The organism is Kitasatospora sp. NPDC059146 (assembly GCF_042786665.1).
In the GTDB taxonomy this organism is placed as follows: domain Bacteria; phylum Actinomycetota; class Actinomycetes; order Streptomycetales; family Streptomycetaceae; genus Kitasatospora.
In genome coordinates, this window is sequence record NZ_JBHZCY010000067.1 from 1 (window position 1) to 50467 (window position 50467).

Sequence of the window (50467 nt, forward strand, 5' to 3'; positions counted from 1 at the left end):
CCTCGTACTGGACGTACTTGGGCGATTCGGGCGTGCGTCCAGGCGGGATGCCCGGCGTCGCGCGCCTGGCAAGATCCGCCGGACAGGCCCTAGCGCCCCCGCAGCACCGCCGGTCCTGCCGGCCCCGCCAGACCCACCGCCCCTGCAACGTCACCCCCGCTCCGACCAGCGGGAACACTCACACGAGTCAAGAGGACGGCACAGCCATGCCCACGTACGAGACCGACGGACAGATCTCCGTCTCCCTTGAGTTCGAGATCGGCTCGGTGTGGATCCGGGCCAGCAAGCGCACCGACACCGTCGTCGAGGTCCGGCCCACCAGCGCCGCCAGGGACGCGGACGTGAAGGCCGCCGAGCTGACCCAGGTCGATTTCTCCGGCGGTCGGCTCACCGTCAAGGGCCCCAAGCAGCGCACCGTGTTCTCCAGCAAGAAGGGCTCGATCGACCTCACCGTCGAGCTGCCCGCCGGCTCCGAGGTGCACGCCGACTCCCCGATGGCGGACTTCGTCACCGAGGGCCCGCTCGGCGACTGCCGGATCAAGACCTCCATGGGCCGGATCCAGCTCGACCGGGCCACCGGCGCGCGGCTCAAGACCGACATCGGCGACATCCGGGTCGGCACCGTCACCGGGGACGCCGAGGTGACGGGCTCGGGCCGGATCGAGGTCGGCTCCGTCGGGGGCCGGCTGACGGTCAAGAACAGCCACGGCGACACCGAGATCGACGAGGTGCGCGGCGAGCTGGCGGCGAACGCCTCCAACGGCCGGATCCACATCGGCCTCGCCGAGGGGGACGTCGAGGCCAAGACCGCGAACGGCCACATCCGGGTCGGCCAGGTCGTCCGGGGCAAGGTCGGCCTCCAGGTCGGCGTCGGGGACATCGAGGTCGGCATCGCGGAGGGCACGGCGGCCTGGCTCGACGTGCACAGCAAGTTCGGTGCCGTCCGCAACGCCCTCGACACGGCCACCGGTCCGGGCGAGGCCCGGGAGACGGTCGAGGTCCGCGGCACCACCCAGATCGGCAGCATCCTCATCCGGAGGGCCTGATGGCGGCGACGACGGCGAACCCGGCGACGGCCCCGGTCGCGAGCACCGCGGCGATCTCGGTGACCGGCCTGACCAAGAACTACGGGGACAAGGCGGTGCTCAGGGGCGTCGACCTGTCCATCCCGGCGGGCAGCGTCTTCGCCCTGCTCGGGCCGAACGGCGCGGGCAAGACCACCACCGTGGAGATCCTCTCCACCCTGATCCCCGCCGACGGCGGCACGGTCCGGGTGGCCGGGCACGACGTGGCCCGCCAGGCCGACGGGGTGCGGAAGGCGATCGGGGTCACCGGCCAGTTCTCGGCGGTGGACAACCTCCTCACCGCCGAGGAGAACCTGATGCTGATGGCCGACCTCAACCACCTCCGCCGTCGGGAGGGGCGGAGGCGGGCCGAGGGACTGCTGCGGCGCTTCGAGCTCGACGAAGCCGCGCGCCGGCCGGTCGCCACCTTCTCCGGCGGCATGCGGCGCAAGCTCGACCTGGCGATGACCCTGGTCGGCGACCCCGAGGTGATCTTCCTGGACGAGCCCACCACCGGGCTGGACCCGCGCAGTCGGCGCACCATGTGGGAGATCATCCGGGGCCTGGTCGCCGACCACGGGGTGACGATCTTCCTCACCACCCAGTACCTGGACGAGGCCGACCAACTCGCCGACCGGATCGCCGTCCTGGACGACGGCCGGATCGTCGCCGAGGGAACGGCCGAGGAGTTGAAGCGGATCGTCCCCGGCGGGCGGATCCGGCTCCAGTTCTCGGACGCCGACCGACTCGCCGCCGCCGCGGCGCTGTTCGACTACGCCACCGCCGACGCGGAGGCCCTGCGGCTGGACATCCCGGGGGACAACTCCGTGCTCACCGTACGGGCGGTGCTGGACGCGCTCGACAACGCCTCCGTGCCGGCCGAGTCGCTGGTCGTGGAGACGGCCGACCTGGACGACGTCTTCCTGCAACTCACCGGAGAGGGTGCACGATGAGCACGGCGACGTACGTGGTCAGCGACTCGCTGACCATGCTGAGGCGCAACCTCAAGCGCGCGCAGCGGTACCCGGCGATGACCTTCTCCGTCGTGGTGATGCCGGTGATGATGCTGCTGCTCTTCAACTACGCCTTCGGAGGCGCGTTGGGGGCCGGCATCGGGGGCGGGAGCTACATCGACTACGTGACGCCGGGGATCGTCCTGATGACGGCGACGTCGGGGGCGGTCGCCACGGCGGTCGGCGTCTGCGTCGACATGACCGAGGGGATCGTCAACCGGTTCCGGACGATGGCGATCTCGCGCTCGGCGTTCCTGACCGGGCACGTGGTCGGGAGCGTGATCCAGACGGTGGTCGCGCTCGTGGTGGTGACCGGCGCGGCCTTCGCCATGGGGTTCCGGTCGAGCGCCGGGCCGCTGGAGTGGCTGGCGGCAGCGGGCCTGCTGCTGTTCGTGACCCTGACGCTGACCTGGATATCGGCGGGGATCGGACTGGTCTCCAAGACGCCGGAGAGCGCGAGCAACACGCCGCTGCCGCTGACCTTCTTGCCCTTCATCGGCAGTGCGATCGTGCCGCCGGACTCGATGCCGACCGTGCTGCGGTGGTTCGCCGAGTACCAGCCCTTCACGCCGATCATCGAGACCCTGCGCGGTCTGCTGATGGGCACCGGCATCGGCAACAGCGGCTGGATCGCCCTCGCCTGGTGCACCGGGCTGACGCTGCTCGGCTACTTCTGGTCGCGGAGCGTCTTCTACCGGCGGTGACGGGGGTACGGCCGGTAGCCGTCGGACGGTCCGGGAGGCGGGGACACCCGCCACCCGGGCCGCCGTGGCGTTCCGGGCCCCGCTCCACCGCCGGGCCCCTGTAGTAGGGTCCGCGCCAAAGTTCGGCAAACCGGCGCAGGGGGGGCGGGAGATGACCGTACGTCGCAGGCGGGCCGTCCAGGGGCTCCGGGCCGGCGCCCTGGCCGCGCTCCTGGCCTACGCGGCGGGCCGGTACGCCTCCCGCTCGGGGGGCCTGGTGGAGGTCGAGCGCCTGCTCGACCGTCCGGTGCCGCTGCTCGGTGCGGCCGTGGTGCTGCTCGTGGTCTCCGCGGTGCTCGGTGCCGGGTCCCGGGTCGGGGCGAGCAGCGGGGCCCGCGCCGGGTTCGTCCAGATCGCTGTCGCGGGGTTCGAAGCCCTCGGGGGCGAAGTCGCGCGGGGTGCCGATCTCCTCCAGGGTGACGAAGTCCTCCTCGCCGCCGACCCGGGCCGCCCGACGGTGACGCCCCGCTGACGGTGACCTGCCGGCGGCGCCCTGCTGACGGCGACCCCTGATCAACAACGGCCCCTTGTAGTAAAGTCCGCGCAAAGCTCGGCAAAAGACCGCCCGGGGGGACGGATGACGGCGAGGCGCCGCAAGCAGGTCGCGTGGGTGCTCAGAGGTCTGGCACTCGCGGCGTTGCTGGTGTACCTGCCGGGCTGGCACGCCTCCCGTTCGGGCGGGTTGGTGGTGGTCGAGCACTGGCTCAACCGGCCGGTCCTGCTGATCGGATCGGCGGTGGTGCTGATCGTGGTCTCGTTGGTGGTCGAGCTGGAGTTCCGCACCTGGTTCTCGCAGATCGGCTGCGCTGCCCTGCTGGCCCCGCTCGTCGTCGCCGGGGTGCCGGTGCTGTTCCTGTCCTACGTGTTCAGCGGTGACGGAGGCCGGGAGGACCGTTTCGTCAGCCCGAGCCGCCCGGACCGGATCCTGAGCGTCACCAACGTCTCCGGCTTCTCCATCGACCCGGTCTACCAGGTGGAGTTGGAGGCCGGCACCGGCTGGTCCACCCGCCACTGGAGCATCGGTACCTGGGACACCCGGGACGGCGAATTCATCCGCGTCGACTGGTCCGGGCCGGACCGGATCACCGTCACCGGCCGCACCTCCCTCACCGTCTTCGAGGTCCTGCCCGACGGCAGTCTGGGCGAGCCCCGGGTGCTCCCCAAGCCGGCGCCGGTCGGAGCCGGATCCTGAACCCGAGGCCGATCAACCGCCCGCCTAGGCTGGCGTGGTGACGCAGGGGATCCGTGGGGGACGGGGAGTACGGCCGCGCTGGGTGTGGTGGGTGGCGGCGGTGTGGGCGGCGGGGTTCGCCGAGGGGGCGGCGGTGCACGCGTACCAGGTCGGGAGCGGGGGGCTGCACGCCTACGCGTGGTGGCCGGTGCCGAGCCAGGTGCTGTTCCACGCGCTGCTGGTGCTCGACCCCTTGGCCGCCGTGCTGGTCGCCCGGGCGCGGCCGACGGGGGTGTGGCTCGGGGCGGGGGTCATGGCGGCCGACCTGACGGCCAACTGGTGGGCGAACTGGGACGACGTCCTGCGCCGTCCGCTCGCCTACCTCCAGGGCATGGTCGGGCTGCCGGCGATGACGCTGTTCGGGCTGTCCGTGTTCGTCACCGCTGCGCCGCTGCGCCGGGCGTTCCTCGGCACGGGCCCGGCTCTCCGTCGTCCGTAGGAGATCCGGGCCCGCGCCGAGGAGTTGCCGGGGGTCTGGCCGGTCGTCTGGCCGGGGGTCTGGCCGGGTCCGTCACCAGACGGTGATGCCCATGGTGTCGGCCGCGCTGTGGATGGCGTTGTAGTGCGGGATCGACATGTCGGACTTCTTCTGGCCGGCCGGGAGGTTCTTGTCGGCGGCGCGGAACTCGTCGCGGGCGGCGGCGAGCAGGCTGGTGCCGTAGGAGACCGGGACGTCCTTGGTGCCGTGGGCCGGGTGGGACTTGGCGGCCGTCTGGCTGCCCGCCTGGGCGAGGGTGCTGCGGGCCTGGTTGTAGGCGGCGGCCTTGACCGTCTTCGGGTTGGCGAGCCGGGCCTGGGCGGTGCCGGCCGTCCGGGTCTGGTCGGCGGCCATGGCGACGGGTGCGACGGCGGCGGTGAGAGCGCCGGCGGCGACGACGGTGACGAGGGCGTTGCGGACGAGCCTGTTCATGTGGATTCCTTCCGGGAGAATTCCGAGAATTCCGAGAACTCCGAGGATTCGCCTCCGTTCCGGTCCCGGGGGATCGTCGGAGTGCGAACGTCTCCGCACTACCCCGGCGTCCGAGAGCGGAAAACCCGATTCCGTACGGTTCGTTCGGAAGTGATCGGATCAGGACGTTTTCTGGCTCCGGGGAACTCGTATCGTCAGACTGGGTGGGTGAATCCTGATCTCTACCCGGACGTGGCCGCAGCCGGGAGCCTCGCCGCCGCACTGGAATCGGCCGCCGCCGAACTGGCCGTGGACATCACCCTGGTGCCGGGGACCTGGGGCGACGCGGCCTCGGCGGGCATCGCGCCCCCGGCGGGCGCGGTGCCCTCGGGGCCCGCGCGCCGGCCGCTGCAGGTCCACCTGTCCGCCGCGAGGCGTAGCTTCGGCGTCTCCGGCCGGAGCCTGGGCGCCGAGCTGATCACGGGGTGGACGGCCGAACTCCGGGACGTCGTCCGGGCTGCCGTGGCCTGGGGGAGCGGCCGGAGCCTCGCGGAGCTGCGCGAGCGGTTCCCGTTCCTCTCCTCCTCGGAGCTCGCCGAGGCCCATGAGCACGGGGTTGCCGCCGTGGTCGGGCTGCAATGGCGCTGGGTCAGGGAACGGGCCCTGAGGGAAGCGGAGTCCACGGAGTTCGGCCTGCTGGTCGCAGCGGCCGGTGCGGAGCCGAGGCTCCGGCAGTTGTCCCCGGCCGTCAGCCACGGGAGGCTGCTCCTCGCGGGCCGGACCGGCTTCCCGTCCGAACCGGTGATCGCGATCGTTCCCGCGGACGACGGCCGCTCGTACCGGGTGCGGCGGTTCCCGCACGGCGGCGTGGTCGCCGAGGCCGGGACGGCGGCGCTGGCCGTCGCGCTGGCCGTCGCCCACCTGCCGGCCGACCTCGGGCCGGCCGTGCTCGGCAGCGACGAGGACGCCTGACGGCCGCCGCTCGTCAGTCTTCTTCCTCGTACGGCGGGATGGACCAGCGCAGCACCGTGCCGCCGCCCGGGGCGGCTTCGAGGGTGACCGGGTAGACCTGGCCCCAGCCGCGTTCGCCGTGGTGCCGGACCGCGTGGTCGCCTTGGTCCCAGCCGATGCCGAGTACGGCGCAGCCGCCGACCTCGACCGCACCGACGCGCAGCGGGTGGTCCCAGCCGGCCCGCTCGGCCAGGTAGTGGTCGGTGTGCGGGTCGAGACCGACGGCGACGCCGGTGCCGGGGAGGCCGCCGCGCCAGGTGGTGAGTTCGGCGGCGCGGGCGGCGGCCTCGGCGAGCGGGAGGTCGAGCCAGCCGTGCGGGCCGTCGACGCCGTGCCAGAAGATCCGTTCGCCGCCGAAGTGGGCGTGGGCGTCGTCCTCGTGGCGGCCCCAGTAGGTGACGTCGGCGAGGCCGTCGACGGATTCGCCGTCCAGTCCCGTCCACGCCTCCAGGGTGGTGGCGTCGCCGATCACCGTGCCGCAGCGGTCGACGGGCAGGTCGCCGAGCGGGATCGGGACGGCCGGGTCGGCGTCGGCGGGCCAGGGGAGGCCGAGTTCGATCTCCAGGGTGGCGATGCTCGGTTCCTCGTCGAACGGTGACGGCGAGGTGATGGCCCGGACCCGCAGCGGCCGGTCGGCGGCGGCCCGGACGGCGAAGGCCTCGCAGTCCCCGTCCCGGAGGTGGGCGCCGCTCGCGGTGGCGGTCGCCGCACGGGCGCGTTCGCCGAGGGGCGCGCCGGTCTCCGGCCAGAAGTCGATCCAGCCGGCCATGCCGAGCACCAGCAGGCCGGACGGTGTGGTGACGGTTCCCAGGTCGGTGAAAGTTCCCAGGTCGGTGAAGGTTTCGGGCATGCGCCGATTGTGCCGCTCCGGTACGACATTCCCGAATCCCGGTCGGGCGCCGAGCCCGCGTGGTGGGTGGGCTCGCCGGGTGGGGCCGGTGCGGTGGCTACGTGTTGGACCAGGAGCGGGTGGAGAGCACCAGGAGGTAGCCGTCCGGGTCCTGGACGGTGACGCCCCAGGCGTCCCAGTACGGGTTGTGCGCGGGGACGCGCTTGCCGCCGTGCTGTTCGAGCCGCTCGATCAGTTCCTCGTCGACCGGCCGGCCGAGGTAGACGACCAGCAGGTCGTCGGCGGTCGGCCGCGGTTCGACGGGGGCCGCGGGGTCGTGGACGAGTTCCAGGTGCCAGGCGGCGCCGGGCCAGCCGACCATGAGGAGCGAGTGCTCGCCGGGGGTGCCGTCGGTGGTGTGCCGGTACAGGACGTCCAGGCCGAGGCCGGCGGCCCAGAAGTGTTCGGCGGCGGCGAGGTCGCGGGAGGGGCGGGCGATGCGGACGTGGGCGGTGGCGTCGGCCGGCACGGTTCTGGCTCCTGGGCGGGTGGGGGAGGGGCGGGGACAGCAGCGAGCCTAGGGATCCCGGGGGCGGGTGCCATCGGGCGCCGGTCCTAGTCCGGCGGGTCCAGGTCCGGCCGGTCCTCAGTCCGAGTTGGGCCAGACCAGGACGCCGGGGCCGTCCGGGGTGAGCACGGGCACCCAGGCTTCGTCGGTCTCGGCCAACCGGTCCTCGTCGAGCCGCAGTTCGTGCGGTTCCTCGGCGTCCCCGTCGCAGGCCCAGTAGGTGATGCCGCGCAGGGCGTCCCGGAGCCGGTCGAGTTCGCCGTCGGACCAGGGGCGGTGCTGGGTTCCGGCACCGCGGAAGTCCCGCTCGAAGAGTGTTCGGAGTGCGGTGAGGCCGTCGGGGCCGGTCACCGGGACCAGGAAGCCCTGTAGTTCGCCTTGGTGGCAGGAGGTGCCGCCGTACTGCTGCTGGTAGTGGACTCCGGTGGGGGCGGCGACGACCACGTACAGCCAGCGGCCTGCTGTGCCGTCCGGGTCGAGGAACACGAATCGGTGTAAGTCCATGACAAGCAGTCTGCTCGACGGGCGGCGGGCGGTCGAGGGTGGATCGTCCGGATGATGAGAAACCGGAGGAACGTGCGGTAAGTGCCCAGGTGGTCGCGGGCCGGTCACCGGCGGGCGGGCTCCGGTGACGCGAACGGCTCCGTGTGCCTGCGGCGGTTCGGGGCAATTCGATTCGCATGCGGACTCCACTTGGATCAACCGCCCTTGCGGGCCCTCGGGGCGGCTGATTGCCTCGCCGTCGTGACCGAACACCCGGTCGTGGGATTCCGTGGATACACCGCAGAGGGAGAGCTCCTTGTTCACCGTCAAGAAGGCCACCACCGTTGCTGTCGCCGCCCTGGTCGCCACGGGCGCGCTGGCCGGCGCCGCGCCTGCCTCGGCCAGTTCCGCCCGTCAGGGCTCGGAGAACGTCCGCTTCTTCAACGAGGACACGGGCGGCGCGCTGGACGCCAACAGCACCGGCGGCAGCGCCGTCTCATGGGCGCCCAACGGCACGGACTACCAGGCCTGGATCCTGCGCTTCGGCAGCCAGGGTGGTCTCCAGATCGAGAGCAAGGCGCGGGTCGGCCAGTGCCTCCAGGCGCCTGAGAACTTCGGCGACCCGATCGCCGTGGTGACGTGCAACAAGTACGTTCCGACCCAGTGGTGGGTGCTTCCCATGGTGGGTGACAAGCACGTGATCGCCCTGCAGCAGGATCCGGAGAAGGTCATCGAGTCCACCCGACCGGCGACCCCGTGTTCCAGGGGTTCTACGACGGCAACCCGCGTCAGCTGTGGGACATCAGCGTGGCCTGAGTCGCCGGCGGCAACGCGAACGGCCCGGCACCTGTGAGAGGTGCCGGGCCGTTCGACCGTGGAGCGCCAGGCCCGGATTGCACGGACTCTTCCTACTGAAAGTAGGACGTACTCTGGTAGTACCACTGACGCCTGGCGAGGAACTGTGTTCCTTGCGACGAGAAGAACGTTAGCAGCTCAGAGTGCATGATCCAAAACGGGCCCGGGCGGTCCGGTTGGGTTGGGGGTCAGGCGTCGAACTCCCCGTCGCGGATGGCGGCGACGAGGTCGCGCCACTCAGCGGGGGTGAGCTGGGCGATGGCGTCGGGGAGCAGGCTGCTGCGGACGTAGACGGCGTCGGGGGTGACGGCTACCTCTGGGCAGGCGTTCGCATTGGCGCATGCGGCGGGCCGAATCCAGGAGCGGTTCTCCATGGGCTGTGTCTCCTCTGTGCGGGATCAGGCGTCGAACTCCCCGTCGCGGATGGCGGCGACGAGGTCGCGCCACTCGGTCGGGGTGAGTTGCGCGACGGCGTCCGGCAGGAGGCTGCTGCGGACGTAGACGGCGTCGGGGGTGACGGCCACCTCCGGGCAGCTTGAGCCGTCGGGGCAACCACCGGGGCGAGTCCAGGGGCGGTTCTCCATGGGCTGTGTCTCCTTTGCGCGGAATCAGGTGTCGAATTCCCCGTTGCGGATGGCGGCGACGAGGTCGCGCCACTCGGTGGGAGTGAGTTGCGCGACGGCGTCGGGGAGCAGACTGCTGCGGACGTAGACGGCGTCGGAGGCGACGGCCACCTCCGGGCAGTTGTTGCCATCGCCGCATGCGCTGGGCTTCTGCCAAACGAGTTCTTCCACCGGGGCCCCACAGGCTGTTCATGATGCTGGAGATCGCATCGCGGGAGACGGACGGATCGAGTTGAGTGGTCCGGGAGTTGGTCGGCGGGGCCGGCCGGTCGGGTTGGGGGTCAGGCGTCGAACTCTCCGTTGCGGATGGCGGCGACGAGGTCGCGCCACTCGGCTGGGGTGAGCTGGGCTATGGCGTCGGGGAGCAGGCTGCTGCGGACGTAGACGGCGTCGAGGGTGACGGCCACCTCTGGGCAGTTGCCCGCATTGGCGCATGCACTGGGGCGGATCCAGGAGTGCTTCTCCATCGGTTATATCTCCTTCTTGATCTTCGCGATCAGATCGCGAGAGCCCTCGACCGAAAGCGACCTGTCAGCCATCTGCTCAACCATCGAGCGGTATTCCTCCAGATGGTCGGGCATGTGGAGGAAGACCGGACCCTCCATCGAGTCGTAGCTGACGGTGTCGAGCCGAGGTACGGCCCCGTTCGCGTAGTAGATGGCTTGACCGGGCCCCTTGAAGCCTCCGGCAGCAAAGCCGACCACTCGTAGCGTGATGTGCGGTAGCTGGGACAACTCCAACATCCAGTCCAGCTGTTCCCGCGCCACATCGCGGCCGCCGAACTGCATGCGCAGTGCGGCCTCATGGACGATCGCCGTGTAGGGATGCGTGCCTTTCGCCATCAACATCTCGGATCGCAGCATTCGTTGCTCGACCCGTGTCTCGACGATGCGTGGTGTCAGGCGGACTTGTGCGTCCTGGAAGATCGCACGGCTGTATCGCTCCGTTTGCATCGGGCCCGGCGGGTGGCAGATTTGGTACGAGTACATGCCCTTCGCGTGGTACTCAAATTCGCAGATGTCGAGAAAGCCTTGCGGAACGGATCCGCGATACTCCTCCCACCAACCCTTGCCCTTGTCGCCGGCCATGGTGGCGAGGGCCTCGATGTACTCGGTGTCGAGCTCTCCGTACTTGTGCGCAAGGGCGACCACTCGTTCGGGAGTGATCGAGTAGGCCCCCTGCTCGATGAGCGTGATCTTCGTGCGGTCCACGCCGAAGACCTTGGCCGCCTCTGTGGTGGTCGAACCGGCGGCATCGCGCATCTTCCTCAGCTCGATGCCAACCCGCTGTTTGCGTGCACTGGGGATAGGTGGCATGTGCTCAAGCATCTACCGGGGCGCTACAGCGAGTCCAGCCGCATTTAGGGGTACATGTACTGGAAGTGGTCGCACATGTACCGTCCAATGCCCTACAGTCTGTGATGCACCGATCACCGAACGGATCGTCAGTAACGCCGCTCGGGCTCCGAAGAACACCCATGTCCAGTGGGCTCGTTCACGGCGACGCATCCGTCGATCTCACCCGTTCCCCTCTGGGAGATCCCTGTGCGCAACCTCCTCAACTCCCCCTTCCCCTCCCTCGCGGTCTCCCGCGACGCCCTCCGCGAGGCCCTGACCAGCCTGGACTGGCCCCCGGACCTCATCTCCGACGCCCAGCTCGCCATGGTCGAACTGATCGTCAACTCCTGGCGCCACGCGAACACCCCCGCCCCGGCGGTCGTCATCCTCCTCCGCGGAAACACCCTCCGGGTCGGGGTCTCCGACCGCTCCTCCGCCCTCCCCGAGCAGCGCCCCTTCGACCCCTGCTCCGAGTCCGGCCGGGGCCTCCGGATCGTCGAAGGCCTCACCCACCGCTGGGGTGTCGACCCCCGGAAGCTCGGCAAGACCACCTGGTTCGAGTTGGACGGTGTCGCGTGAGCGCCCATCACCCGATCCACCCCGCCGACCCGGCCCTGCTCCACCTCACCGGCCGCCAGCTCACCGAACTCCTCGTCGAACTCCGCACAGAGGGACGCGAGTTCGGCCTCCTCTGGCCCTCCGTCCACCCGGGCGAGAGCAACCTGGCCGGTCGTCGGCTCGTGAACTTCGGCAACGTTCCGGCGAGCACCCTGATCAACCTCCTCGCGCTCCTCCGCGAGTACAAGCGCAGCCGTGACGGCGGCCCCCGCCGATGCTCGGGCTCCTGATCATCAACCTCCTGGCCGCCCTCGTCGGCGCGCTCTGCGAAACCCGCTCCACCCGCTTTTGGCGCAAACCGACCGACGTCCGACCCCCGTCCGGTGGCGCCCGCCCTCGGTAGCCGATTCCGGCCCGTACGTAGGAAGTCGGCCCGGTCGACTTCCTACGCACACCCCCACCCGTTCCGCCCTCGTGCGCAAGATCCGTAAACACTCCTGCGACCGAAGTGGCGCATCGACGCCCCTGCTGTGCAAGGGACTTGACGTCCCATCATGCCGTTGAAAGAGTCTGCGACCGCGCGAACTCCAGTGCGATCAATGCGAGTTCGAAAGCACCTTCATCGACACGGGGAGACTTCTCATGTTCACCAAGAAGATTGCCGTCGCGGCCGTGGCTGTGGCCGCTGCGGGCGTCCTCGGCACCGCGACGTCCGCCTCCGCGACCGGCGCAACGCTGTACGACACGAAGACCGTGGTCATCAACGACACCGGCAACCTGGGTTCGATTTGTACGTCCCGGACCCTCAACCTGGCGGCCGGCGCCTACGGTTGGGGATTCGTCGACATGGCCCCGATGGTGAGCAGTACCGTCAAGCTCGCCGCCGGCACCTACGTCTGGACCGACTGCCTGACCCAGGGCATGGACTACTACTTCCTGGACTCGAAGATCCAGCTCAAGAACAGCTCTGCGGCCCCCGCCGTGCTGGATGCGACGCGCTGGCTGAACGTCGGTTCCTACACCTTCGGCAGCTTCCTCAAGCCGAACTTCTAGGGCCTGGGCCCGGGGTGCCCCGCCCTCCACCGCGGAGGGCGGGGCACCCGTGGTTCCGGGTCGACCCTTCCCTATCGGCCCTGGAGGTAGGTCGGGGTGGCCGTCGGGGTCACGGGGGAGCCGCCCGGCGCCGTGGGCGTCCCCGTCGGAATCGAGGAGCCGCCCGGAGCGGCCGGGGTCCCGGTCGGGGTTCCCGTCGGGGTCCCCGTCGAAGTCCCGGGCTTGCCGAGCGGCGTGGGGGTCGCCGTCGGGGTGGACGTCGGCGTCCCCGTCGGGGCGGGCGTGGGGGTGGCGGTCGGGGTGGACGCCGGGGCCGTGGTGGCGTGGTCCTGGGCGAAGGCGGCGGGCAGTCCCACGCCGACCCCCGCGATCAGCAGCAGGGAACCGCCGGCCATGAGGGCCCCCTTGGTGCGGCGGCGGGACCGCATGCCGGCCTGGAGGCGCTCGCGGTGCCGGGTCTCGAAGGGGGTGTTCTCCTGGGTGTCGCGCATCATGCGTGCCAGCTCCTGTTCGAAATCATCCATGGGTTCCTCCGTCACCTCACCGGCTCGCCGACCTCGGTCAGAGCCTCCCGCAGTTTCGCCACCCCGCGCGATGCCAGGGAGCGGGCGGTGCCCACCGGGCAGCCCATCACCTCGGCGACCTGCCCCTCGGGCAGGTCCTGGTAGTAGCGCAGGACGACCGCGGCCCGCTGGCGGGCCGACAGGAGGGCCAACGCGGCCTCCAGCCGGGTGCGTTCCTCCACGACGGCGGCCAGGTCCTGGCTGCCGGCCGTCTCGGGCAGCTCCTCGGTGGGGCGTTCGCCCCACCAGCGCCGACGGGCCGAGCGGGCCGCCGCGCGCACCAGGACCTGGCGCAGGTACGCCTCGGGGGCCTGGGCGGCGACCTTCGGCCAGGCGGACCACAACTTGAGCAGCCCCTCCTGGAGCAGGTCCTCGGCCCGGTGCCGGTCTCCGCCGGTGAGCAGGCGCGCGAGGTGGAACAGCGCGGACCAGCGGGCCGCGACGAACTCATCGAAACCATCCGCTCGCGCATGCCTCATCCAGCACCGCCTTTCCGATCTCCGAACGCCTGTACCTGTGGAAAGGCACTGGCCCCCGGCCCGCTATGCACCCCTCCCTGTGAACTGGATCACTCGCGCGCCCGGTCCGGCGCGGTCCGGCGCGGCTCAGCGCGGTTCAGCCCGGTCCGGCGCGGTTCAGCGGTAGGCGGCGAGGAACGCCCGGACGCCGGCTTCGGCGTAGCGCTCGAGCTCGGCGTCCGTGTGCTGCGGGCTGCCGTGGAACATCGCCTTGTCCACCGGGATCCAGAGCAGCAGCCCCGAGAAGTGGTTCGCCGCGAGCAGCGCGTCGTCCACCGTGAGCACGCCTTGGTCGGCGAGTCGTCGGAAGGTGTCGGCGAGGGTGGCGAGCACCCGCTCGAAGCCCTGCTCGTACCAGGTGGCGCCCAGCTCCGGGAAGTTGTCGGCGTTGGCGATGATCAGCCGGCGCAGCTGGAGCACCTGCGGTCGGGTCAGGGTGGTGAGGAACTGCCGGGCGAGGGTGCCCAGGTTCTCCTCCAGGGCGGCCGGGTCGGCCGGGATGTCGGACACCAGGTCGATCATGGCCTCGATCCGGCCGGTCGTGGCGAGCACGGTCTCGGCGAACAGCTTCTCCTTGTCGGCGAAGTGCTTGTACACCGTCTGCTTCGACACGGCCGCGAGCTTGGCGATGTCGTCCATGCTCGTGCCCGCGTAGCCCTTGGCCATGAAGACCGTGGTCGCGGCTTCCATGATCGCCTGGTGCTTGCGGGCCGACCGGTTGCCGGGCTCGTTCGCTTCCAATCTCGTCTCCCTCCCCTTCTCGGCTTCTCGTTCTGGACGGAACAGTACTGGACAGTCCAGTTCCTCCTCCAGTACCGTACCGTCCAGTTCCGCAGTACTGGACAGTCCAGTTCTGGCGGCCTCACGTCCTTGGGGGGACTTCCATGGCTCAGCAGGCGATCGACACCGCTTCCACCTCTGCCACCACGTTCACCGGCCGACGCGCCCTGCTGGTCGGCGGCGCCCTGGCCGGCCCGTTGTTCCTCGGCCTCGGAGTGGCCCAGGGCCTCACCCGCCAGGGCTTCGACTTCTCCCGCAACGCCATCAGCCAGCTCGGCCTCGGCGACCTCGGCTGGATCCAGGTCGCGAGCTTCCTGCTCACCGGCCTGCTCCTGGCCGCCGGCGCCGTCGGCCTCCACCGCACCATCGGCGGTACCCCCGGCGGCACCTGGGCTCCGAGGCTGATCGCCGCCTTCGGGGCCTCCTTCCTCCTCGCCGGGGTCTTCAAGGCCGACCCCGGCGCGGGCTTCCCGGCCGGAACGCCGGACGGCCCCGGTGAGCTGAGCGGCCACGGCACCGTCCACCTGCTCAGCGGCACCCTCGGCTACCTGGCGCTCTGCCTCGCCTTCCTCGCCCTGGCCCGGCACTTCGCCGCGCGCGGCGAGCGCGGCTGGGCCCTCGCCCTCCGCATCGTCCCGGTCGGCGTCCTGGCCGGTTTCGCGGGCTCCGGCGCCACCGTCATCGCCTTCACCCTCGGCGCAGGCCTCGGCCTCCTCGCCCTCACCGCGGCGATCCTGCGGGCCGGCGCCCTTGTCGGTGCCGACCGCTAGCGTCGGAGCAGTGACGTCACCTCAGAACAGCTACGTTCAACCCGAGTAGAGAACAGGACACCCGCGCGATGACCACCCCCGTCAAAGGCCCCGCCAGCTACTTCCCCGCGATCGAGAAGAAGTACGGCCGCCCGGTCGAGGAGTGGCAGGGCCTGATCCGCAGCTCGCCGCTCACCAAGCACATGGAGCTCGTCGCCTGGCTCAAGGGTGAGCACGGCCTCGGCCACGGCCACGCCAACGCGCTCGTCGCCCACACCCTCGCCGAGCGCACGGCCGGCTGACCGGGTCGTTGCCTGCCGCCCGCTGCCTGCTGTCGTGTGACGTGGGGCGAGGTGGGTGCGGCTTCCGGGGATTCCCTTCGTCCGTGCACTACCTTTCGTGCTGCACTGCCACGCTCCGTGACCATTCGGCGTTCGGAGTTGTTCGGCATCCGCAGCGACCCGTCGCACGGAAGGCTCGCCGTGACCACCCAACTCCCGGCCACCATCGACGAAGTGATCTCCCGCATGGAGCAGATCGACCGCGAACTCGACCCGCACGACGGCGTCGCCTGCTTCAACCGGGTGTACCTGAAAGTCACCAAGCTGGTGAAGCAGCACGTCACCGAGGGCACCTTCAAGGACGGCGCCTTCCTGGAGCGGATGGACGTCATCTTCGCCGGGCACTACCTCCAGAACGTCGAGGCCGCCAAGGCCGGACGCCAGGTCGAGGGTTCCTGGCAGCCGCTGTTCGACGTGCGCGGCAACCGGGTCATCTGGCCGATCCAGTTCGCGCTGGCCGGGATGAACGCCCACATCAACCACGACCTCGCCCTCGCCGTCGTCGAGACCTGCCAGGAGCGCGGCACCGCGCCTGAGAACCCGCCGGTGCACGAGGACTTCGAGAAGGTCAACGACCTGCTCGCGAGCGTGGAGGCCGAGATCCGGGCCGAGTTCGAGTTGCAGCTCGTCAAGGTCGCCACCGCGCCCGCCGAGCAGCTCAAGCACGCGGTCAGCGCGTTCAGCATGTCCACCGCCCGCGAGGTCGCCTGGTTCAACGCCACCCAGCTGTGGAACGCGCGCAACAACCCGATGAAGTACCAGATCGTGCTCACCGGCATGGTCGGCTCGGTGAACGCCACCAGCAGGGTGATCCTCGTCCCGGTCATCCCGCCGCCGGCCGCCTGACGGGAGTGGTCGCTGCCCGCGGTCGCCGGGCGGTCCTCGGGGCGGAGGTGGAAAGGGGGTTGCGCGGAGGCGCCGCACCGCTGACGATCATGCGATGAGCACAGTGATCAGACGGGTACGGGCCGAGGAGTGGGAGCGGGTCAAGGAGCTCCGCCTCGCCGCGCTGCAGGACCCGGTCGCGGGCATCGCCTTCCTGGACACCTACGAGAACGCCGCCGCCAAGCCGGACGAGTTCTGGCAGGAGCGCACCGCCGGAGCCGCCGAGGGCGACGCGGTGCACCAGCTCGTCGCCGAGGCCGCGGACGGCCGCTGGCTCGGCAGCATGACCGTCCTGGTCGAGCGGCCCGGCGGGGACGGCGCCCTCGGCGGCGACGTCGTCAGCGTCCCGCAGACCCACGTCGTCGGGGTCTACGTCCGCCCCGAGGCGCGCGGCACCGGCCTGGCACACGAGTTGATCCGGGCCGCCCAGGACTGCTCCTGGGCGCTCACCGAGCCCCGGGTCCAGCGGGTCCGGCTGTTCGTCCACGAGGACAACGCCCGTGCCAAGGCGATGTACCTGCGGGCCGGCTTCCGCCGCTCCGGGGTCTCCGTGCCGGTGCCGGGGGACGCGACGCACCGGGAGATCGAGCTGGCGGTCGAGCGGGGCTGAGGTTCGCTGTCCGCCTGTCCGCCTGGCTGCCGCCCGCCGCCCGCCGTCAGCGGAAGTCGTCCGCGTGGTCCCGGACCCAGGAGCGGAAGCTGCGGGCCGGGCGGCCGAGCACCTGCTCGACCGTGTCCGTCACCCGTTCCGGTTCGCGGGTGAACGACTCCCAGGCCCGCAGCCGGGACTCCACGAAGGCCGCGTTGCCCCAGGCCGCCGTCAGCTGCTCGCGGGCCACCTCCGGCGCCAGCTCCTCCCAGCGGACCTCGGTGCCGAGCTCCTCGCCGATGATCCCCACCAGCGCGGCGTGGGTGAGCGACTCGGGGCCGGTGACCAGGTACTTCCTGCCGTCGTGCCCGTCCTCGGTGAGCGCCCGGACGGCCACGTCCGCGATGTCGCGTTCGTGGACCAGCGAGCGGCGCGCCCGCCCGTACGGCCAGCGGACCACGCCGGTGCGGACCTGGTCGGCCCAGCCGAGCGCGTTGCCCGCGAAGTCGATCGCGCGGACGAAGGTCCAGGCCGTGCCGGAGTGGCGGATCAGCCGCTCGATCTCCTGGTGGAAGATCACGGCCGGTTCGTCGTCCGCGAGGTCCGGTACGTCCGTCGAGAGGTAGACGACGCGCTCGGCGTGCTCGGCGATCAGCTCGACCACCCGCGGCTGTACCGGGATCCCGGGCCACATCAGGTAGACGGCGTCCACCCCGCCGTGCACCCCGCCGTCCAGCGCGGCCGTCAGGCTCTCCGGCTCCGCCAGGTCGCCCTCGACGACCTCCACCCCGGCGGGCAGCGCGGACGTGGCCCGGTTCCGCACCAACGCCCGTACCCCGTGCCCGCCTTCGACCAGTGAGGCCACCACGTGCCTGCCCACACTGCCGTTCGCGCCGATCACCAGAACCTTGGTCATGCCGGGCCCAACTGCCCGACCGGACCGGCCTATTCCCCTCGCGCGGCCCCGGACCACGAGCCGTCCGCTGCGGGAGAGTGGGTGATGACGACCCGGGTCTGTCAACACCGCTCCCCGGCCTCGACGCACCTGTGCGGCCCGACCATCGCACCGCCCGACCATCGCACCGCCCGACCGGTTGGCTTTCCGTGCGGGTTGCAGCGGTACGTCCGGCTGGACGGGCTGGACGGGCTGGACGCGATCTGGATCTCGCACCTGCACGCCGACCACCGCGCCGACCTACTCACCGCCTGCCACGGCGCGTTGTCCGCGGACGTGCGGCTCGCCGCGCCGATCCCGCTCCACGGTCCGCCCGGCATGCCGGCCTTCGCGCTCCGGGCGGAGGCCGACGGCCGTTCGATGGTCTACTCCGGCGACACCGCGCCCCGCGCCGCGCTCACCGGACTGGCCGCCGACGGCGACCTGTTGCTGTGCGAGGCGGAGGCGGTGGCCCGCGCCGCGTCCCGGTTCGCCGGCCCGGTCGGGCACGCCGATCCGGGAGCGGTGCTCACGGTCTGACGGGCCCGGCCGGATCGACCTGCCTGGTCGGTGCGAACGGTCAACCGCCCACCCGCGCGACGTACTTGCCGGTGGCCCGCCGCTCCTGCATCGCGTCGTGGGCGGCCGGTACGGCCTCCAGGTCCGCGAGCTCCGTGAGCGGCACGGTGAGGCCGCGGTGGGCCTGGAGGTCGAGGGTGGTGCGGATGGCCCGGGCGAGGCGTTCGGGTGCGGTGGCGGCGTAGCTGCGGTGGCTGAACCCGGTGACGGAGAGGTTGCCGCCCATCAGCCGGCCGAGCGGCGGCAGGTCGCCGAGTTCGCCGCCGCCCGCGTTGCCGAACAGGACGATCCGGCCGCCCGGCGCGGTGACGGCGAGGTCGAGGTCCAGGGCGGCGGTGCCGAGCGGGTCGAGCACGAGGTCGACGCCCCGGCCGTCGGTGGCGGTGCGGACGGCGTCGGCGAGCTTCTCGTCGCGGGCGAAGGCGTGGTGGTAGCCGAGTTCGACGGCGGCTGCGGCCTTCTCCGGGCGGCCGACCGTGCCGATCAGGGCGCCCCCGCCGCCGAGCAGCGGGACGAGCTGGGCGACGGCGCTGCCGATCCCGCCGCCGGCCGAGTGGACCAGGACGTTGTCCCCGTCGGTGAGCCGGCCCGCGTCGGTGAGCAGCAGGACGGCGGTGGCGAGGCCGAGCGGGGCGGCGGCGGCCGCGCTGAGCGCCAGCCCGTCCGGGACGGGGAGGGTCAGGACGGCGTCGGCGAGCACCACCTCGGCGAGTCCGCCGCCGACGGGTGCGGCCGCGACCCGGTCGCCGACGGCGAGCCCGGTGACGCCTTCGCCGAGCGCCCGGACCGTACCGGCGACCTCCTTGCCCGGCAGGTACGGCCACTCGGCGGTGTAGCCGCCGTCGCCGCGGCGGGCCATCACGTCCACGAAGTTCAGTCCGGCCCAGGCGACGTCGATCGTGACCTGGCCGGGGCCGGGTCGCGGTGCCTCGATCTGCTGGATCTCGGAGTTCTCGGCTCCACCGGGTGCGGTCATCACCAGTGCGCGCATGTCGGTCCCCCTCGACTACGATGTTCGACGAACGACGAAATTGCCGTGGCACAGTGGTACCACCGCGTTTCGGCGTTTGTCGAACATCGCAGATCAGAGGAGGTAGGAAGATGTCGCGCAGCACCCGCCGCCGGCCGGCGCTCGTCCACCCCGCGGTCGAGGAGATCGACCTGTACGACGTCCTCCACGCGCTCTCCGACCCCACCCGGATGACCATCGTCCGGGTTCTGCGCGCCGAACCCGAACGGGCCTGCGGCACCTTCCCGGTGGACGTCGCGCCCTCCACGCTCAGCCACCACTTCAAGGTGCTGCGCGAATCCGGTGTGATCAGCCAGCGCGAGGAGGCCAACCGCCGGTTCTCCGCGCTGCGGACGGTCGACCTCGAACGGCGCTTCCCCGGGCTGCTGGACACCGTCCTGGCCGCGCTCGCCCGCAATGAGCCCGGAGAAGAGCTCGGAGAGCAGCCCGGAGAAGAGCTCGGAGATGAGCCCGGTGCCGAACCGGCCTGGCACGGTTAGGAGTCAGGCGGCGGCCGCGCGGTGCCGGCGGTGGTACGAGACGGTGACCGCCGCCAGCAGCGGGCCCCAGGCGGCCGCGGGCAGGTAGAGGAAGCCGACCAGCAGGTGCCCCCGCGGCGTCATGTCCGGGTGCGACACCGTCCACCAGGCGAGGAACGGCGTCCAGAGCGCCGTCAGCCCGGCCGCACCCAGCGAGGCCGCCAGGACGACCCGGCGCGGGTTCACCGGCCGCCCGCCGAGGAGCGGGACCCAGCGCGGCGGCACCGTGCCCCACGGCCGGACCAGGCCCAGGGTGAGCAGCGCCAGCGCCTCGGTGAGCACGCTCAGGGTGAGCGGCCAGACCGCGTCCCGACCGGTGAAACCCACCGCGTGGTAGCCCGCGTCGGTGTACCCGCCGTGCCATCCGAGGGTCAGCCCGAGCCGCCACAGCCCGGCCGGCAGCGCGGTCACCGCGGCCGCGTGGGCGGCCCGGACCGCCCAGCGCGGCGGGGCGGGAACGGCCGCGGCGGCAGGAGCGGTGGAGTCGGGAGCGGCAGTGGTGCGGGGGGCGGTGGTCGGCTGCGGCGTCGTCATGGCCCCACCCTCCGGTGCGGGCCGGTGGTGCCGCGTCCGCTCGGCGGCGGGCTTGCGCCGGACCCCTCCCCCGGCTGGGGGAGGGGCGTCTCAGCCCTGCCGCAGCCCTACCGCAGCCCCGCCGCGGTCGCCGGTGGGTGGTCTCAGCGCAGCCGCGACGACGACAGGATCGACGCGAGGTGCGCCACCACCATCCCCCAGGTGATCACCGTGATCCCGGCGAGCGTCCACCGGGTGGCGTCCAGGTTGTGCAGTCCGGCGTCCACGGCGGCGGCCGCCAGCAGCACCAGCGAGGCCTCGATGCCGTTCGTCACCCGGTGGATCTTGAAGATCGAGGCGAGCCGACGGGCCGTCGCGATGCCCTGGGAACGCGGCTGGGTGGACTCCTCGTCCGCCGGCGCCTGCCCGCTGCGCGCCCGGGCCACGTCCACCAGGTCCGTCGAGGCTTTGAGCAGGACGACGCCCAGCGCGGCCGCCAGGCCCGCCGACACCCACAGCTCCGAGCCGCCGCGCGCCGCCCGTACACCCGCGCCGATCATCAGCGCGGCGTCCGCCAGGTAGGCGCCCAGCCGGTCCACGTACACCCCGGCCATGCTGAACTGGCGCTTCCAGCGCGCCACTTCGCCGTCCACGCAGTCGAACAGCAGGAACAGCTGGAACAGCACCGCCGCGAGCACCGCGCCGGTCAGGCCCGGGATCAGCAGGGCCGCGCCGCCGCCGACCCCGCACACCACCATCACCCAGGTCAGGGTGTTCGGCGAGACCGAGGTGCGCACCAGCTGACGGGTGGTCCGCAGCGAGAGCGCCCGCATGTAGAGCCGGCCCGCCCAGTGCTCACCGTTGCGGCTCTGCAACTTGGCCTGCGGCTGGCACACCTCGCGCAGCTCGGCGAGCGCCGGAGCAGCCACCATGACGACATCCCTCCACCTGTCCCGAAACGATCACCACAGGCTACGGCCTCCGGAGGGGGCGCCTGACCAGCCGGTACGCCCCCGGCGTCCGGGAAAACCGGTGGGCCGCCCGAACACCCCCGGGCTAGGCTTCGCGGGTTCACCGGAACCGGAGCCCCCGGGCCCGATCGCCCGTCCCCGCAAGCCCGTTGACGCCGTTCCGCGCGACGCCGCCCGGCGTGACGCGGTCCGGTGCGCGGCGCTCCGGCGCGGGGCGGAGCGGACGCGCCCCGAGGGCGGAACGAGGAGAGTCCAGCACCATGGTGACCACGGACACCGCCCCGCAGAGCCCCGAGCCGCAGGGTCCTGCCCCGCAGAGCCCCGACCTGGCCCGGCTCCTGGCCGGACACCGGCCGCAGGGCCCGGTCGAGACCGCCGACCACGCCAGGGCGACCGCCCTGGTCGCCGCCTCCGCCGACGCTGCTGCCGCCGCCGCCGCCTCCGACGACACCGACGCTGCCGATGCCGCCGACACCGACGCAGCCGATGCCGCCGACGTCTGGGACCGCGGCACCCCGCTGCACTTCACCGCCTCCGCGCTGATCGTCCACCCGCCCACCCGCCGGGTGCTGCTGCGCTGGCACGTCCGCCAACAGGCCTGGCTCCAGGTCGGCGGCCACGGCGACCCGGGGGAGAACCTCCCGCTGGACATCGCCCTGCGCGAGGGCCTGGAGGAGACCGGCCTCACTGACCTCACCCCCTGGCCCGACGCCACCCTCGTCCACCTTGCCGTGGTGCCCGTCCCGGCCTCACCCGTCGAACCCGCCCACGAGCACGCCGACCTGCGCTTCCTGCTCGCCACCGACCGCCCGGACGACGCCCGCCCGGAGAACCCGGCCTCCCCGCTGGAGTGGCTGAGCATCGAGGAAGCCCGGCAGCGGACCACCGAGGAGAACTTCCGCGAGACCCTCGACCGCGCCGCCCGCCTGCTCGGCTGAACCACGCCGCCCTCACCCAAGGACCCCACCCCTGATGCACACCGACCAGATCCTCATCTTCGACGCCGACGACACCCTCTGGGAGAACAACGTCCTCTTCGAGCGCGTCATCGACGGCTTCCTGGACTGGGCCGCCGCCCCGGAGGGCCGCGACGGCGCCCGGGCCCTGTTCGACCGGATCGAGGCCGCCAACGTGGCCGCCCTCGGCTACGGCGCCACCGTCTTCCGGCAGAGCCTCGCCGACTGCCTGCGGCAGCTGAACGGCGACCGCACCCCCACCGCGGCAGAGCTCGCCCGGATCGACGAGCTGCTCACCCCGCTCACCCGGCGCGGCGAGGTCGAACTGATCGCCGGCGTCGCCGACACCCTCGCCACCCTGGCCGGCCGCCACCGGCTCCTCCTGCTCACCAAGGGCGACCAGGAGGAGCAGCAGGCCAAGGTGACGGCCTCCACGATCGACCACCACTTCGGCGGGATCCACATCGTGGCCGAGAAGTCCGTCGACACCTACCGGCAGCTCACCGCCGAGCTCGGCCTCGACCCGGACCGCACCTGGATGATCGGCAACTCGCCCAAGTCCGACATCGCCCCCGCCCGCCGGGCCGGCCTGCGCACCGTCTTCATCCCGCACGAGCACACCTGGGTGCTGGAGCACGAGGACCTCGGCCCGGACGAGGCGACGCTGCAGCTCGCGACCTTCCCTGAGCTGCTGCGCCACTTCTGAGCGAACGCGCCGGCTCCAGACCTAGACCGCGAGCGCCGTCGCCGGGACCTGCCCCGTGCCGCGGTACAGCCAGGCCCGCTCGGAGGCCGACCACACGCTGGTGGTGAGCAGGTAGAGCGCGGCGGCCACCGGCACCAGCATCGCGAAGACCACCGACGCGAAGGACAGGTACGGCAGCAGCGCCGCCCCCGGCTGCGGGGTGGTCTGCGCGGCCGCCGCGCGCCGGGCCCGGCGGTAGTTGACGTACCCGACCGCCGCCAGCCCGGCGTACAGCAGGCCGAACACCGCGAACTGTCCGGCGCCCTGCGCGTTCCCGACGTGCAGGCCCAGCGGCACCCCGAACAGGGTGTGGTCCAGCAGGTCGTTCGGGGTGGTGAAGAGCCGGTACATCACCGAGAAGAACGGGATCTGCACCAGCATCGGCAGGCAGCCCGCGAACGGCGAGACCTGCTCCTCCCGGTACAGCTCCGCGAGCGCCTCGCGCGCCTTCTCCGGGTTCTTCTTGTGCTTCGCGTTCAGCGCGGCGACCTTCGGCGCCAGCTTCGAGCGGGCCTTCTCCCCACGCGCCGCCGCCCGCGCCAGCGGGTGCAGGCAGAGCCGCACGGCGAGCACGAACAGGACGATCGCCAGTGCCGTCGGCAGGGCGTGGGCGAGGGTGGCGACCGCGGCGTGGGCGACGGTGACGGCCGGGTCGAGAACAGACAGGACGGACATGGTGAAGCGAGCCCTCCGGGGTCTCAGAACATGAGTGATCGGCGGAGGACGGCCGCGAAGAAGGTACGGGCAGCCGCGGAAACGCGGGCACCGTACGGGAGAACTGCGGGACTACGCGGCCGCCGGGGCCGCTCCCGGCGCCCTGGGGCGTCGCCTGCCCCGGGCGTCCGGATCACGCTGCGGAAGGAACGCCGTACGGAACGCCCGGCGTCGCAGCACCCCGCTGCGCACCGCGGCCGGGGCCCGTGCCCCCAACAACCGCGCCCCGGCGAGGGCCCCCGCGACCGCCCCGGCCACCAGGACCATCGCCGCCACGGCGGCGACGGACGCGAGCCCGCCGCCCTCGGTCACCAACTGCCCGGTCAACACCCGGAGCAGGCCCAGCACCATCGCGACGAACTCCACGGCGGGCCCCCTCTCGATGTCTTCCCGGTTCCGGACGTTCAGCACGACGATCGTACGGCCCCGGAGGCTCCCGGCCTAGCCCGTTCCTGCCGGGGTTCTCGCTGCGCGGGGGTCTTCGACGCGCGGGGTCTTCGACGCGCGGGGTGTAGCCGTCGGTGCTACGCGGGGCTACCGTGGAAGACATGAGGACGATTACCCAGCGGGAGTTCCGGAACAACTCCGCCGCGGTGATGGACGCGGTGGAGGCCGGTGAGACCTTCCACATCACCAGGAACGGGGTCGAGGTCGCGGAGCTGCGGCCGGTGTCCGGGCGGCGGCGGCTCACGGCGGAGGAGCTGGTGGCGCGGCACGTGAAGTTGCCGCGGGTGGACTACCAGGAGATGCGCAAGGAGGCCGAGGAGTACTTCGGGCCCGAGGAGCTCGTCGGGGACGAGGGCGACGACCCGTTCGAGCGGCGGCGTGGCTGAGCGCCGGAGGGCGTCCCGGCGGCGGCCCGCCGGGGTGCTCGACACCTGTGTGTACATCGACCTGGCGCTGCTCAGCCCCGGGGACCTGCCCGCCGTGCCGGAGCTGACCGCGATCACCTTCGCCGAACTCCAGCAGGGCGTCTCGATGGCCCGCGACCCGATCAGCCGGGCGGCCCGGCTGGAGGTGCTCGGCGCGGCGATGGCCGACTTCGACCCGCTGCCCTTCGACGCGGCCGCCGCCGCCCGCTACGGGACCCTCGTCACCCTGACCATCGCCGCCGGACGGCAGCCGCGCCCGCGCCGGATCGACCTGATGATCGCCGCCGTCGCCTCCGCCCACGGGCTGCCGCTGTACACCCGCAACGTGGCGGACTTCCGGGGGCTGGGCTCGGCGGTGGAGGTCATCGGGGTGTGAGGGCGGCCGAGGCCGCCACGGCCTCGGCCTGCCGCATCCGCCGCGCCCGCCGCCGCCGGGAGGTGGTCAACCCAGCCGGATCGTGCGGCCGGTGGCCGCGGAGGTGCGGGCGGCCTCCAGGACGGTGAGGGTGGCCACCGCGTCGCGCGGGTCGACCGGGGGCGGGGTGCCGGGGGTGGCCAGGGCGGCGGCGATGCCGGCGTAGAAGGCGGGGTAGTCGCCCGGGTCGGTGGGCAGGGAGATCTCGGACCCGTCGCTGCCCAGGGTGCCGTGGTGCTCGGGCAGGTCGGCGCCCCACGGGTGGGTACCGTCCGGGCGGCGGCCCGACCGCAGGTCGGCCTCCTGCGGGTCCATGCCGTGCTTGACGTACCCGGCGGTGTCGCCGAGGACCCGCAGCCGGGGGCCGATCAGCGGGGTGATGGCGCTGGTCCACAGGTGCGAGCGGGTGCCGCAGGCGTGGGTCAGGGCGACGAAGGCGTCGTCGTCCACCACCGCGCCGTCCCGCCGCACGTCGATCTCCGCGTAGACCGTCTCGACCGGCCCGAACAGGGTGAGCGCCTGGTCGACCAGGTGACTGCCCAGGTCGTACAGGGTGCCGCCGACCTCGGCCGGGTCGGCGAGCTCGCGCCAGCCCGGCTTGGGCTTCGGGCGGAACCGCTCGAACCGGGACTCGAAGCGGTGCACCCGGCCGAGCGCGCCGCCGCGCACCAGTCGGCTCGCGGTGAGGAAGTCGCCGTCCCAGCGCCGGTTCTGGAACACCGACAGCAGGACGCCCCGCTCCTCGGCCAGCCGGCACAGCTCCAGCGCCTCCGCGGCGGTGCCGGCCAGCGGCTTGTCCACCACGGTGGCCAGGCCGGCCCGCAGGGCGGCGCGGGCCAGCGGGGCGTGGGTGCGGTTGGGCGAGGCGACGACCACCAGGTCCAGCGCGTCCGGGTCGGCGAGCAGCTGCTCGGGGGTGTCGACGGCGCGGGCGTCCGGGTGCTCGCGGCGCAGCTGCTCCCGGCGCTCCGGGTTGGCGGTGACCACGGCGTCCAGCCGCAGCCCGGGCGTGGTGGCGATGAGCGGGGCGTGGAAGGCGGAGCCGGCCAGGCCGTAGCCGATCAGGCCGACGCGGAGGGGGCGGGGGGCGGTCAGCGGGTTCATACGGCCCACTCAATCACGGGGTGCCCCTTTGCTCCCGGTTTCCCGGTTCCCCGCTGCTCCCCGCTGCTCCCGCTGCCCGTCCGTCGGCCGTCGCGTCCCGTTGGACGGGACGTTCTGTCCCCTGCCATCCGTGCGGATTAGGCTGTGGCGCGTCAGGGCCCCACCGCAAGACTTGCAACATTCCGGGAGACACGCACGTGGCAGACCGCAAGCCCATCGAGTCCTGGCTGACCGACATGGACGGTGTCCTCATCCACGAGGGCACGCCGATCCCCGGGGCGGAGGAGTTCCTCCGCCGGCTGCGGGAGTCCGGCAAGCCCTTCCTCGTCCTCACCAACAACTCCATCTACACCCCGCGCGACCTGAGCGCCCGGCTGGCCGGGATGGGCCTGGAGGTGCCGGAGGAGTGCATCTGGACCTCGGCCCTGGCCACCGCCAAGTTCCTCAAGAGCCAGCGCCCGAACGGCACCGCGTACGTGATCGGCGAGGCCGGCCTCACCACGGCGCTCTACCAGGCCGGGTACGTGCTGACCGACAACAACCCGGACTACGTCGTGCTCGGCGAGACCCGGACCTACTCCTTCGAGGCGCTGACCAAGGCGATCCGCCTGATCAACGCGGGCGCCCGGTTCATCTGCACCAACCCGGACGAGACCGGCCCCTCCACCGAGGGCGTGCTGCCGGCCACCGGCTCGGTCGCGGCCCTGATCACCAAGGCCACCGGCGTGGACCCGTACTTCGTCGGCAAGCCCAACCCGCTGATGATGCGCGAGGCGCTCAACACCGCCGGCGCCCACTCGGAGACCGCCGTGATGATCGGCGACCGGATGGACACCGACATCGTCGCGGGCATGGAGGCCGGCATGGAGACCATCCTGGTGCTCACCGGCCTGACCTCCGCCGGCGACGTGGAGCGCTTCCCGTACCGGCCGACCCGGGTGGTCACGTCGATCGCGGACCTGGTCGAGCTGGTCTAACCTCTGCGGTGCAGTCGCGAGCCCCGCCCCGGCCGAGCGCCGGGGCGGGGCTCGTTCCGTACGCGTGGGGAGGACCGGGCGGATGAGCACGGCGGGGGAAACGACGGCCGGGGGCACGGCCGGGGGTACAGCCGGGGAGTTCGAGGCCGGGGAGGAGCGGGAGAAGCGGGTCACCTGGGCGGAGCTGTACTTCGACCTGGTCTTCGTCTTCGCGATCACCCAGGTCTCCGGACTGCTGCACCACCAGCACGACCTGACCGGTCTGGTCCGGGCCCTGGTGGTGTTCGTGCCGGTGTACTGGTGCTGGGTCGGCACCACCGTGCAGGCCAACATCCGCGACGTGGACAACCCGCGCGACCGCCTGGGCATCCTGCTGGTCGGACTGGCCGGCCTGTTCATGGCGCTCGCCGTCCCGGGCGCGTACGGCGGCCGGGGCGTGCTGCTGGGCGCCGCGTACTGGCTGGCCCGGGTGGTGCTGCTGCTCCTGCTGGTGCGCGTCCCGGGGGTGTGGCGCGGTCCGTACGGGGCGGGCGTGCTGGTCAGCGGACCGCTGCTGCTGGCCGGCGGGCTGCTGCCGGACGGGCCGCGGCTGGTGCTGTGGGCGGCGGCCGCGCTCTGCGACCTGGCCGCACCGCTGGTGTTCCGGCGGCGGCTCGCCAAGGTGGCCTACCACCCGTCGCACATGCCGGAGCGGTTCGCGCTGTTCCTGCTGGTGGCGCTCGGCGAATCGGTGGTCGGGATCGGCGGCTCGGCCGCCGCAGCCCGGCTGGACGCTGCCGAACTGGCCGCCGTGGCAGCCGCGTTCACCATCTCGGCCGGGCTGTGGTGGCAGTACTTCGTGTTCGCGGCGGACGCGATGCGGCACGCCGTGGAGGTCGCCGACTCCCGGCGGGACGTGATCCGGCGGGTCTTCCAGTACGGGCACCTGGCCCTGGCGGCCGGGGTGATCGGGGTCGCGGTCGGCTTCGCGGAGACGGTCGCGGACCCGTGGCGGGCGCTCGGCGCCGGACCGGTGGGGCTGCTCTACGGCGGCTGCGGGCTGTACCTGCTGACCTTCGGGTACACCCGCTGGATGATGTTCCGGCTGGTCTCGACCACCCGGATCGTCGCGGCGGTGGTGGTGCTGGGGCTGCTGCCCGCGATGGTGCGGCTGCCGGCCCTGGTGGTGCTGGTGGTGCTGGCCGTGCTGCTGGTGGCGCTCAACGGGGTGGAGCACGTGCGGGTGGGGCGGGCGGCCGCGGGCGGCGCTGCGGCCCCGGTTTCCCCCTCGGACCCGGCCTCCCCCTCGGACCCGGCCACTGCTTCGGGTTCGGCCGCCGCGACGGTGTCCGCCCCGGCGCCCGTGGAGTGAGTTGTCGGTGGGGCTGTGTAGCGTTCGGGGTGTAAGAGGGCGGGCGGCGCAGCAGCCGCGGTGTGGGAGGTAGATGTCGTGACGGACACGGTCGAGGCGGGCGTGGTCGAGGCCGGCGAGGGCGGCGGGCTGGAGCTGCCCGAGTCCTGGCGCGCGGTGCTCGGTGCCGAGACGGAGAAGCCGTACTTCGCGGAGCTGGCGGCCTTCGTGGCGGCCCAGCGCGCGGAGCACGAGGTGTTCCCGCCGAGCGGCCAGGAGTTCGCCGCGCTGCAGGCCACTCCGTACGAGAAGGTCCGGGTGCTGGTCCTCGGCCAGGACCCGTACCACGACAACGGCCAGGCCCACGGCATGAGCTTCTCGGTGCTGCCCGGGACGAAGACGCCGCCCTCGCTGCGCAACATCTTCAAGGAGCTGGACGCCGACCTCGGCATCCCGGCCCCCGACAACGGCTACCTGATGCACTGGGCCGAGCAGGGCGTGCTGCTGCTCAACGCGGTGCTCACGGTCCGCGCCCACGAGGCCAACTCGCACAAGGCGAAGGGCTGGGAGAAGTTCACCGACGCGGTGATCAAGGCGGTGAGCGAGCGCGAGGAGCCGGTGGTCTTCGTGCTGTGGGGCAACTACGCCAAGAAGAAGCTGCCGCTGATCGACACCGAGAAGCACGTGGTGGTCCAGGGCGCGCACCCGTCGCCGCTGTCCGCCAAGCTGTTCTTCGGCAGCCGCCCGTTCTCGCAGATCGACTCGGCGCTGGACGGCTTCGGCGGCGAGCCGATCGACTGGCGGGTGCCGGACCTCAAGCAGGGCTGACGCACGATCGTGCCGTAGGCGGCCGTGGCCGGGCGGGGTTCGGATTCCCGTCCGCCCACGGCCACTTGTCGTTCACCGGTGGCGGCCGTCGGCCGGGGCCGGGTGTGCTTAGCTGGTGGCGACCGGTCGCCGGACCGGTTCGACGGGGGTGGGAGTCGGCTCGGAGGGGCGGTACGTGCGCGGGGTGGGACGGGCAGGAACGATGCGGTGGGTCGGGCTGGCGGCGGGTCTGGCGCTGCTGGCGGTCGCCGGGTGCGGTAGCGGGGGCGGGGTGAACGGACCCGGAGCCTCCGCGGTGTCCGGGGCATCCGGAGCGCCCGGGGCCCCCGGAGGCTCCGCCGGGACTCCGGCGGCCGGCGCCACGGGCCTCAACCAGCTTCCCGGGCAGGCCTTCTACGTCTCCGACCGCACCAACGCCGCCCAGCAGGTCGCGGCGCTGCGCGGCCAGGGCCGTGCGGCCGAGGCCGACACCCTGCTGCGGATCGCCGCCCAGCCCTCCTCCCAGTGGCTCGGTGAACAGAGCGCCCGGGAGATCGCCGACCAGGTGAGCCGCCGGGCCACCGAGGCGGGCCGGACGGCCGTCTTCGTCGCGTACGACATCCCGCACCGGGACTGCGGCCAGTACTCGGCCGGCGGCGCCGCCGACGCGGCCGCGTACCGTTCCTGGATCACCGGCGTCGCCGGGGCCCTCGGCGACCGCAAGGCCTGGGTGGTGCTGGAGCCGGACGCCGTCGCCCACACCCTGGACACCTGCGGGATCAAGGGCGACCTGGCCGCCGAGCGGTACGGCCTGCTGGCCTTCGCCGTGCAGGAGTTGAAGAAGCGTCCGAACGTCCGGGTCTACCTGGACGCGGGCAACCCGGGCTGGGCCCAGGACCCGGACGAGATGGCCGCGGCGCTGCGCAAGTCCGGCATCGCGGCGGCGGACGGCTTCGCCGTCAACGTCGCCAACTTCTACCCGACCGACCGGAACGCGGACTACGGCAACCGGCTCTCCGCCGCCCTCGGCGGCAAGCACTTCGTCATCGACACCAGCCGCAGCGGCAACGGCTCGGCGGGCGCCGAGTCCTGGTGCAACCCGCCCGGCCGGGCCCTCGGCGAGGCGCCGACCACCGAGACCGGGCGGTCCGGGGTCGACGCCTACCTGTGGATCAAGAACCCGGGGGAGTCGGACGGCGAGTGCGGCCGCGGCGAGCCCCGGGCGGGCGAGTTCTGGCTGCCGTACGCGCTCGGGCTGGCGCAGGCGGCGCGCTGAGCGGAGCCGCGCGCCCGGCCCGGTCCGGCGGCGCCCGGCGCGGGCTGTCCGCTCAGCCGCCGACCTGGACCCAGCGGGCGACCGACGGGGTGCCGGCCGCGTCCGTCAGGAACAGCATGTACCAGCCGGGCGGCAGCAGGTTCGGGTTGCCCGGGAGGGTGAGCGAGAGCCCGTCGGCGGTGCGTCCGGTGATGTCCAGCGCGACCGAGCGCTGCTCGACGTCGGTCACGTGGGTCACCGAACTGGGCCGGATCAGCTTGGCGGTGGTCACCGCGTCCGGCCGGGCGGTGCCGATCCGGACGGTGCCGCCGAGCTTCGCCGCCGCGGGCGCGGCCGTCACCTCGGGGCGGTCGCCGTGGTACAGGTACGGCGGGGTGTAGATCTCGATGCGCTGCTCGAAGCCGCCGGGCTGGGTCTCGGCCTTGTCGGCGAACAGCGGGTTGGAGCCCAGGACGGCGACCCGGCCGTCCGGCAGCAGCAGCGCCTCGGAGTGGTAGTCGCGGCCGACGGTGGGCTCGGCGGCGGTGCTGAACGTCCGGGAGTCCGGGTGGTACACCTGGGCCTTGAGCAGGTCGCTGTCGCCCCGGCCGCGGTAGCCGCTGGAGCCGCCGGTGGTGAACACGGTGTCGTCCGGGAGGACCACGCTGTTGAGGTAGCGGGTCCCGCCGGCCGGCAGGTCCGGGCCCGGGACGAAGGCGGGCTCGGGCGCGGACAGGTCGACGATGTCCGTGCGGGCCGTGGACAGCGGGGACTCTCCCACCCCGCCGCCGCCCAGCACCATGACCTTCTGGGCCTGCGCGGGCGGCAGCAGCACCGAGGCGGAGGTCTCGGTCAGGTTCGGGTCGCGCAGGCCGGGGACGGGCCGGAAGCCGTTGGTCGAGAGGTCCCAGAGGCCCGGCTCGCGGCCCTTGTCGGCGGGGCCGTAGCCCGCGTTGGAACCGGAGTAGAAGAGCTTGCCGCTCGCGGTCAGGAAGATCGACGGGTAGGTCGGGAAGTAGCGGTCGGGGGCCTTGGCCCAGGTCCTGGACTTGGGGTCGTAGACCTCGTTGTCGTTGCCGTTGAGGATCAGCCCGGTGTCGTCCAGGCCGGAGACGGTGACCACCCGGCCGTCGCCCAGCCCGGTCAGGGTCGGGTACCAGCGGGCGTGCGCCATGTCGGTGACCTGCTCGTAGAGCTCGGTGTCCGGGTTGAACTCGAAGGCGGAGCGGATGCCCTGGTAGTCCTGCTTGTCCAGGGTCAGCTTCTCGCTCTGCCCGTACAGGTTGTGGGCGTCGACGCCGGTCAGCCCCTTGATCCGGTACTGGGCGGGGGAGTCGCTCACGTAGTCCCGGCCCTCGCCGACCGCCTCGACGAACACGTGCTGCTCGCCGGCCGTGACGACGGTCTGCTTCCCGGCACCGGTCTTGGTCGCGGCGGGGACGGTCACCTGGACGGTGCTGGCGTACTCCCGGCCGTTCGGGGCGACGAACACGGTGCCCTTGGGGAAGGTGCGGTCGCGCTCCGGGCTCTCGTTGCGCACCCGCATCACGCCTGCCGCCTTCTTCACCGCGCCGTCCAGCTTCTCGTACCGCTGGGTGCCGCCGGCCACCAGCACCCGGCCGTCCGGGAGGGAGGCGTGGCCGCCGCAGAACATGTCGGCGGGGGTGGGTATCAACTTGTAGCTGTTCTTCGCCGGATCCCAGAGCAGGCTCTTGAAGGTGCCCGCGTTGAACTGCTTCTCGTCGTTGCCGGAACCGGCCACGATCAGCACCTTGCCGGTGCGCAGCAGGGTGGCGTGGACGGCGTTGACCCGGAACGCGGCGGGCAGCGACAGGGTCTGCCAGTGGCCGTACTGCGCCTTGTACTCGGGGCGGTTGATCACGTACTGGTGGTACTGGTCGCCGGCGAAGCCGAGGACGGCCGGGGCGTTCATCCCGGCGACGGTCAGCGCGACGGTGCTGCCGAGGGCGAAGCGCTTGGTGCGGCCGGTCTTGTGGATCTTCACGGTGGGTGGTCCCCTCAGGAGGCGGGCGGGTCGGGGGCGGGGCGGCTCAGCGGGTGGGTGTGCTCTCGGCGCTCTCGGGGCTCTCGACGTGGTCGGCCCTCTCGACGCGGTCGGGCGCCGGGTCGTCGGGCCGGACGAGGCGGAGCGTGACCGTCGGGGCGTCGGGCGCGGGCGCTCGGAGGGTGAGGGTCGGGCTGTCGAGCGCGTCGGGCCGGGGTGGCGCCGGTGCCGCTGCCCCTGCCCCTGCTGCTGCCGCCGGTCCGGTGCGGCCGAGGGCGTGGCGCGGGCGGCGCTTCTCCAGCAGGACCTTGGGGGCCGCCGTCGGGTCGCCGGTCACGGTCAGGGTGGCGGTGGGACGGGTGCGCAGCCGGCGGACGGCGTCGCCCGCCGAGATCAGCAGCGGCAGTACGGTCAGCCCCAGGGCGATGCAGGCCCAGGTGCGCATCGCCACGTGGTCGTAGCCGGTGTGGAAGGACGCGGCGACGGCGCCGCCGAACACCACCGCCCAGAACAGGTGGTAGCGGAAGGTGCCGAGCCGGTCGGCGCTGGCCTCCCGGCCCTTGGGCGTCACCACGAAGCCGCCGCGGCGGCGCACCAGCGTCTGGAGCAGCGAGGCCGCGTACACCGGGCCGCAGAGCGCCGACATCACCATGCCCGCGACCCCGGAGGATCCGGCCGGCTCGTGCGGGCTCACGTTGTGCTTGCGGTTCCAGGTGTAGAGCAGGAGCTGGAGCGCGGCGGCGTCGCTGTAGAGCATCATCCAGAGCTCCGAGGAGACGTGCACGCCGGAGGCGCCGAAGCCCAGGTAGAGCACGCTGGACACCCCGCCGAGCAGCCAGGTGAGCGCCGCCATCGGGTAGAAGCCCACCATCAGCGTGTAGTTGAGCAGCCGGCCGGGCGACAGCCGCCAGAGCACCCGCCAGTACTGGGTGAGCAGGGTCTCGTAGGTGCCGCGGCTCCAGCGCAGTTGCTGGGAGAAGAAGTCGGTCCAGGAGGACGGGCCCTCGCCGACGGCGAGGACGTCCGGGGTGTACACGGACTTCCAGTTCTCCCCGGTCTTCGGGTTCCGGTTGCGGTGGAACTCCAGACCGGTCGCCATGTCCTCCGTGACGGAGTCGTACAACCCGCCGATCGACCGGAGCGCGTGGATTCGGACGGCGTTGTTGGTGCCGACGAACATCGGTGCGCCGTAACGGTTTCCGGCGCGCTGGATGAGTGCGTGGAAGAGGTACTGCTGGCTCTCGGAGAATTTGGTGACGGCCGAACCCGAGCTGCGGTAGTTCCCGTACACCTGAGGTCCGACCACGAATGCCACGTCCGGATCGCGGAAGTAGCCGAGCATGCGCTCGCAGAAGTCGGGCAGCGGCACGTGGTCGGTGTCGACGGACACCCAGAAGTCGTAGTCGTCGCCGTGGGCCTGGAGCCAGGCGTTGTAGTTGCCGTGCTTCGACCGGGCGCGGAACCGCCCCTTCGGCCGGTTCCAGTGCGGCCGGCCGGAACGGGTGAAGTGGTGGACGCCCAGCTCGGTGCAGAGGGCGCGCATTGCAGGATCGTTTCCCTCGTCCAACAGCCAGACGTCGTACGGTCCTTCGTGCCGGACGTCGCGCGCCGCCACCAGCGTGGCCCGCACCATCTCCGGCGGCTCCTTGCCGGGCACGCAGGTGGTGAGGAACGCGACCCGGGTGCCGGACTCCGGCGTCACCGGTATCGGGTCCCGGGCCACCAGGGTGGCGTGGGTGTTGGACACCACGTTGACCAGCCGGAACAGCTCGACCACCGCGATGATGCCGATCATCACCTTGTCCCCGAGCAGCACCAGGACATCGGTCTCGTCCGGGCGTTCCGGCCAGTGCTCCGGCAGCAGCAGCCAGACCAGCAGGACCACCTCCACCAGCGGGGCCGCCACCAGCAGCAGGGCGGCCCGTAACCGGTGCGGATCGTGCCGCAGCAGGCTCCGGTACTGGACCCGGTACGGGGTGTTCGGCCGCGCGCCCTCGTCCGTACCCGGCTGCGCGGCTGCGGACGCCCGCGCACCGTCCGGCTCCGGCCGGTACACGCCGCCACCGAGCTCCCGGTCCTCGTCCGGATCGACGGCCGGGCCCGCCAGACGGCTGAAATGGCCGTAGTCGTACGGCGCTTCGGGCACCGGCTCGGTGCGCAGCGCGGCCTCGTCGAGCTGCCCCGCGCCCCGGCGGCGGCTTCGGCCCGATCGGTCCTCGCGGGCCGTTCCGGCGCCCCTCCGTCGCGTGGACGGGTCGGTCATGACGTGCTCCCCCCGGAGTTCTGCGGCTTGCTGTGCTCGGCGGCGCTCGCCTTGCCCCGGAGCCGCCCGGGCAGAACGCGATACCGGGAATCCCGTACCGGGAACCCGATACGTGGAGTGTGTGCGACCGGATCGGTTGCGGGCCGGCACGACGGCTTCGAATGCGGGATCCCGGCGCACCGTCCAGCTTCCCCACCGGGCGTGACGGGATCCGTGGCTTGCTCAACTCTCCTGGAGCGTAACGCCGATCGCAACAGTTCCACACGACGATCGCTGCTCAGGCGTCAAGATGCCACGATTCCCGGCCACGGTGGCTCGCGATGGTGCTAATGCGGGGGAATTCGGCACGACGGTGAGTGGACGGTGCCACAGCGGGTATGCGAACGGCCGGACCGCCGAGAGGAGTTGTCGTCCCAGGTGCGGTCCGCCCGGGTGCGGAGGCCGGGCCGGGCCACCCGGGGGACGGCGGCGGGCCCGCGGTATGTCGACCGGAGCCACAGCGGGGTGCGTCGCTGCGTCGCCCGGCCACATGTCGCCGGTCCCACCGCACACCTACGGTTCCGACATCCACCCTGCGGGCGCCCGGCCCGCCCCACCGGAGGTACTCCCGCGTGAGCCAGTTCCCCTTGCAGCCCGAGGAGTCGACCGTCCCCGTACCCGGCGGGGACCTGGCCGTCCTGCGCTGGCCCGCCGACCGGCCGGGGGCCCCGACGGTCGTGGCGGTGCACGGGATCACCGCCAACGGCCTCGCCTGGTACGAGGTCGCCCGCCGGCTCGCCGGGCGGGTCACCCTGCTCGCGCCCGACCTGCGGGGGCGCGGCGCCAGCCGGTCGGTCGCCGGACCGTACGGGCTGGCCCGGCACTCCGACGACGTGGCCGCGCTGATCACCGGCCTCGGTGCCGGACCCGTCACGGTGGTCGGCCACTCGATGGGCGCCTGGGTCACCGCCCTGGCCGCCGTCCGGCACCCCGGACTCGTCCGCCGGGTCCTGCTGGTGGACGGTGCGCTGAGCTTCCCGCTCCCCGAGGGCGTCCGCGAGGAGGACGCCCTGGCCGGGGTGCTCGGCCCCGCGTTGGCCCGGCTGTCGATGACCTTCCCGGACCGCGCCGCCTACCGGGAGTTCTGGCAGCGCCACCCGGCCTTCGGCGGCGGCTGGTCCGACGGCGTCGACGCCTACACCCAGCGCGACCTGGTCGGCGCCGAGCCCGAACTGCGCTCCTCCTGCGTCCTGGAGGCCGTACAGACCGACGGCGCCCAGGTCCTGCTGGACGGCGAGGCGGCCGGGGCCGTGCACCGGCTGCCCTGCCCGGCCGAACTGCTCTGGGCGGAACGCGGCCTGCTCGACGAGCCGCAGGGCCTCTACGACCGGCAGCGGATCGGACTGTCCGGGCTGGACCGGGAACGGGTGCCGGCCTCGCCCGTGCCGGACACCAACCACTACTCGATCCTCTGGGGCGGGGCCGGGGCCGGGCTCATCGCCCGCAAGCTGCTCGCGGACGTCCCCGCGGCCGGCTAGGGCCTGTCCGGCGGATCTTGCCAGGCGCGCGACGCCGGGCATCCCGCCTGGACGCACGCCCGAATCGCCCAAGTACGTCCAGTACGAGGCCGACTCGGGCGCACGCCCAGCCGGGCGCCCAACGCCGCGCGCTGATCTGCCAAGATCCGCCGGACAGGCCCTAGGCCCGGAGGGACGTCCTGCCGCCCGGGTCCGGCCCGGCCCGGCCCGTCAGCCCGCCGCGCCGAGGAAGCTCTCCCAGCCGCCGGACGGCGCCTGGCCGACGTTGAGGGTGCGCAGCTTGCGCAGGGTCGACTGGTCCTGCACCTCCAGCCATTCGACCAGCTGCTTGAAGGAGACCAGCCGGACGTCGGGCTTGCCCGCGATCGACTTGAGGGCCTCCTCGACGGCGTCCATGTAGATGCCGCCGTTCCACTGCTCGAAGTGGTTGCCGACGAAGAACGGCGCGCGGTTGCTGTTGTAGGCGCGGTCGAACCCGGCCAGGTAGGAGTTGGTCGCCTGGGTGCGCCAGTCGTTGTACTTGGACGGGTCGCCCTTGGTGCTGCCGCTGGACTGGTTGGCCAGGATGTTGTAGTCCATCGACAGGACCTGGAAGGTGTGTCCGGGGAAGGGTATGGACTGGAGCGGGAAGTCCCAGATCTTGCCGTCCTGCACCTTCTGCGGCCATATCTGCAGCCCGCCGGAGGAGCTCGCGTCGTACTTCCAGCCCAGCTTCGCGATGGTCGGCAGCAGCGCCTTCTGGCCCTCCAGGCACGGGGTGCGGCCGCCGATGAGCTCCTTCTTGTAGTCGAAGGGCAGCGGGTCGACGTCGGTGAAGCCGGTGTTGGTCCGCCACTGGGTGACGAAGGAGACCGCCTGGTCGATCTCGCTCTGCCAGTCGTCCGGGGTCCACATGTTGACCCCGTTCTTGTCCGGGCGGCTGGAGCAGAAGTGCCCGTTGAAGTGGGTGCCTATCTCGTGCCCGGCGAGCCAGGCCTGGCTGATCAGCTTGAGGGTGCTCTTGACCGCGCCGTCCGACAGGTACGGGATGTCGGAGGCGCCGACCGCGTGCTTCGGCGGGTGGTACAGCTGCGACTTGCCCTTGGGCAGGGCGTAGATGCCGGAGAGGAAGAAGGTCATGGTGGCCTTGTACTGCTCCGCCAGCTTGAGGAAGCGGGGGAACTGGCCGTCGTCGGTGCCGCCCGCGCCGTCCCAGGAGAAGACCACGAACTGCGGCGGGCGCTCGCCCGGCTTGAGCTTCTCGGGCTTGGGCTGGTTCGGCTGCGGACCGGTGTCCGCGTTGGACCCGTCGCCGATCGGGGCGCCCTTGGGCACCACCGCCTGGGTCGGGTCGGTGGTGCCGCTCTGGCCGGCGTTGGCGTTGCCGCCGGAGGAAGGTGAGCTGGAGTTCTGCCCCGAACCGGATCCGCCGCTGGAACAGGCCGAGACCGCGCCGAGGGCCGCGGTCGCGGCGGTCGCACTGAGCACCGTCCTGCGCGAGATGCTGGTCATGGTCTCCCCTGGGTGCCGATCGGCCGGTGGTGAGGGCGGTCCGGGCCGCACCGGTCAAATCGGGCAATTGATGAATATTCCGCCGTTAGCATGTCATGTCGCCGCAGCGGCTTCCAAGGTCGCCGGGCTCCGACGACAGTGAACACGCCGGGGGCGCCCGGCCGGGCTGCAGGAATTCGTCGTCTGTTGCGGTCCTGTGACGCTTCGCATCGCGTGCCGTCACGGGAGTACGGTACCGCCGCTCGGCCGACACCGGTCAGAGTTCGTCAGCGCTCGTCGGGGGCTTCGCCCGGAAGGGACAATTGTGCTCCTGGCAGCCCCCCGCGGCCCGGCCATGCCCCGGCCATGGCTCGGCCCGGCCCGGGCGCGTCCGCACGTCGTCGGACGCCACCGGTCGTTCCGGGAACGGCTCAGAGCACGGCCAGCCGCCGGTGGCGGCGCACTACCCGCGCGATCGCGGTGCTGACGGCGGTGGCCGCCGCGCAGGAGACCGCCAGGCTCAGCCAGGCGGTGTTGAACCAGTGGCTGTTCAGCCAGCCCAGCGTCACGATGTACGCGGCCCAGACCAGCGCCGCCAGCGCCGACCAGTGCAGGAAGCGGTGCGGGTGGGCGGGGGAGTGGCCGATGGCCAGGTCCAGGACGGTCCGCCCGGCCGGCACGAACCGTGCGACCACCACCATCGCGGCCGCCCCGGCGTGCGGGCGTTCGAGCAGCGACTGCTGGACCCTGGTCACGCTGGCCGCCAGTTTCGGGCGCCGGGCGAGCCGGCGCTGCAGCAGCGGGGCCCCGCGCCGGGCCAGGTGGAGCAGGAGGACGTCCCCCAGGAAGGAGGCCACCGCCACGCCCAGGCCGAGCAGCACCGGGGCGCCGTTGATCTGAGCCGTCTTGAGCACGGCCAGGATGACCAGCGTGCCGCTCGGGATGAAGGGGAGCAGCGCGTCGCCGAGTACGGCGAAGAGCGCAAGGGCGCAGATCCACGAGGATCCGATCGCCGCCACGAAGTTCAAGGCCCTACTCCCTCCACGCCGCCCTGGTGGAGCAGGTGGCTCTGGGGCCAACGCTAGCGCCTCGACTTTTCATGCCATGAAGCACCCCGGTGCGCCGGAGGTCACAGTGGACGGCCACGGCCTGCGGATCCCGTCCCGGAGAACGGTCCCCGACGTGCTCGAATCTCATTCGAATCTCATCCGGGCCGTCCCGGCACCGCCCTCGGACCACGCCGGACATCCGACGGTCGGTACGGGAACAGCGAGCCCCCGGCCGTGGTTGACGCCGGTCGGCAGCGACCGCCGGGCCGTCCGGGACCCGCGGTCGCCGATGACGCCCGGCTCGGAGCAGAGCCGGACCACGACAGCCAGGAGGCGGACGGCATGACCACCGAGGACCAGCACGAGCACGGAACCGGGCCCGCGGCCGACGAGGCGATCCGGGGCACCGCCCGCGGCACGGCTCCCGCTCCGCTCTCGATCCTCGACCTGGCCACCGTCGGCGTCGGTCACACACCCAGCGAGGCCCTGGCCGCCACCACCGAACTGGCCCGCCGCGCCGAGCAGTGGGGCTACCACCGCTTCTGGGTCGCCGAGCACCACGGCATGCCCGGAGTGGCCAGCTCCACCCCGGCCGTCCTGCTCGCCCACCTCGGGGCCAACACCACCACGCTGCGCCTCGGTTCGGGCGGTGTCATGCTGCCCAACCACGCCCCGCTGGCCATCGCCGAACAGTTCGGCCTGCTGGAGGCCCTGCACCCCGGCCGGATCGACCTCGGCCTCGGCCGCGCCCCCGGCACCGACCAGGCCACCGCCCGGGCGCTGCGCCGCGGCGTCTCCGAGGGCGCGGACGACTTCCCGCTCCAGCTCTCCGAGCTGACCCACTTCCTCGACGGGGACTTCCCCTCCGGCCACCCCTACGAGCGGCTGACCGCCGTGCCCAAGGGCGAGGGCCGCCCGCCGGTGTGGCTGCTCGGTTCCTCCGGCTTCAGCGCCCAGCTGGCGGGCCGCCTCGGCCTCCCCTTCGCCTTCGCCCACCACTTCAGCAGCGCCAACACCGTTCCGGCCCTGGACCTGTACCGGACGTCCTTCCGCCCGTCCGCCGTCCTCGGCGAGCCGTACGCGCTGATCGGCGTGAGCGCCGTCGCCGCCGAGGACGAGAGCGCCGCCCGCCGCCTCGCCCGTTCCGCGGCGCTCGGCATGCTCCGGCTGCGGCGCGGCAACCCCGGCCCGATCCCCACCCCGGAGGAGGCCGAGGAGTACCCGTACAGCCCGGTCGAGGCGGACTTCGTCGACAACTGGCTGGACAACGTGGTGCTGGGCGACCCGGGCCAGGTCGCGGACGGCCTGGAGGCCCTGCGCAAGCGGACCGGCGTGGACGAGCTGATGGTCACCTCGCACATCCACGGCCACGAGACCCGGCTCCGCTCCTACGGGCTGATCGCCGAGGCCTACGGCCTGACGGGACCGGCCTGACGGCCCCGCCCCGCCCCGGCCTAGCGGCCGCTCGGGGCGGGGCGGCCCTCACGGAGTATCGCCGCGACGAGTTCGGCCTCGCCCGGCCGGGCGAAGTACCAGCCCTGGGCGGTGTCGCAGCCGGTGAGCCGGAGCCGCTCGGCCTGGGCGGCGCTCTCGATGCCCTCGGCGGTGACGGTCAGTCCCAGGGTGTGGGCCAGCTGCACCATGGCGCCGACGATCTGCTCGTCCGCGTCGCTGCGCCGGGACCGGAGCTCCGGGACGGCCGACCGGTCGGCCGCCGTCGCCGCCGTGCCCGCCGTCGTCGCCGCTGCGCTCAGGACCGCGGCCGGGGCCGGGTCCCGGAAGCCCTCGATGAACGTTCCGTCGAGTTTCAGGACGTGCACCGGCAGCCGGGACAGGTAGGCCAGGTTGGAGTAGCCGGTGCCGAAGTCGTCGATCGCGATCCGCACGCCCATGTCGGCGAGCGCCTGCAGGGCCTGCAGCGGGCGGCCGCCGGGGCCGAGCAGGGCGCTCTCGGTGATCTCCAGTTGCAGCAGCCGGGCGGGCAGGCCGGTGCTTTCGAGGGCGCGGGCGACGTCGGCGACGACGTCGGAGTCCCAGATCTGGCGGGCCGCCAGGTTGACGCTCACGAAGGTCTCGGTGTCCGGGAACTCGGTGAGCCACTGCCGGGCCTGGCGGCAGGACTCCTCCAGCACCCACTTGCCGAGCGGCACGATGGCGCCGGACTCCTCGGCGAGCGGGATGAAGCGGTCGGGGGAGAGGGTCCCGTAGCGGGGGTGGCGCCAGCGGACGAGCGCCTCGGCGCCTCGCACCGTGCCGTCGGCCAGGCCGACCAGCGGCTGGTACTCGATGGTGAACTCGCCACGCTCCAGGGCCGGCCGCAGCGCGGTGGCGAGGAGCTGGCGGGTCAGCTGGTGGGCTCCGCGGTCCGGGTCGTAGAGGGTCCAGCGGGCGCGGCCGTCGGCCTTGGACCAGTAGAGGGTGGCGTCGGCGTCCTTGACCAGGTCGGTCGGGGTGGTCTCGTGCACCGACCGTTCGACGACGCCGACGCTGGCGGTGATCACCAGCCGGTGCCCGGCGACGTCGAAGGGACGTTCCAGCAGCTCCAGGATCCGCCCGGCCAAGGCGGTCAGCTGCTCGCTGCCGTCGCTGTCGGGGACCAGGACGGCGAACTCGTCGCCGCCCATCCGGGCCACCAGGTGGGCGTCCTGCCCGGCGGTGTCGGCAGCCTCGGCGGCGTGGGCGGCGTGGGTGGGGCCGGTGAGTCCGCGCTGGAGCCGGGCGGCGACGGCGATCAGCAGCTGGTCGCCGATGTGGTGGCCGAGGGTCTCGTTGATCGCCGCGAAGCCGTCGAGGTCCAGGTAGCAGACGCCCACCCGGCGCACTTTCACCGCGGTTTCCGCGGCTCGGCCGGACCTCTCGGCGGCCGGCAGGCAGGCGGCGTCGAGCCGCTCGAAGAAGGAGGTCCGGTTGGGCAGCCGGGTCAGTGGATCGTGCAGGGCCTGGTACTCCAGGCGGTCCCCGAGCCGGCGCTGCTCGGTGAGGTCCTCGACCAGCGCCAGGGTGTAGAGCGGCTGCCCGGCGGGGTCCCGGATCAGCGAGACCGTCACCTTGCTCCAGACCGTGTGGCCCTCGCGGTGCCGGAGCTGCTTCTCCACGCGGAACCGTTCCCGCTCGCCGTGGACGAGCCCGTCGAAGAGCCGGTGCGGCAGGCCTTCCGGGTCGATGATCTCGTGCAGGTGGATGCGGGCCAGCTCGCCGACGCCACGGCCGATCAGGGCGGCGAAGGCGGGGTTGACCTCGATGATCCGGTCCTCGGGGTCGATCAGGGCCATGCCGATGACGGCATCGCAGAAGGCGGCCCGGAAGCGGGACTCGCTGGCCCGGAGGGCCGCCAGCAGTCGGTCGGTCCCGCCGCCCGTCCGGTCGGTGCCGGCCGGTCCGCCCGGGTGCGCACCGTCGGCCAACGGGGCCGAGCAGGTGGGGCAGAGCCGCACCTCCGGGTAGGCGCCGACCGGTGCGGCGAGGCCCACCGGTTCGAGGCCCACCTGATCGAGGCCGACCGGTTGGAGGACCGGCGCGGTGAGGAGGCGGTGGTGGGACGAGCGGTGGTGTGACGATTCCTCGTGTCGCACGCCTGGGTGGTGTGCGTCGGCCCCCTCGTTCTGGCCCGGCACGGCATGCTCCCGTCCGCTGCTGACGCTTGACGATGGTCTGCCTGGCCGGTCGGGATCCCGGCGGCCGGCTCCGCACTCTGTCGGGGCCTCGGGGCCGGTCCGCTGCGGGGCGTCCGCCGTGGGGCGCTGTCGCGCGGGGACCCGGGTGGAGAACAGGGCGCTGCGGCCGATCATAGGCCGCGACGGCAACGCGCCGTGACCGCCGGCAGGGTGATTCGCCCCGTTTGTGATCATGCGTGGTGGAACGTTCGGACGCTCCCGGTGCACCTCACATGAGGTGCACCGGGAGCGCGTGCGCCGCTGGCGCGCCCCCGGACGCCGGTTGCGCGCCGGGTGCGGGGTCGGAGTGCGCCCCGGACGGGCCGGGGCGGCGGTCAGGCCAGCTTGGCGGTGAGGGTGATGGTGGTGCCGGTCAGGGCCTGGCTGACCGGGCAGTTGGCCTTCGCGTCCTCGGCGGCCTTCACGAAGCCGGCCTCGTCCAGTCCGGGCACCGCACCGGTGACGGTCAGGTGGATCCCGGTGATGCCGGTGCCGGGCTGGAAGGTGACGTCGGCCTGGGTGTCCAGCGTGGTGGGCGGGGTGCCGGCCTTGGCGAGGCCGTTGGAGAGGGCCATCGAGAAGCAGGCGGAGTGGGCGGCCGCGATGAGTTCCTCGGGGCTGGTCTTGCCGTTGGGCTCCTCGGCGCGGGCCGGCCAGGAGACGGGGTACTCGCCGATCCCGGAGGAGGCGAAGGTCACCTGCCCCTTGCCGTGCAGGAGGTCGCCCTCCCAGGCCGTGCGGGCGGTGCGGGTGGTTGCCACGATCGGTTCCTCCAGTGCTGAGGGACTGCTGAGTCGTCACGTCCGGTCATGCACGCACCAGACTAGGGGAAGCCCCGCCGTGGAGCCGGGTGGCCGCCGGCGCCTCCTCCCGCCGTCCGGATGCTGGACGGTTCCCCGGACGGTGCCGGTCCGGTGCGGGAGCCCTGTTAGATTTGCCGGGGTCCGAGCCCGGCCGCCGTACGGTCGGGTGACCACCCCAGACACCGGGAGCCGCCCCGATGACGGACCAGCCCACGACCCCCGCCGCCGGCGCGCCCGAGGGGATCGACGACGCGGTGCGGGCCGAACTGACCAGCCTGCGCGAGAGCATCGACAACATCGATGCCGCGGTGGTCCACATGCTGGCCGAGCGCTTCAAGGCGACCCAGCGGGTCGGCCGCCTCAAGGCCGAGCACAAGCTGCCGCCGGCCGACCCGGCCCGGGAGCGGGACCAGATCAAGCGGCTGCGGGAGCTGGCCGCCGGGGCCAAGCTCGACCCGGTCTTCGCGGAGAAGTTCCTGAACTTCATCATCGCCGAGGTCATCAGGCACCACGAGGCCATCGCCCGCGCCTGAACCCGGGCTACGGACCTCCCGCAGACCTGCTCCGGACGTGTTCCGAGGTGCCGCCGCCATGTCGGAGGCGGCTAAGTCCCGGATTTCGTGCGGCTCCCCGGTTGGCGTAGCGTGCAGGTTTCCCCAGCCGGAGAGGTGGAGCAGCGACGATGGCGGTGAACCTGCCCGAAACGCCGAGCGGAGCTCCCAGCGGATCCGCCGTACCAGCCGCCCGGGACGTCCAGGACGGACCGCCCGCTCCGGGCGCGTCCGGTGGGCGCGCCGAGGCCCGCCGCCGGGCCGGGGGGTCGCGCGGCCGCAAGGCCCGCCGGGCGGGGCGCCGTCCCCGGCCGTGGTGGGTCGAGATACCGGCGATGGCGGCGGTCGGCCTGCTGGTCGCCCTGCTGATCAAGACCTGCCTGTTCCAGGTCTTCACCATCCCGTCCGGTTCGATGGAGAACACCCTGCGGGTCGGCGACCGGGTCGGCGTGAACAAGCTCGCTCCGCTGACCGGTTGGACGCCGGAGCCGGGGCAGCCGGTGGTGTTCAAGGACCCGGGGAACTGGCTGCCGCCGCAGCCGGTCGACACCAACCCGTTGACCGACGCCGTGAGCTCGGTGCTGAGCTTCGTCGGGCTGGTGCCGCCGAAGGACGACAACTACCTGGTCAAGCGGGTCATCGCGACCGGCGGCCAGACCGTGCAGTGCACGGGCACCACGCTGACCGTGGACGGCAGGAAGGTCGACGAGCCGTACCTCCACCCCGGCGACGACTCCTGTGCGGGGCTGGACTTCGGCCCGGTGAAGGTGCCCTCGGGCTACATCTGGGTCGAGGGCGACCACCGCAGCGACTCGGCGGACTCGCGCTGGCACCGGCAGGGGCCGGGCGGCGGCGCCGTGCCGGTGGGCAACGTGGTGGGCCCGGTGTCGGCCGTGGTGTGGCCGGTCAGTCACCTCGACTGGTTCGGCTGGACCGGCCGCTGACCCCGGCCGCCGTCGCGACCGCCTCGACCGGCGCCTCCGCCTCCGCCTCCGTCTCCGCCGGTCGGCTCGTCTGCGCGACGAAGGCGCCCGCCAGGACCAGCAGACCGCCCGCGACCTGCGGCAGCCCCAGGTGCTCGCCGAGCAGGACCCAGGCCAGCACGGTGGCGACCACCGCCTCCAGGTTGGCCACCACCCCCGCGATCGGCGGCGAGAGGTACCCGACGGAGACCACGCCGGTCAGGTAGGCGAGCACGGTCGCGATCAGGACCATCCAGGCGGCGGGGATCAGGGCGGGCAGGCTGTGCCCGTTCATCACCACGGACCCGCCCAGCAGGCCCCAGTCGGCCTGCCAGGGCCGGGTGAGGACGGTGAGCAGGACGGCGCCGACCAGCAGCCCGAACGCGCTGACGGCCAGCGGGTCGACCGGGCGGTCGCCCCGGCGGCCGGCGTCGGCGAGCAGGAAGTAGCCGACCTGGCAGCAGGCCGCGCCGAGGGCGAACAGCACGCCCAGCGCGTCGAAGCCCAGGCCGTTCCAGACCTCCACCACGCAGGCCAGCCCGGCCACCGCGACGCCGGCGCCGACGGCCGCGCCCCGGCTGATCGGCTTGCGCTGCACGAACTTGACGTAGCCGATCAGCAGCGGCGGCCCGAGGTACTCGATGAGCAGGGCGACGCCGACCGGGATGCGGGAGATCGCGGCGAAGTAGCAGGCCTGGACGCCGGCCACGGCGAGCAGGCCGAAGCCGATCAGCAGGCCGGGGCGGCGCAGGACGGCGTCGCGGTGCCGGTAGGCGATCGGGAGGAGGGCGACGGCCGCCCCGGTGACCCGGAGCCACACCACGTGCAGGGGGGAGAGTCCGGCCTCGATCAGTGGCTTGGCCGCGGTGCCGGAGCCGCCGAAGGCGAAGGCGGAGACCAGCGCGAGGCCGAGGCCGAGGGTTCTGCCCGAAGGGAGGGTGGGCGAGGCCGTTGATCTGTGCACTGGCGCATTGTGACAGTCATACCGATGTCGCGGTAAGGCGCCATTTCGGCATTTGGTCCTGGTCTGAACTGTCCGTAGAGGCGCGGTGACGCACCTCGGCCGGACCACCGACCCGAGGTCGGTGGTCCGGCCGAGATGAGCGCGCGGAGTGGGCGGCGTCGGGAGGCGATCAGCCCCCGGATCCCGTCCCCGTTCCGGTGGACCCGCCCGCCTCGCCGGTGGGCTGGGTGGTGGGCTGACCGGTGGGGTCGGTGGTCGGCTTGGTGGTCGGCGTCGGCTTGGGCGTCGGCCGGCCGGTGGGCCGTGAGGTGGGCTGGGTGGTCGGGGCGGTGGTGGGGGCGGTGGTCGGACCGGTGCCCGTCCCGCCGGAGCCGGAGTCGCCGCCCGAGCCGGTGCCGGTGGAGCCGGTGCCCGAGCCGTCGCCCTGCTGGCTGCCCGCGCCGGTGGTCGGCGTGGCGCTGCCGGTCGAGGGGGTGCTGCTCGGCGTGCTCGGGGACGTCGGCAGGTCGGAGGCGCCGGAGTCGCCGCCGTCCGCCGGGGTCGGGAAGTCGCTGACCGGCTGGCCCTTGAGCGCGGCCTTCATGTAGGCGGTCCAGATCTGGGCCGGGAACTGGCCGCCCGCCGCGCCGTTGATCCCGCCGACGCCGCTCAGGCTGACCTGGGCGCCGGTGCCCGGGTCCTGGCCGAACAGCGCGACCGAGGTGACCAGCTCGGGGGTGTAGCCGACGAACCAGACGGACTTCTGGTCGTCGGTGGTGCCGGTCTTGCCCGCGACCGGGCGGCCCAGCGCCTGGGCCCGGAAGCCGGTGCCGCCCGGGTCGCTCACGACGCCCTGGAGCATCGAGGTGACCTGGTTGGCGGTGTCCGCGCTGATCGCCTGGGTGGTCTTGTGCGCGGGCAGCTGCACGGCCTCGCCGGCGCGGTCCACCGACTGCACCAGCCACGGGGTGATCTGCTTGCCGCCGTTGTCCAGGGTGGCGTACACGCCGGCCATGTCGAGCACGCTCGGGGTGGCCGCACCCAGCGGGATGGACGGCACCGGGTCCAGCCCCGGGGTGCCGGCGGGCAGGCCCAGCGCGATGCCGGTGTCCTTGACCTTCTGCAGCCCGGTGTCCTGCGCGAGCTGGGCGAACACCGAGTTCACCGACTTGTCGATGGCCTGCTGCAGGGTGATCTGGCCGTAGCTGACGTCGCCCTCGTTCGGCGGCGCGTACGGGGTGCCCTTGCCGCCGCGGACCTTGCGGCCGCTGGTGCCGTCGTAGACGGTGCGCGGGGTGACGGTCCGGCCGTCCTGGGTCTTGGCGTTGTTCTCGAAGGCGGCGGCCAGCGCGATCGCCTTGAAGGTCGAACCGGCCTGGTAGTCGCGCCGGGTCGCGTTGTCCACGTAGTGCTTCACGTAGTCGACGCCGCCGTACAGGGCGACCACCGCACCGGTCTTCGGGTCGACGGAGACGGCGCCGGCCTGGGCGGCCGCGTCCTTCTTCCGCTTGTCCGGGTTCAGGGTGTCGTGCAGCTGCGCCTGGACGGAGTCCTGGAGGGCCTGCTGGCGGGTCGGGTCGATGCTCAGCTTGATCGTGTAGCCGCCCTTGGCCAGCTCGGTCTCGCTGATGATGTTGTTCGAGGTCAGGTACTGGGTGGCCGCGTTCACCAGGTAGCCGGACTGGCCGGACAGGCCCGGGTTGGGCTGCGGGTCCTTGACGTCCGGGAAGGTGGCCTTGGCCCGCTCGTCGGCGCCGAGCCAGCCCTCCTTGACCATGCCGTCCATGACGTAGTTCCAGCGGTTGACGGCGTTCTGCTTGCCCGCCGGGGTCGCGGTGGCCACGTCGTAGGCGCTCGGGGCGTTCAGCAGGGTGGCCAGGTAGGCGCCCTGGGCCGGGCTGAGCGCGGAGGCGTCGATGCCGAAGTACGCCTGGGCGGCGGCCTGGATGCCGTAGGCGCCGCGGCCGTAGTACGAGGTGTTCAGGTAGCCGGAGAGGACGTCGTCCTTGCTCTCGGTGGCGTCCACCTTGATGGCGATGAAGAGCTCCTTCACCTTGCGGGTGACGGACTGCTTCTGGTCCAGGTACGTGTTCTTCACGTACTGCTGGGTGATGGTGGAGCCGCCCTGGGTGCCCTCGCCCTTGGCGGTGTTGAGGGCGGCCCGGACCAGGCCCTGCACGTTGACGGCGCCCTCGTTGTAGAAGTTGCGGTCCTCGGCGGCCAGCGCCGCGTGCTGGGCGGCGGGGGAGACCTTGTCCAGGCCGACGTTCTGCCGGTTGGTCTGGCCGGTGCGGGTGATCACCGAGCCGTCGGAGTAGAGCCAGGTGTTGCTCTGCGCGGTCGCCGCGGCGTGCGCGTCGGGCACCTTCACCAGCGCGACCCCCAGGGCGAACAGGCCGACGCCGAGCAGCAGCGCCGAAGCGAGGCCGAGCAGCGTCATCCGCCAGGTGGGTATCAGCCGGCGCCAGCCGGTGCGCTTGGGGCGGCGCGGCTTCTTGCCGCCGGGGGTGGGGGTGGAGCGCTTGAGTCGCTTGACCGGCGGGAGGCCGATCGGCGGCCGGCCGCTCTGGGCGTTTCGGAACAAGGCGCGGCCTTTCCTGCGGGCGGACCGGGCCAGCCTGCACGGACGGGGACATCGGCGGTTAGGGACCTTTGTCCCGATTCCGGTTTACTGCCCTGGACGAGCCGGGCGGGCCCCATGGCTCCACCGGAACGGCAATCGAGACCGACATCACACATAAAACGGACATCGAGGGCCAAAAAATCGGGGAGCCCCTCGCTGCTGCGAGAGGCTCCCCAACTGCCTGTGCGCCGCCAGGGACTCGAACCCCGGACCCGCTGATTAAGAGTCAGCTGCTCTAACCAACTGAGCTAGCGGCGCCTGCTGACCTGGAAAACAATACACGGTTCCCGGGGGTGCCTCGCACCGCGGCGGTTCCGCCGGGCTCCGGGATGACCGTTTCCTCCCGGTTGGGGCGGAGTTCTTGCCCGGTTAGGGTGGAAACGTGCCCAGCCCCCCGCCCGGACACCCCCGCCCCCGAACCCACCCGCGGCCGCCCTCCCGGCGCCGCCGGCCGTCGGACCGGCGCGCGCGGACCGCGGTCGCCGCCCTGCTGCTGCTCAGCGCGGTGGCGTACACCGCGTGGGTGCTGGAGGTCGTGCTCAGCACCGGGCTCGACCCGGTGCAGGCGTACATCAGCGAACTCGCCGCCGAGGACCAGCCGCTCGGCGGCCTCTTCCGGGCCACCGACCTCGCGGCCGGGCTCAGCGTGCTCGCCGCCGCCCTCACCGCCCTCGCCACCGGGCAGGCCCGGAACGCCGCGCCACCCGGTCGACGCGCCGCGGCCCCCGGCCAGGACCGTTCGGCCCCCGGCCGGGACCGCTGGGCGCTGGTCGGCTGGTCCGCCCTGGCCCTGTTCGGCGCCGCCACCGCCGCCGACTCCCGGCTGCCGCTCAGCTGCGCCCCCACCAGCGACGAGATGTGCGCGGCCCGGGAGACCGCCGGACTGGTCCCCGCCACCCACACCGCCCACGCCGTCACCAGCAGCCTCGCCATGCTGGGCGCGCTCACCGCACTGGTCGCGCTCACCGTCCTCGCCCGCCGCCGGCACCGCTGGCCGGCGGTGCGCCGGCTCGGGCCCTGGCTGCTCGGCGCCGAACTGCTGGCCACCGGCTGGAGCCTCGGCGCGATCGCCGCCTTCCAGGCCGGTCGAGGCACCTGGGCGCTCGGTGCCGGGCAGCGGTTGCAGGTGCTGCTGGTCGCGCTCTGGCTGGCCGTCCTGGCCGTGGCCGTCGCCCGTTCGTCCGACCCGCAGGCGCTGCCCGCCCCGGAGGCCCAGGACACCCAGGACGCGCCGGGCACGCCGGAGGCCGCCGACCGGAGACGGACGTGAGCGCGCCGGCGGTCCGCGCCCGCTTCCTGCGCGTCGACGGCGTCCCGCTGCACGTCCGTACCGAGGGCAGCGGCCCGCTCTGCCTGCTCACCGGCGGCCTCGGCAGCAGCTGGTTCGACTGGGACCTCGTCGTCCCGTTCCTCACCCCGTACCGCACCGTGGTCCGCTTCGACCGGCCCGGTTACGGGCTCAGCGCCGCAGAACCGGCCACCGGGCGGCGGCCCGCCCCGACGGTGGCCGGCGAGGCCGACCGGATCCGCGCGGTGCTGGACGGCCTCGGGCTGGGCGGGCCCTGCACGGTGGTCGGCCACTCGCTCGCGGGCTTCCACGCGGAGGCCTTCGCCCGGCTGCACCCCGAGCGGACCGCCGGGCTGGTCCTGGTCGACGGCAGCGTCGAAGCGGCGGCCCGCCCGTACCCGGCACCGGCCGTACGGGACCTCGCGGCCCGGGCGGTGGCGGGTGCCGCGACCGCCCTCGCCGTCCCGTACCTGCTCGGCCCGACCGCCCGCCGGGTGACCGCCCGGCTGTCCACCGTCCGCCGGGAGGACCTGGCCCCGCCGCCGCTGGTCCGGCACTGCTACCGCACCGGACGGGCACTGCGCGCGCTGCTCCGGGAGAACGGGCGCTACCTCGACATGGCCGCCGAGTTGGACGCGCTGCGCCGGGCCCGGCCGCTGCCCGAGGACCTGCCGATCACCGTGCTGGCCGCCGACGACGGCTGCCGGACCAGCCGGACCGAGTCCTGGCTGGCCGACCAGCGGGGGCTCGCGACGCTGCTCGGGGCGGACTTCCGGACCACGGCGCCGGCCGGGCACCTGGTGATGTTCGACCGTCCGGACGCGGTGGCCTCCGCCGTCCTCGACACCCGCTGACGGCGCCGGAAGCACGGAAACGCCTGGAAACGCCTGGAAACGCCGGAAGGCCCTTCGCTCTCGCGAAGGGCCTTCCGGCTGTCT

At 72.8% G+C, this 50467-nt stretch carries 58 protein-coding genes and 1 tRNA gene; 31 read left to right on the top strand and 28 right to left on the bottom strand.

What is annotated here, in order from left to right; genetic code table 11:
• Window positions 1–206 precede the first annotated feature (206 nt).
• The 6 genes from ACFXPX_RS25880 (at window position 207) to ACFXPX_RS25905 (ending at window position 4490) form a co-directional block, all read left to right on the top strand.
• Window positions 207–1046, top strand: a complete 840-nt coding sequence (locus tag ACFXPX_RS25880; RefSeq protein WP_380643490.1) for a DUF4097 domain-containing protein — start codon at window positions 207–209, stop codon at window positions 1044–1046.
• Window positions 1046–2017, top strand: a complete 972-nt coding sequence (locus tag ACFXPX_RS25885; RefSeq protein WP_380522546.1) for an ABC transporter ATP-binding protein — start codon at window positions 1046–1048, stop codon at window positions 2015–2017. Before ACFXPX_RS25880 ends, ACFXPX_RS25885 begins: the two co-directional genes overlap by 1 nt.
• Window positions 2014–2781 (top strand): ABC transporter permease, encoded by a 768-nt coding sequence (locus tag ACFXPX_RS25890; protein ID WP_375883164.1) that lies wholly within the window; start codon window positions 2014–2016, stop codon window positions 2779–2781. Before ACFXPX_RS25885 ends, ACFXPX_RS25890 begins: the two co-directional genes overlap by 4 nt.
• Before the next feature lie 151 nt (window positions 2782–2932).
• A complete protein-coding gene (locus ACFXPX_RS25895; RefSeq protein WP_380643540.1) occupies window positions 2933–3292 on the top strand; it encodes a hypothetical protein in 360 nt (119 codons plus the stop codon).
• A 105-nt stretch (window positions 3293–3397) separates the two neighbouring features.
• Window positions 3398–4012 carry a hypothetical protein gene (locus tag ACFXPX_RS25900; RefSeq protein WP_380522547.1) on the top strand — a complete coding sequence of 205 codons (615 nt, stop codon included), beginning with the start codon at window positions 3398–3400 and terminating at the stop codon, window positions 4010–4012.
• A 37-nt stretch (window positions 4013–4049) separates the two neighbouring features.
• A complete protein-coding gene (locus tag ACFXPX_RS25905) occupies window positions 4050–4490 on the top strand; it encodes a hypothetical protein (protein WP_380643492.1) in 441 nt (146 codons plus the stop codon).
• Between the two features lie 72 nt (window positions 4491–4562).
• Here the strand turns inward: ACFXPX_RS25905 and ACFXPX_RS25910 are convergent, their stop codons facing one another.
• On the bottom strand, window positions 4563–4961 hold the full coding sequence (locus ACFXPX_RS25910; protein WP_375883174.1) for a hypothetical protein: 399 nt from the start codon (window positions 4959–4961) through the stop codon (window positions 4563–4565).
• A gap of 207 nt (window positions 4962–5168) precedes the next feature.
• On the opposite strand from ACFXPX_RS25910, the gene ACFXPX_RS25915 reads away from it, so the two are divergent.
• A complete protein-coding gene (locus ACFXPX_RS25915) occupies window positions 5169–5912 on the top strand; it encodes a DUF6193 family natural product biosynthesis protein (protein WP_380643494.1) in 744 nt (247 codons plus the stop codon).
• Window positions 5913–5925: 13 nt separating this feature from the next.
• On the opposite strand, the gene ACFXPX_RS25920 is transcribed toward ACFXPX_RS25915, so the two are convergent.
• From ACFXPX_RS25920 to ACFXPX_RS25930, 3 genes are all read right to left on the bottom strand, one after another.
• Entirely contained in the window at window positions 5926–6801 is an 876-nt protein-coding gene (locus tag ACFXPX_RS25920; protein ID WP_380643496.1) for a hypothetical protein, read from the bottom strand.
• Between the two features lie 97 nt (window positions 6802–6898).
• Window positions 6899–7309 carry a VOC family protein gene (locus ACFXPX_RS25925; protein WP_380643498.1) on the bottom strand — a complete coding sequence of 137 codons (411 nt, stop codon included), beginning with the start codon at window positions 7307–7309 and terminating at the stop codon, window positions 6899–6901.
• 117 nt (window positions 7310–7426) lie between these two features.
• Window positions 7427–7852, bottom strand: coding sequence for a DUF6210 family protein (locus ACFXPX_RS25930; RefSeq protein ID WP_380522552.1), 426 nt, complete (start codon window positions 7850–7852; stop codon window positions 7427–7429).
• Window positions 7853–8147: 295 nt separating this feature from the next.
• Here ACFXPX_RS25930 and ACFXPX_RS25935 point away from each other — a divergent pair, with 295 nt between their 5' ends.
• Window positions 8148–8684 (top strand): hypothetical protein, encoded by a 537-nt coding sequence (locus ACFXPX_RS25935; protein WP_380643500.1) that lies wholly within the window; start codon window positions 8148–8150, stop codon window positions 8682–8684.
• Between the two features lie 190 nt (window positions 8685–8874).
• On the opposite strand, the gene ACFXPX_RS25940 is transcribed toward ACFXPX_RS25935, so the two are convergent.
• The 5 genes from ACFXPX_RS25940 to ACFXPX_RS25960 all read right to left on the bottom strand — a co-directional run bounded on the left by ACFXPX_RS25940 (window position 8875) and on the right by ACFXPX_RS25960 (window position 10637).
• Window positions 8875–9060: a DUF397 domain-containing protein gene (locus ACFXPX_RS25940; RefSeq protein ID WP_380643501.1), complete on the bottom strand. Its 186-nt coding sequence runs from the start codon at window positions 9058–9060 to the stop codon at window positions 8875–8877.
• Window positions 9061–9084: 24 nt separating this feature from the next.
• Window positions 9085–9270 (bottom strand): DUF397 domain-containing protein, encoded by a 186-nt coding sequence (locus tag ACFXPX_RS25945; protein ID WP_375883195.1) that lies wholly within the window; start codon window positions 9268–9270, stop codon window positions 9085–9087.
• A gap of 24 nt (window positions 9271–9294) precedes the next feature.
• Window positions 9295–9480: a DUF397 domain-containing protein gene (locus tag ACFXPX_RS25950; RefSeq protein ID WP_380522555.1), complete on the bottom strand. Its 186-nt coding sequence runs from the start codon at window positions 9478–9480 to the stop codon at window positions 9295–9297.
• Window positions 9481–9590: 110 nt separating this feature from the next.
• On the bottom strand, window positions 9591–9776 hold the full coding sequence (locus ACFXPX_RS25955) for a DUF397 domain-containing protein (protein WP_380522556.1): 186 nt from the start codon (window positions 9774–9776) through the stop codon (window positions 9591–9593).
• Between the two features lie 3 nt (window positions 9777–9779).
• Window positions 9780–10637: a Scr1 family TA system antitoxin-like transcriptional regulator gene (locus tag ACFXPX_RS25960; protein WP_375883203.1), complete on the bottom strand. Its 858-nt coding sequence runs from the start codon at window positions 10635–10637 to the stop codon at window positions 9780–9782.
• A 216-nt stretch (window positions 10638–10853) separates the two neighbouring features.
• Here ACFXPX_RS25960 and ACFXPX_RS25965 point away from each other — a divergent pair, with 216 nt between their 5' ends.
• The 3 genes from ACFXPX_RS25965 to ACFXPX_RS25975 all read left to right on the top strand — a co-directional run bounded on the left by ACFXPX_RS25965 (window position 10854) and on the right by ACFXPX_RS25975 (window position 12257).
• On the top strand, window positions 10854–11225 hold the full coding sequence (locus ACFXPX_RS25965; RefSeq protein WP_380643503.1) for an ATP-binding protein: 372 nt from the start codon (window positions 10854–10856) through the stop codon (window positions 11223–11225).
• Window positions 11222–11494 carry a hypothetical protein gene (locus ACFXPX_RS25970; RefSeq protein WP_380643505.1) on the top strand — a complete coding sequence of 91 codons (273 nt, stop codon included), beginning with the start codon at window positions 11222–11224 and terminating at the stop codon, window positions 11492–11494. Before ACFXPX_RS25965 ends, ACFXPX_RS25970 begins: the two co-directional genes overlap by 4 nt.
• A gap of 352 nt (window positions 11495–11846) precedes the next feature.
• Window positions 11847–12257, top strand: coding sequence for a hypothetical protein (locus tag ACFXPX_RS25975; protein ID WP_380643507.1), 411 nt, complete (start codon window positions 11847–11849; stop codon window positions 12255–12257).
• A 71-nt stretch (window positions 12258–12328) separates the two neighbouring features.
• Here ACFXPX_RS25975 and ACFXPX_RS25980 read toward each other — a convergent pair whose 3' ends face one another.
• The 3 genes from ACFXPX_RS25980 to ACFXPX_RS25990 all read right to left on the bottom strand — a co-directional run bounded on the left by ACFXPX_RS25980 (window position 12329) and on the right by ACFXPX_RS25990 (window position 14079).
• Window positions 12329–12781 carry a cellulase gene (locus tag ACFXPX_RS25980; protein WP_380643509.1) on the bottom strand — a complete coding sequence of 151 codons (453 nt, stop codon included), beginning with the start codon at window positions 12779–12781 and terminating at the stop codon, window positions 12329–12331.
• An 11-nt stretch (window positions 12782–12792) separates the two neighbouring features.
• Window positions 12793–13299 carry a SigE family RNA polymerase sigma factor gene (locus ACFXPX_RS25985; protein ID WP_380522561.1) on the bottom strand — a complete coding sequence of 169 codons (507 nt, stop codon included), beginning with the start codon at window positions 13297–13299 and terminating at the stop codon, window positions 12793–12795.
• Between the two features lie 156 nt (window positions 13300–13455).
• Window positions 13456–14079 carry a TetR/AcrR family transcriptional regulator gene (locus tag ACFXPX_RS25990; RefSeq protein ID WP_380643511.1) on the bottom strand — a complete coding sequence of 208 codons (624 nt, stop codon included), beginning with the start codon at window positions 14077–14079 and terminating at the stop codon, window positions 13456–13458.
• A gap of 143 nt (window positions 14080–14222) precedes the next feature.
• Here ACFXPX_RS25990 and ACFXPX_RS25995 point away from each other — a divergent pair, with 143 nt between their 5' ends.
• The 4 genes from ACFXPX_RS25995 to ACFXPX_RS26010 all read left to right on the top strand — a co-directional run bounded on the left by ACFXPX_RS25995 (window position 14223) and on the right by ACFXPX_RS26010 (window position 16703).
• Window positions 14223–14888 (top strand): DUF998 domain-containing protein, encoded by a 666-nt coding sequence (locus ACFXPX_RS25995; protein ID WP_380643513.1) that lies wholly within the window; start codon window positions 14223–14225, stop codon window positions 14886–14888.
• Between the two features lie 68 nt (window positions 14889–14956).
• On the top strand, window positions 14957–15169 hold the full coding sequence (locus tag ACFXPX_RS26000) for a DUF4287 domain-containing protein (protein ID WP_375883225.1): 213 nt from the start codon (window positions 14957–14959) through the stop codon (window positions 15167–15169).
• Between the two features lie 180 nt (window positions 15170–15349).
• Complete coding sequence (locus tag ACFXPX_RS26005) at window positions 15350–16054, top strand: DUF5995 family protein (protein ID WP_380643515.1); 705 nt, start codon at window positions 15350–15352, stop codon at window positions 16052–16054.
• A 94-nt stretch (window positions 16055–16148) separates the two neighbouring features.
• The gene (locus tag ACFXPX_RS26010; RefSeq protein ID WP_380522565.1) at window positions 16149–16703 is read left to right on the top strand and encodes a GNAT family N-acetyltransferase; all 555 of its coding nucleotides are present in this window, start codon (window positions 16149–16151) and stop codon (window positions 16701–16703) included.
• A gap of 46 nt (window positions 16704–16749) precedes the next feature.
• Here the strand turns inward: ACFXPX_RS26010 and ACFXPX_RS26015 are convergent, their stop codons facing one another.
• Window positions 16750–17598 carry an NmrA family NAD(P)-binding protein gene (locus ACFXPX_RS26015; RefSeq protein ID WP_380593136.1) on the bottom strand — a complete coding sequence of 283 codons (849 nt, stop codon included), beginning with the start codon at window positions 17596–17598 and terminating at the stop codon, window positions 16750–16752.
• A gap of 195 nt (window positions 17599–17793) precedes the next feature.
• On the opposite strand from ACFXPX_RS26015, the gene ACFXPX_RS26020 reads away from it, so the two are divergent.
• Window positions 17794–18156, top strand: coding sequence for a hypothetical protein (locus ACFXPX_RS26020; RefSeq protein WP_380643517.1), 363 nt, complete (start codon window positions 17794–17796; stop codon window positions 18154–18156).
• A gap of 40 nt (window positions 18157–18196) precedes the next feature.
• Here ACFXPX_RS26020 and ACFXPX_RS26025 read toward each other — a convergent pair whose 3' ends face one another.
• Window positions 18197–19186, bottom strand: a complete 990-nt coding sequence (locus ACFXPX_RS26025) for a zinc-binding alcohol dehydrogenase family protein (protein WP_380643519.1) — start codon at window positions 19184–19186, stop codon at window positions 18197–18199.
• Between the two features lie 110 nt (window positions 19187–19296).
• Between ACFXPX_RS26025 and ACFXPX_RS26030 the strand changes: the two genes are divergently transcribed.
• On the top strand, window positions 19297–19704 hold the full coding sequence (locus ACFXPX_RS26030; RefSeq protein ID WP_380522569.1) for an ArsR/SmtB family transcription factor: 408 nt from the start codon (window positions 19297–19299) through the stop codon (window positions 19702–19704).
• A 3-nt stretch (window positions 19705–19707) separates the two neighbouring features.
• On the opposite strand, the gene ACFXPX_RS26035 is transcribed toward ACFXPX_RS26030, so the two are convergent.
• Together ACFXPX_RS26035 and ACFXPX_RS26040 are read right to left on the bottom strand one after the other, a co-directional pair.
• Window positions 19708–20277, bottom strand: coding sequence for a hypothetical protein (locus ACFXPX_RS26035; RefSeq protein ID WP_380522570.1), 570 nt, complete (start codon window positions 20275–20277; stop codon window positions 19708–19710).
• 143 nt (window positions 20278–20420) lie between these two features.
• Window positions 20421–21188 carry a CDP-alcohol phosphatidyltransferase family protein gene (locus tag ACFXPX_RS26040; protein WP_375883244.1) on the bottom strand — a complete coding sequence of 256 codons (768 nt, stop codon included), beginning with the start codon at window positions 21186–21188 and terminating at the stop codon, window positions 20421–20423.
• 299 nt (window positions 21189–21487) lie between these two features.
• Between ACFXPX_RS26040 and ACFXPX_RS26045 the strand changes: the two genes are divergently transcribed.
• Together ACFXPX_RS26045 and ACFXPX_RS26050 are read left to right on the top strand one after the other, a co-directional pair.
• Window positions 21488–22165, top strand: a complete 678-nt coding sequence (locus ACFXPX_RS26045; protein WP_380643521.1) for an NUDIX hydrolase — start codon at window positions 21488–21490, stop codon at window positions 22163–22165.
• A gap of 34 nt (window positions 22166–22199) precedes the next feature.
• Window positions 22200–22889: an HAD family hydrolase gene (locus ACFXPX_RS26050; protein ID WP_375883249.1), complete on the top strand. Its 690-nt coding sequence runs from the start codon at window positions 22200–22202 to the stop codon at window positions 22887–22889.
• Window positions 22890–22910: 21 nt separating this feature from the next.
• Here ACFXPX_RS26050 and ACFXPX_RS26055 read toward each other — a convergent pair whose 3' ends face one another.
• Entirely contained in the window at window positions 22911–23603 is a 693-nt protein-coding gene (locus tag ACFXPX_RS26055; RefSeq protein WP_380522573.1) for a YidC/Oxa1 family membrane protein insertase, read from the bottom strand.
• 111 nt (window positions 23604–23714) lie between these two features.
• Entirely contained in the window at window positions 23715–24008 is a 294-nt protein-coding gene (locus ACFXPX_RS26060) for a DUF6412 domain-containing protein (RefSeq protein WP_380398388.1), read from the bottom strand.
• A 182-nt stretch (window positions 24009–24190) separates the two neighbouring features.
• Here ACFXPX_RS26060 and ACFXPX_RS26065 point away from each other — a divergent pair, with 182 nt between their 5' ends.
• Together ACFXPX_RS26065 and ACFXPX_RS26070 are read left to right on the top strand one after the other, a co-directional pair.
• Window positions 24191–24475 carry a type II toxin-antitoxin system prevent-host-death family antitoxin gene (locus tag ACFXPX_RS26065; RefSeq protein WP_360240707.1) on the top strand — a complete coding sequence of 95 codons (285 nt, stop codon included), beginning with the start codon at window positions 24191–24193 and terminating at the stop codon, window positions 24473–24475.
• Window positions 24468–24890: a type II toxin-antitoxin system VapC family toxin gene (locus ACFXPX_RS26070; protein ID WP_375883256.1), complete on the top strand. Its 423-nt coding sequence runs from the start codon at window positions 24468–24470 to the stop codon at window positions 24888–24890. The genes ACFXPX_RS26065 and ACFXPX_RS26070 overlap by 8 nt, the downstream gene beginning before the upstream one ends.
• A gap of 66 nt (window positions 24891–24956) precedes the next feature.
• On the opposite strand, the gene ACFXPX_RS26075 is transcribed toward ACFXPX_RS26070, so the two are convergent.
• Complete coding sequence (locus tag ACFXPX_RS26075) at window positions 24957–26033, bottom strand: Gfo/Idh/MocA family oxidoreductase (RefSeq protein WP_375883258.1); 1077 nt, start codon at window positions 26031–26033, stop codon at window positions 24957–24959.
• A gap of 197 nt (window positions 26034–26230) precedes the next feature.
• Here ACFXPX_RS26075 and ACFXPX_RS26080 point away from each other — a divergent pair, with 197 nt between their 5' ends.
• The 4 genes from ACFXPX_RS26080 (at window position 26231) to ACFXPX_RS26095 (ending at window position 30423) form a co-directional block, all read left to right on the top strand.
• Window positions 26231–27010, top strand: a complete 780-nt coding sequence (locus ACFXPX_RS26080; protein ID WP_380398397.1) for an HAD-IIA family hydrolase — start codon at window positions 26231–26233, stop codon at window positions 27008–27010.
• 82 nt (window positions 27011–27092) lie between these two features.
• On the top strand, window positions 27093–28361 hold the full coding sequence (locus ACFXPX_RS26085; protein WP_380643523.1) for a low temperature requirement protein A: 1269 nt from the start codon (window positions 27093–27095) through the stop codon (window positions 28359–28361).
• A 78-nt stretch (window positions 28362–28439) separates the two neighbouring features.
• The gene (locus ACFXPX_RS26090; protein WP_375883267.1) at window positions 28440–29168 is read left to right on the top strand and encodes a uracil-DNA glycosylase; all 729 of its coding nucleotides are present in this window, start codon (window positions 28440–28442) and stop codon (window positions 29166–29168) included.
• Between the two features lie 295 nt (window positions 29169–29463).
• The gene (locus tag ACFXPX_RS26095) at window positions 29464–30423 is read left to right on the top strand and encodes a glycoside hydrolase family 6 protein (protein WP_380643525.1); all 960 of its coding nucleotides are present in this window, start codon (window positions 29464–29466) and stop codon (window positions 30421–30423) included.
• Between the two features lie 52 nt (window positions 30424–30475).
• On the opposite strand, the gene ACFXPX_RS26100 is transcribed toward ACFXPX_RS26095, so the two are convergent.
• Entirely contained in the window at window positions 30476–32407 is a 1932-nt protein-coding gene (locus ACFXPX_RS26100) for a galactose oxidase-like domain-containing protein (RefSeq protein WP_375883272.1), read from the bottom strand.
• Window positions 32408–32453: 46 nt separating this feature from the next.
• The gene (locus tag ACFXPX_RS26105) at window positions 32454–34670 is read right to left on the bottom strand and encodes a glycosyltransferase family 2 protein (protein ID WP_380643527.1); all 2217 of its coding nucleotides are present in this window, start codon (window positions 34668–34670) and stop codon (window positions 32454–32456) included.
• Window positions 34671–35281: 611 nt separating this feature from the next.
• Between ACFXPX_RS26105 and ACFXPX_RS26110 the strand changes: the two genes are divergently transcribed.
• Window positions 35282–36187, top strand: coding sequence for an alpha/beta fold hydrolase (locus ACFXPX_RS26110; protein ID WP_380643529.1), 906 nt, complete (start codon window positions 35282–35284; stop codon window positions 36185–36187).
• Window positions 36188–36397: 210 nt separating this feature from the next.
• Here ACFXPX_RS26110 and ACFXPX_RS26115 read toward each other — a convergent pair whose 3' ends face one another.
• Together ACFXPX_RS26115 and ACFXPX_RS26120 are read right to left on the bottom strand one after the other, a co-directional pair.
• Window positions 36398–37678, bottom strand: coding sequence for a hypothetical protein (locus ACFXPX_RS26115; RefSeq protein WP_380594878.1), 1281 nt, complete (start codon window positions 37676–37678; stop codon window positions 36398–36400).
• 410 nt (window positions 37679–38088) lie between these two features.
• Window positions 38089–38676, bottom strand: a complete 588-nt coding sequence (locus ACFXPX_RS26120) for a DedA family protein (protein WP_375883467.1) — start codon at window positions 38674–38676, stop codon at window positions 38089–38091.
• 372 nt (window positions 38677–39048) lie between these two features.
• Between ACFXPX_RS26120 and ACFXPX_RS26125 the strand changes: the two genes are divergently transcribed.
• Window positions 39049–40140 carry an LLM class flavin-dependent oxidoreductase gene (locus tag ACFXPX_RS26125; RefSeq protein ID WP_380643531.1) on the top strand — a complete coding sequence of 364 codons (1092 nt, stop codon included), beginning with the start codon at window positions 39049–39051 and terminating at the stop codon, window positions 40138–40140.
• A gap of 20 nt (window positions 40141–40160) precedes the next feature.
• Here ACFXPX_RS26125 and ACFXPX_RS26130 read toward each other — a convergent pair whose 3' ends face one another.
• Both ACFXPX_RS26130 and ACFXPX_RS26135 read right to left on the bottom strand, forming a co-directional pair.
• The gene (locus ACFXPX_RS26130; RefSeq protein WP_380643538.1) at window positions 40161–42140 is read right to left on the bottom strand and encodes a putative bifunctional diguanylate cyclase/phosphodiesterase; all 1980 of its coding nucleotides are present in this window, start codon (window positions 42138–42140) and stop codon (window positions 40161–40163) included.
• Window positions 42141–42694: 554 nt separating this feature from the next.
• Window positions 42695–43120, bottom strand: coding sequence for an OsmC family protein (locus ACFXPX_RS26135; protein WP_380525020.1), 426 nt, complete (start codon window positions 43118–43120; stop codon window positions 42695–42697).
• 239 nt (window positions 43121–43359) lie between these two features.
• Here ACFXPX_RS26135 and ACFXPX_RS26140 point away from each other — a divergent pair, with 239 nt between their 5' ends.
• A complete protein-coding gene (locus ACFXPX_RS26140) occupies window positions 43360–43695 on the top strand; it encodes a chorismate mutase (protein ID WP_375883284.1) in 336 nt (111 codons plus the stop codon).
• Window positions 43696–44048: 353 nt separating this feature from the next.
• Complete coding sequence (lepB, locus tag ACFXPX_RS26145; protein ID WP_380643533.1) at window positions 44049–44657, top strand: signal peptidase I; 609 nt, start codon at window positions 44049–44051, stop codon at window positions 44655–44657.
• Here lepB and ACFXPX_RS26150 read toward each other — a convergent pair.
• The 3 genes from ACFXPX_RS26150 to ACFXPX_RS26160 all read right to left on the bottom strand — a co-directional run bounded on the left by ACFXPX_RS26150 (window position 44620) and on the right by ACFXPX_RS26160 (window position 48499).
• Window positions 44620–45639 carry a DMT family transporter gene (locus ACFXPX_RS26150; RefSeq protein WP_380594882.1) on the bottom strand — a complete coding sequence of 340 codons (1020 nt, stop codon included), beginning with the start codon at window positions 45637–45639 and terminating at the stop codon, window positions 44620–44622. The two genes, lepB and ACFXPX_RS26150, sit on opposite strands and share 38 nt — an antisense overlap.
• A 169-nt stretch (window positions 45640–45808) precedes the next feature.
• On the bottom strand, window positions 45809–48202 hold the full coding sequence (locus ACFXPX_RS26155) for a transglycosylase domain-containing protein (RefSeq protein ID WP_380643535.1): 2394 nt from the start codon (window positions 48200–48202) through the stop codon (window positions 45809–45811).
• Between the two features lie 223 nt (window positions 48203–48425).
• Window positions 48426–48499, bottom strand: a tRNA-Lys gene (locus tag ACFXPX_RS26160).
• 229 nt (window positions 48500–48728) lie between these two features.
• Here ACFXPX_RS26160 and ACFXPX_RS26165 point away from each other — a divergent pair.
• On the top strand, window positions 48729–49511 hold the full coding sequence (locus ACFXPX_RS26165; protein WP_380594886.1) for a DUF998 domain-containing protein: 783 nt from the start codon (window positions 48729–48731) through the stop codon (window positions 49509–49511).
• Window positions 49508–50383: an alpha/beta fold hydrolase gene (locus tag ACFXPX_RS26170; RefSeq protein WP_380398419.1), complete on the top strand. Its 876-nt coding sequence runs from the start codon at window positions 49508–49510 to the stop codon at window positions 50381–50383. The genes ACFXPX_RS26165 and ACFXPX_RS26170 overlap by 4 nt, the downstream gene beginning before the upstream one ends.
• Window positions 50384–50467 lie beyond the last annotated feature (84 nt).

What these genes read in the sequence shown, in the direction of transcription:
- ACFXPX_RS26065 (WP_360240707.1), top strand. Translation starts at nt 24,191, where the DNA reads ATGAGGACGATTACCCAGCGGGAGTTCCGGAACAACTCCGCCGCGGTG.
- ACFXPX_RS25920 (WP_380643496.1), bottom strand. Translation starts at nt 6,801, where the DNA reads ATGCCCGAAACCTTCACCGACCTGGGAACTTTCACCGACCTGGGAACC.
- ACFXPX_RS26085 (WP_380643523.1), top strand. Translation starts at nt 27,093, where the DNA reads ATGAGCACGGCGGGGGAAACGACGGCCGGGGGCACGGCCGGGGGTACA.
- ACFXPX_RS25945 (WP_375883195.1), bottom strand. Translation starts at nt 9,270, where the DNA reads ATGGAGAACCGCCCCTGGACTCGCCCCGGTGGTTGCCCCGACGGCTCA.
- ACFXPX_RS25985 (WP_380522561.1), bottom strand. Translation starts at nt 13,299, where the DNA reads ATGAGGCATGCGCGAGCGGATGGTTTCGATGAGTTCGTCGCGGCCCGC.
- ACFXPX_RS25900 (WP_380522547.1), top strand. Translation starts at nt 3,398, where the DNA reads ATGACGGCGAGGCGCCGCAAGCAGGTCGCGTGGGTGCTCAGAGGTCTG.
- ACFXPX_RS26015 (WP_380593136.1), bottom strand. Translation starts at nt 17,598, where the DNA reads ATGACCAAGGTTCTGGTGATCGGCGCGAACGGCAGTGTGGGCAGGCAC.
- ACFXPX_RS25890 (WP_375883164.1), top strand. Translation starts at nt 2,014, where the DNA reads ATGAGCACGGCGACGTACGTGGTCAGCGACTCGCTGACCATGCTGAGG.
- ACFXPX_RS25940 (WP_380643501.1), bottom strand. Translation starts at nt 9,060, where the DNA reads ATGGAGAACCGCTCCTGGATTCGGCCCGCCGCATGCGCCAATGCGAAC.
- ACFXPX_RS25880 (WP_380643490.1), top strand. Translation starts at nt 207, where the DNA reads ATGCCCACGTACGAGACCGACGGACAGATCTCCGTCTCCCTTGAGTTC.
- ACFXPX_RS26030 (WP_380522569.1), top strand. Translation starts at nt 19,297, where the DNA reads ATGTCGCGCAGCACCCGCCGCCGGCCGGCGCTCGTCCACCCCGCGGTC.
- ACFXPX_RS26105 (WP_380643527.1), bottom strand. Translation starts at nt 34,670, where the DNA reads ATGACCGACCCGTCCACGCGACGGAGGGGCGCCGGAACGGCCCGCGAG.
- ACFXPX_RS26055 (WP_380522573.1), bottom strand. Translation starts at nt 23,603, where the DNA reads ATGTCCGTCCTGTCTGTTCTCGACCCGGCCGTCACCGTCGCCCACGCC.
- ACFXPX_RS25885 (WP_380522546.1), top strand. Translation starts at nt 1,046, where the DNA reads ATGGCGGCGACGACGGCGAACCCGGCGACGGCCCCGGTCGCGAGCACC.
- ACFXPX_RS25975 (WP_380643507.1), top strand. Translation starts at nt 11,847, where the DNA reads ATGTTCACCAAGAAGATTGCCGTCGCGGCCGTGGCTGTGGCCGCTGCG.
- ACFXPX_RS25930 (WP_380522552.1), bottom strand. Translation starts at nt 7,852, where the DNA reads ATGGACTTACACCGATTCGTGTTCCTCGACCCGGACGGCACAGCAGGC.
- ACFXPX_RS26050 (WP_375883249.1), top strand. Translation starts at nt 22,200, where the DNA reads ATGCACACCGACCAGATCCTCATCTTCGACGCCGACGACACCCTCTGG.
- ACFXPX_RS26035 (WP_380522570.1), bottom strand. Translation starts at nt 20,277, where the DNA reads ATGACGACGCCGCAGCCGACCACCGCCCCCCGCACCACTGCCGCTCCC.
- ACFXPX_RS25895 (WP_380643540.1), top strand. Translation starts at nt 2,933, where the DNA reads ATGACCGTACGTCGCAGGCGGGCCGTCCAGGGGCTCCGGGCCGGCGCC.
- ACFXPX_RS26025 (WP_380643519.1), bottom strand. Translation starts at nt 19,186, where the DNA reads ATGCGCGCACTGGTGATGACCGCACCCGGTGGAGCCGAGAACTCCGAG.
- ACFXPX_RS26140 (WP_375883284.1), top strand. Translation starts at nt 43,360, where the DNA reads ATGACGGACCAGCCCACGACCCCCGCCGCCGGCGCGCCCGAGGGGATC.
- ACFXPX_RS26000 (WP_375883225.1), top strand. Translation starts at nt 14,957, where the DNA reads ATGACCACCCCCGTCAAAGGCCCCGCCAGCTACTTCCCCGCGATCGAG.
- ACFXPX_RS26075 (WP_375883258.1), bottom strand. Translation starts at nt 26,033, where the DNA reads ATGAACCCGCTGACCGCCCCCCGCCCCCTCCGCGTCGGCCTGATCGGC.
- ACFXPX_RS26045 (WP_380643521.1), top strand. Translation starts at nt 21,488, where the DNA reads ATGGTGACCACGGACACCGCCCCGCAGAGCCCCGAGCCGCAGGGTCCT.
- ACFXPX_RS26010 (WP_380522565.1), top strand. Translation starts at nt 16,149, where the DNA reads ATGAGCACAGTGATCAGACGGGTACGGGCCGAGGAGTGGGAGCGGGTC.
- ACFXPX_RS25910 (WP_375883174.1), bottom strand. Translation starts at nt 4,961, where the DNA reads ATGAACAGGCTCGTCCGCAACGCCCTCGTCACCGTCGTCGCCGCCGGC.
- ACFXPX_RS26040 (WP_375883244.1), bottom strand. Translation starts at nt 21,188, where the DNA reads ATGGTGGCTGCTCCGGCGCTCGCCGAGCTGCGCGAGGTGTGCCAGCCG.
- ACFXPX_RS25995 (WP_380643513.1), top strand. Translation starts at nt 14,223, where the DNA reads ATGGCTCAGCAGGCGATCGACACCGCTTCCACCTCTGCCACCACGTTC.
- ACFXPX_RS25980 (WP_380643509.1), bottom strand. Translation starts at nt 12,781, where the DNA reads ATGGATGATTTCGAACAGGAGCTGGCACGCATGATGCGCGACACCCAG.
- ACFXPX_RS25955 (WP_380522556.1), bottom strand. Translation starts at nt 9,776, where the DNA reads ATGGAGAAGCACTCCTGGATCCGCCCCAGTGCATGCGCCAATGCGGGC.
- ACFXPX_RS26125 (WP_380643531.1), top strand. Translation starts at nt 39,049, where the DNA reads ATGACCACCGAGGACCAGCACGAGCACGGAACCGGGCCCGCGGCCGAC.
- lepB (WP_380643533.1), top strand. Translation starts at nt 44,049, where the DNA reads ATGGCGGCGGTCGGCCTGCTGGTCGCCCTGCTGATCAAGACCTGCCTG.
- ACFXPX_RS25960 (WP_375883203.1), bottom strand. Translation starts at nt 10,637, where the DNA reads ATGCTTGAGCACATGCCACCTATCCCCAGTGCACGCAAACAGCGGGTT.
- ACFXPX_RS26115 (WP_380594878.1), bottom strand. Translation starts at nt 37,678, where the DNA reads ATGACCAGCATCTCGCGCAGGACGGTGCTCAGTGCGACCGCCGCGACC.